Here is a 54,456-nt window from a genome sequence, read left to right as displayed (position 1 = left end):
TGATGCGATTAAATGGCTGCAACTGGCCATCGAGGTAAAGTTCAAGAAGCTCGCATTTCGAGGCACAGAAATGGCCATCTCGACCACCTCGACCTTGCTTTCATTTACCGGCATCGGCCTGGTCGGGAAAATCCCGCTCATCATGGTCAGCTTCCAACTTGAACTGGCCAGGCTGATGGTCAGCGACCGTTACGCCGCCCTGTGCAAGGTGGCGGCGATGGAGTTGCAGTGGGCGGCCTTTCTTGAACAGAACCCCAACGTCGGCGATATGCCGCAAGCCAGCCTCGCCGGTTTATCCCGAGCAGATCAGATCAAGCAGCTTGAACAAAGAAAGATGATGCTCGGCGCCGCAATCACCACTCAAGTGCGAGGTCGTGCACTCGATGCCCGAACCGGCAATACCGGCTTGGGCCCTGCCACGATGATCATCAAGGAGATCATGGCTAAGCACACGTTTCAGGGGCAGTTCTTCGCGGGCCATGACTACTTGACCATGATCCATGAACCGGCTGGCTGGAATGCCATTGCGGCGAAACTGATGAACATATGAGAAGCGGCATGGTACCGGCGCCTCCATGGCCCGAGGGCTGAGGAGATCCACTGTGGGACGGGGCTTGCCCCCGATGGCGATGCCATATTCAGCTAATCAGCGACTGACCTGGCGCTATCGGGAGCAAGCCCCCTCCCGTATTTGAACTTCAGTGCCTGGAAGGATGGAATTCACAGGCATGAAAAAGGCGACCCAAAGGTCGCCTTTTGTCATTGCGCGTACTGCTTGCTCAACCCCGGCGGCACACCTTGCACGTTGGTGTCTTCCCACGGCCCATTGGGGCTGATGGAGCGGCTCCAGCCGTTGCTCCAGCGGTAGTAGGTGCGCTGGCGGTAGAACGTGTCCGGTTGGTCATCAAGCACGTACACCTGCATCTTGCCGTCCCAATGGCTGGCGGCGCCCGGTGGTGGGGCGAAGGTCGGCGATTTAGTGGGCACAGGCTTCGGTGGCGGGGTGACCGGGCCGGAAGGCTTGGTGCTCGGCTGAGTCGAGGGGCCGGACGGCGGGATAGTCGGGCCGGTCGGGCCAGGTGGTGGCCGATGGACCGCACAGGCGCTCAGGCCCAGTACCAGGCTGAGCAAGGTGATGCGTGCTAATGCGGTCGTCATAGGCGTTTCCTCAAAATTACTTGTCCGGACTGTCGATGGTCAGCTGTTGCAGCGCAGTGGTGCTGCTGGCCAGGGGTTGGCTGCGGCCGATCCACTCGCCAGTGGTTGGTTGACCGGCCCGGGATATGCGCGCAACCAGTTGGACTTCGGGGAAGTTGGACAGTTTCAATTGCGGCATCATTGCATCGGCGTCACCCAGTTCGACGGTAACAGGCAATTCGGCGACGGTGACGCGTTTGACGGCCAGAGGTGCCGGCGGGCCACTGACGGCGCGGGCGAAGATGAACACGCTGTCGGTTGGCAAGGCCTTGGCCTTCACGTCGGCGGACAGGTCCACACGTACCTTCATCACAGCCTTTTGGGCGACGCTGCCCCCGCTCTCCTTCAGACTTTGCGCGGCCCGGTCGATGCCGCCTTGCAGGGCAGCACGGGAATTATCTTCCGGTGGCAGTTGGGCCAACAGACGGGTCCAGTAGTCGATGGCCTCTTGATAACGCTTGCCTTCAAATGCCGCAATGCCCAGCAAGCCCAGGCTGGTGACTTCCTTCGGGTCTAGCTTCAAGGCTTCATCAGTGAGCGCCTGCACCTTGGGCGACCACTGTTTGTTGTCGGCAAAGTACTGCGCCTGGGCCCACTGCCCCAGCAGCTCCGGCTGGCGCCCGGCCAGGGCAACGGTGCGCTCGAACACTTTCGCGGCGTCTGCGGAGCGGTCTTGGGCCATATAGGCGCGACCGAGGAAGTACAGGCCTTCGGCCGAATCCGGTTGGGCCGCAGCCGCGCGTTCCAGGCGGTGGGTCATGTCTTCCATGGACACCGGTGGCTGTGAGAATTCGCGGGTCAGCTCGACCTTGTCGCTGGCACCAAAGTGCATGTACAGGCCCAAGCCAAGGACGGGGACGAGGACGGCGGCGAGCAATGGCAGCGGTTTGCCCAGGCGCGATTCGCGGGGTTTTTCCACACCCTCGGTATCCGCCAGCAGTTCGCGGGCGGCTTCGGCGCGACCGGTGTCGAGTTGCGCGGCGTTGAGCACGCCTTCGTCCTGCTGCACTTGCAACTCGGCGACGCGTTCTTGATACAGCGCCACGTTCAGCGCGGTGCGATCCTCTTCGCGCTGGGCACGGCGGCCGCGCAACACAGGGATCAATAGGAAACTCAGGGCAATCAGAAGCAGCAAGCCGGCTGCGAGCCAGAAATCAATCATCAGTCTTGGTGTCCAGCAATTGGTCGAGGCGTTTACGCTCTTCGGGGGACAGCGCGTCGGAACCATCGGTCGGCGCTGCGCGGCGACGGCGCACGATCACCGCCATCACCACCACGCCGGCCAATAACAGCCCTGCTGGGCCGAACCAGAGCAGCGCGGTCTTGCCGGTGAGGGCCGGTTTGTAGCGCACGAAATCACCATAGCGATCGACCATGAAGTCGATGATCTGCTGGTTGTCCTTGCCCTCTCCCAGCATGCGGAAGATCTCTTTGCGCAGGTCGGCGGCGATGGGAGCGTTGGAGTCGGCGATGTCCTGGTTCTGACACTTGGGGCAGCGCAGTTCCTTGGTCAGTTCGCGGAAACGCTCGCGGTCACCGTCCTTGGCGAATTCGTACGTGTCGATGGCGGCATGGGCCACACCCGCCAAACCCAGTGCCAGCACGGCAGCGACTAACAGACGCTTCATGGCTTGGCCTCATCGACCAGCGCCTGGTACTTGGCAGCCAGTTGCTCGCGCCAGACCACCTCGTCGATCACACCGACGTATTTGTCGCGGATCACACCCTTGGCATCAATGAAGAAGGTTTCCGGGGCGCCGTAAACGCCGAGGTTGAGACCGAGATTGCCGTCTTCATCACGGATGTCCAGTTGGTAAGGGTTGTGGAACTCGGCCAGCCACTTCAAGGCCGCCGCATTGTCGTCCTTGTAGTTGATGCCGTAGATCACCACGCCCTTCTCAGCCAACTTGTTCAGCACCGGGTGTTCGACGCGGCAGGAAATGCACCATGTGCCCCATACGTTGACCAGTGCCGGTTTGCCCAGCAAGTCGGCACGGGTCAGCGTCTTGTCACCTTGCACGTTCGACAGCGAGAACTCGGGGAAAGGCTTGCCGATCATCGCCGAAGGCAACTCTGCCGGATCCAGGTAGAGGCCGCGATACAGGAACACCGCCACCACCAGGAACAACGCCAGCGGCAACACCATCAACCAACGCTTCATACCGCCGCTCCTTGCATACCCAAGGCTTCACGCACTCGGCTCTTGACCTTGACCCGATAACGCCGGTCCAGCGCGGCCAGCAAACCGCCAAACCCAGTGAGCAAACCGCCGAACCAGATCCAACGCACAAACGGTTTCACATGCACGCGCACTGCCCAGGCGCCCTCGCCCAACGGTTCGCCCAGTGCCACATAGAGGTCACGGGTGAAACCCGCGTCGATACCGGCTTCGGTCATCATCGAGCTCTGCACGGTGTACAGGCGTTTTTCGGGGTGCAATACGGCGATTTCCTTACCGTTGCGGACTACCCGCACGGTGCCTTTGTCCGACGTGAAATTCGGCCCTTCAAAGTGCTTGGCGCCCTCGAAGATGAACTGGTACCCAGCAAGGTCCATGGACTCGCCCGGCGCCAGACGCAGATCGCGCTCGGCGCTGTTCTGGCTGGACAGCACCACGCCCAGCGCACACACGGCGATGCCGATGTGGGCGATCTGCATGCCCCAGTAGCTGCGGGTCAGCGTCGGCAGGCCTTTGACCAGGCCTTTGTGGCGGGTCTTGTCGAAGATGTCGCGCACACCGGCCAGCAACACCCAGGCGGCGAGTAGGAAGGTGGCGAGCACCGCCCAGTTGAAGTCGCCATAGGCAATCCCGGCGACCACGGCCAGGGCCACGCTGCCGAGCAGCACCGGCATCAACATGCCGACCAGCCATTTGACCGGGGTGTCCTTCCAGCGCACCAGCATGCCGACCGCCATCACCACCATCAACAGGCCCATCAACGGGATGAACAACGCGTTGAAGTACGGCGGGCCGACGGACAGTTTGGCGCCACTCAGGGCATCCAACACCAGCGGGTACAGAGTGCCGAGCAGGATCATCGACGCGGCCACCACCAGCACCAGGTTATTGCCCAGCAGCAGGGTTTCCCGCGACCACAGATTAAAGCCGACCTGGCTTTTGACCACCGGCGCGCGCAGGGCGAACAGGGTCAGGGAGCCGCCAACCACAAACAGCAGGAAGATCAGGATGAACACGCCGCGCTCCGGGTCGGACGCAAAGGCGTGCACCGAGGTCAACACACCCGAACGCACGAGGAATGTGCCCAGCAGGCTGAGGGAAAATGCCGCGATGGCCAGCAACACGGTCCAGCTCTTGAACACGCCGCGCTTTTCGGTGACGGCCAACGAGTGAATCAGTGCAGTACCCACCAGCCATGGCATGAACGAGGCGTTTTCCACCGGGTCCCAGAACCACCACCCGCCCCAGCCGAGTTCGTAGTAGGCCCACCACGAGCCGAGGGTGATGCCGATACCCAGGAACGCCCAGGCGACGATGGTCCATGGCCGCGACCAGCGCGCCCACGCGGCATCCAGACGCCCGCCAAGCAAGGCGGCGATGGCGAAGGCGAAGGCCACGGAGAAACCGACGTAACCCATGTAGAGCATCGGCGGGTGCACGATCAGGCCAATGTCTTGCAGCAAGGGGTTGAGGTCATGCCCATCCGATGGAATCTGCGGCAGGATGCGGCTGAAAGGGTTGGAGGTCATGATCAGGAACAGCAAAAAACCAATGCTGATCATGCCCATCACCGCCAGCACCCGCGCCAGCATCACTTGCGGCAATTGGCGCGAGAACACCGATACAGCGAAGGTCCAGCCGCCGAGGATCAACGCCCACAGCAGCAACGAACCTTCGTGGGCGCCCCACACGGCGCTGAACTTGTAGTACCAAGGCAGCGCGGTGTTGGAGTTATTGGCGACATAAGCGACGGAAAAGTCGTCGGTCATAAAGGCGTAGGTCAGGCAGCCAAACGCGAACAGCAGAAAGGCAAACTGCCCCCAGGCGGCCGGCTGCGCCAGGCTCATCCATAGGCGGTCGCCGCGCCAGGCACCGAGCAACGGCACCACGGCCTGCACGATGGCGAAGCACAAGGCGAGGATCATCGCCAATTGGCCCAACTCGGGGATAAACAGTGCGGACGTCATCACTTAGCCCTCCTTCGCTGGGGTTGGTGCCGATTGGCCGCTTTCTTTCAACGCCTTGGTGACTTCCGGCGGCATGTATTTTTCGTCGTGCTTGGCCAGCACTTCATCGGCCACCACCACGCCGTCAGCGTTGAGTTTGCCCAGGGCGACGATGCCCTGGCCTTCGCGGAACAGGTCCGGGAGGATGCCACGGTAGGTGATGGTCACGGCCTTATTGAAGTCGGTAACCACGAAGGTCACGTCGAGGGAATCGCCGGAACGTTTCAACGAGCCCTTCTCCACCATGCCACCGGCGCGGATGCGGGTATCAACCGGTGCTTCGCCATTGGCGATCTGGGTCGGGGTGTAGAACAGGTTGATGTTCTGTTGCAGCGCGCTCAAGGCCAGGGCCACGGCAATGCCGACGCCGGCCATGATGGCGAGGATGATCATCAGACGTTTTCTACGCAGCGGATTCACTTTTCGGTCTCCCGGCGCAGACGACGCGCCTCTTGTTGCAGGTAACGCTTGCGGGCCAGGATCGGCGCGGCGACGTTGAGGGCCAGCACCGCCAGGCAGATGCCATAGGCCGTCCAGACATAGAGGCCGTGGTGGCCCATGGCGAGAAAATCACTGAAAGAAGCAAAACTCATCCGCGCGCTCCCAGGCTGCTTTGCACTTCGGCCTTGACCCAACTGGCGCGGGCTTCACGCTTGAGCACTTCGAGGCGCATGCGCATCAGCAGCACGGCACCGAAGAAACAGTAGAAGCCCAGCACCATCAACAGCAGCGGTGCCCACATTTCCACGGGCATCGCCGGTTTTTCGGTGAGGGTGAAGGTGGCGCCCTGGTGCAGGGTGTTCCACCACTCCACCGAGTATTTGATGATCGGGATGTTGATCACGCCGACAATCGCCAGCACCGCGCAGGCCTTGGCGGCGCTGTCACGATTACTGATCGCGTTGCCCAGGGCAATCAGACCGAAGTACAGAAACAGCAGGATCAGCATGGACGTTAGTCGCGCATCCCACACCCACCACGAGCCCCAGGTGGGTTTGCCCCAGATCGCGCCGGTGACCAGCGCCACGGCGGTCATCCACGCACCGATGGGCGCGGCGCATTGCAGGGCAACGTCCGCGAGTTTCATCTTCCAGACCAGGCCGACGACACCGCATACCGCCAGCATCACGTAGCAGGACTGGGCCAGCATCGCGGCAGGCACGTGGATGTAGATGATGCGAAAGCTGTTGCCTTGCTGGTAGTCCGGCGGCGCGAAGGCCAGGCCCCAGACCAGGCCGATGCCGATCAGCAACACGGCGGCGATGCTGAACCAAGGCAGCAGTTTGCCACTGATGCCGTAGAACCATTTGGGCGAGCCGAGCTTGTGAAACCAGGTCCAGTTCATTGCTGTTTCTCACGGTTGCTTCTCGTCATTGCGAGAAACGTAGGGTCTTTCTTATGTTGAAGAGCTGACAATGTCGCTGGGTCAGACCTCATTATTCGCCGACGCTGATCTTCAGGCCGGCGGCGATTGCAAAGGGTGTCAGGGTTACCGCCAGGGCGGTCAGGCTACCAAGCCACAGGAGGTAACCGGTCGCCGGCATGCCCATGAGCGCGGCCTGCAAAGCGCCGCTGCCAAGGATCAGTACCGGGATGTACAACGGCAGAATCAACAGGGCCAGTAGCAGGCCACCACGCTTCAAACCGACGGTCAACGCTGCGCCCACGGCCCCCAACAGGCTGAGCACTGGCGTGCCGAGTAACAAGGACAAAAGCAATACCGGCAGGCATTCGACGGGCAAGCCCAGCATCATCGCCAACAGCGGCGAGAGCAAGACTAGCGCGAGGCCGGAAAAAGCCCAGTGTGCCAGCACCTTGGCCAGTACCAGAAGTGGCAGAGGGTGCGACGAAAGGACCCACTGTTCCAGGGAACCGTCTTCGAAATCACTGCGAAACAGCCCGTCCAGCGAGAGCAGAACCGATAAAAGCGCCGCCACCCACACCAGCCCCGGCGACAAGGTTTGCAACAGTTTAGTCTCGGGGCCGACCGCCAGCGGGAACAGCGCAATCACGATGGCAAAGAACACCAGCGGGTTGGCCAATTCAGCCGGGCGACGGCACAACAGCCGTGCTTCGCGGGCGACCAGCAGGGCGAAGACACTCATGCCGACCACCGGCCCAGATCAAGGTCGCGGTAACCGGCGGGCATGCGCGCCAGGGTGTGGTGGGTGGTGAGCAAGACGGTTCCGCCCTGCTCGCAATGCAGCGCCAGGTGCTCTTCCAACTGGGCGACGCCTTGTTTGTCGAGGGCGGTGAAGGGTTCGTCGAGAATCCACAGTGGCGGGCCCGGCAGGTACAGGCGCGCCAGGGCCACGCGGCGCTGTTGGCCGGCGGACAGGGTGTGACAGGGAACGTCTTCGAAACCCTTGAGGCCGACGGCGGCCAGGGCCTGCCAGATGGCGTCGCGGGTCGCGGGATGGTGCAGGGCGCTGAGCCAGCTGAGGTTCTCTTCGGCAGTGAGCACGTCCTTGATGCCGGCCGCGTGGCCGATCCAGATCAAGTTGCGTGCAAGCTCGGTGCGCTGTTCGTTGAGGGGCTTGCCGTTGAGCCGCACTTCACCGGCCGTGGGTTGCATCAACCCGGCCAGCAGGCGTAGCAAACTGGTCTTGCCACTGCCGTTGGGACCGCTGATCTGCACCATATCGCCACCCGCCACACGCAGGTCGAGGTGCTCGAACAGCAGGCGCAAGTCGCGTTCACAGGAGAGCGCTACGGCTTCAAGAAGAGGGCTGGTCAAGAGATCGCGGGCCTTTACGGTTCAAGTCGGCGGTGCAGCGGCCGTTATAGAAAGAAGCACCATAACGGCTTTGGCGACCGATTTTAGAGAGCTGGATCAAATAGTTGTGAGGTTTTTAGCGCTCTCTTTGCAGACGGGCGGCATTATACATGCGATGCCCTACGCTAAAGAGGGCAATTTCCCCAGAGACGATGCGCACGATGACAGGCGAGATCAACCTTCCTACGCTTCCTCCCACCCCGGCAGCCGGGCAAAGCTCCGCGCCTGCGCCTGGGGCACTGCTGAAACTGCTGGAGCCGCAGATTGGGCTGATCGACCCTGGGAAAACCGCGAATGCCGAAGTCATCGCCCTTAAACAAGGCGGTGAAGCCTTTCAGTTGCTGCTCAAGCTGACCTTGGACGGCGGCCGCCAGACGCTGGTGCAGGCCAGCAGCGCGCAGCCCTTGCCCTTAGGCAGCAATGTGGCGGTGAGCCAGACGCCAGCGGGCAATCTGACCCTCAGCCTGCAACAGGCTTTGAGTGCCAACGTCGCCGCCCTCACCCGCATCGATACCGCCAAAGTCCCGGAAGGTACGCTGTTGCAAGCCAAGGTATTGACCACTCAGATGCTGCCCCAGGGCACGGCGCAACCGGCGATCTATCGTTCGTTGGTGACGGTGCTGAATAACGCCCTGGCCGGCGCGACACTGACGGTGGAAAGCCCACAGCCGTTGCGCGTAGGCAGCCTGCTCAGCGCCGTGGTGCAGAACGCGCAGACCTTGAATTTTGTGCCGCTTAGCGGGCTCAAGGATCAATTGGCGGTCACCCAGCAACTGTCGACCCAGCAAAGTCGCCAGGGCTCCCTGGATGCGGTCTTCACCGCAATGCAAAACCTGCCCCGTGGCGACAGTACTTCCGCCGACCTGCGCGCCGCCGCCGACCGTTTGCTCGCGGCGTTGCCCGATCTGGCACAGGTCAGTAACCCCAAAGTCCTGGCTCAAGTGATTCAGAACAGCGGCGCCTTTCTGGAAGCCAAATTACTCGCAGGACAGAATCCCCAAATACCACCACTGGACATGAAGGGCGCACTGCTGCGCCTTGTCGCGGACTTATTGCCCGCCCTGCCCGCCAGTACCAACCTCAACGCCATTCTTGCGGCCAACACGCTGGCCCAGGTATTGCCCAATTTTGTGCGCAGCCCACTGAACACGCTGGGCCAAGTCAGCGCGCGGCAGGCACCGGTCAGCTTTCCACTGCCCGAGCGGCTGATGGCGAAGCTTGAAGGCGAAGGCGACCTGGAAAACCTGCTGCGTCTGGCAGCCGGGGCCATTTCCAGGTTACAGAGCCACCAACTGTCGAGTCTGGAACAGACCGGCACCACCGCCGATGGCCGCCTGCAAACCACCTGGCAGTTGGAAATTCCTATGCGCACGCTGCAGGACATCGTGCCGTTGCAGGTCAAGTTCCAGCGCGAAGAACCGGCGCCAGACAAAGACCAGCCCGAACGCAAAGACCGCAAGGACCCCAAGCAAATGCTATGGCGCGTCGAGCTGGCATTCGATATGGAGCCGCTGGGGCCGTTGCAGGTCCAGGCACAACTGACCCAGGGCAAACTGTCGAGCCAACTGTGGGCAACACGCCCGTTCACCGCCAGCCTGATCGAAAGCCATTTGGGCAACTTGCGCGAGCGGCTGGTGACTTCGGGGATCAACGTCGGCGACCTCGATTGCCATCTGGGTACGCCACCACGCGGGCCGAAAACCGGACTGGAGCAACGCTGGGTGGATGAAACCGCATGAAGAACTCCAACCCACCGCGCCAGGCGATTGCCCTCAAGTACGACGGCCAGCAAGCGCCGACCCTGACCGCCAAGGGCGACGATGCCCTGGCCGAAGCCATCCTCAAGTTGGCGCGGGAAAATGAAGTGCCGATCTATGAAAACGCCGAGCTGGTAAAGCTGCTGGCGCGCATGGAACTGGGCGACAGCATTCCGGAGGAGTTGTACCGCACCATCGCGGAGATCATTGCGTTTGCCTGGACCTTGAAGGGCAAGTTCCCGGTGGGCTATGACCCGGATGCGCGGCCTGTGGAGCGGGACGTCACGGAGCGTGGCGACGACTACTGAATAGCCACAGGCACACAAAGGTCCAAATGTGGGAGGGGGCTTGCCCCCGATGGCAGAGTGTCAGTCACCTGATGTGTGGCTGAAGCACCGCTATCGGGGGCAAGCCCCCTCTCCCATTTGGACTTGTGTTCAGTTCAGGACTTCGCTCAGCGGGATGAAATTAACCCGATCACCGAGTGCCAGCGTCGTCCCTTCCAACACCTCCACAAACCCCTCCGCCCACGCCGCGCTGCGCAGCACGCCAGAGCTTTGGTTACGGTAGATGATCGCCTTGCCCTGCTCGATGCGCCCGCGCAGATACTCGCGACGATTGCCCGGTTTCGGCCAGACGAATCCCACCGGGACGTCGAACCGCAACGGCTCCACGTCGGCCACACCTTGGCGACGCAGAATGTAGGGGCGCGCCAACAGTGCGAAAGTCACCAGGGTCGAGGCCGGATTACCCGGCAGGCCGATCACCGGCACGCCACGGAAATGCCCGACTGTCAGTGGCTTGCCAGGTTTGATCGCGAGCTTCCACAGGGCCAGTTCGCCTTCTTCACGCAGGGCGATGCCAAGGAAGTCCGCTTCACCTACCGACACGCCACCGGTGGACAGGATCAGGTCGACACTGCCCAGGCCCGCCAATCGCGTGCGAGTCTGTTCCAAGTCATCCGGCAGGATCCCGGCGTCGATCACTTCACAGCCCATGCGTGAAAGCCAACTGCACAGCACGCGACGATTGCTGTTGTAGATCTGGCCGGGCCCCAGCGGCAAGCCGGGCTCGATCAACTCGTCGCCGGTGGACAGCACGGCCACGCGCGGGCAGCGCACTACATTCAGACGATCACAGCCGAGGGACGCAGCCAGGCCCAGCTCAATCGGGCCCAAGCGCGTCCCGGCTGACAAAACGAGTTCACCGACCGTGGTTTCCTGGCCCTGAGGGCGGATGTTCTGGTCGGCGTGCAGGGGCTCGGTAAAGCTCACGCGCTCATCGGCGTGAACCACGGCATTTTCCTGCATCTCCACGCAATCGGCGCCTTGCGGCACCGGTGCGCCGGTGAAGATGCGCGCGCAAGTGCCCGCGGCCAGAGGTTCAGGCGCCTGACCGGCAAAGATGCGCTGGCTCACCACCAGCGGCTCACCGGTCCAGTCCGCCAGGCGCAGCGCGTAACCGTCCATGGCACTGTTCGGCCACGGCGGCAGGTCGAGGGTGGAGACCAGATCCTGCGCCAATACCCGGCCATCACACTCGGCCAGGGGCAAGGCGTGCGGCTCGCGGATCGGCGCAGCTTCGGCCAGCGCCAACAGGTGCTGCAGCGCCTCTTCCACGGGCATCAGCGCGCCGGTCTTGCCAGGCTTACCCACGGGATTCACAAGGCGCGGCCTGTTTCAGGTGCGGGACGAAGTTGCAGGGGCGATGGCGGTTGTCCAACTGCTCGGCAAGAATGCCGTCCCAACCCGTGCGCACCGCATTGGTTGAACCCGGCAGGCAGCACACCAGGGTGCCATTGGCCAAGCCGGCCAGGGCACGAGATTGCACGGTGGAGGTGCCGATGTCGGCCACGGATATCTGGCGGAACAGTTCGCCAAAGCCGTCGACCTGCTTGTCGAGCAGGCAGCTCACGGCTTCGGGAGTGCTGTCACGGCCGGTGAAACCGGTGCCGCCGGTGATCAGCACCACTTGCACCACGTCTTCGGCAATCCAATGGGCAACCTGGGCGCGGATCTTGTAGAGGTCGTCCTTGAGCAGTACGCGCTCGGCCAGGTTGTGCCCGGCGGCGGTGAGGCGGTCGACGAAAACCTGGCCCGAGGTGTCGGTGTCCAGGGTGCGGGTGTCGCTGACGGTCAATACAGCGATATTCAGGGGTACGAAGGGCGCATCAGCCTTGGCTTTCATGGCACGGTCCGGTTGTCGGAGGAACAGCCCGGTGTTATATCACAGGCCCCTATTTACCTGCCGCAGCGGAACCTTTATGTCGTTAGATTCTTCGCCCCTTCCCTGCTCGATTTTGCTGTTATCCGGCGGGCGCGGCCAGCGCATGGGCGGCCAGGACAAAGGTCTGTTGGCATGGCGCGGCCAGCCATTGATCGCCCATCTACAGCGCTTGGTGCGAGCGTTGACGGATGACCTGATCATCTCGTGCAATCGCAACCAGGACCTCTACGCGCCCTATGCCGACACGCTGGTGAGCGACGACAGCCCGGACTTTCCGGGCCCGCTCGCCGGTATCCGCGCCGGGCTGGCCACAGCGCGCCATGAGCACCTGCTGATATTGCCGTGCGATGTGCCGGCTATCGACGCGATCCTACTCACCGACCTGCGTGAGACCGCGCGGCAAAACCCATTGGTGCCCGTGATGGTGCGCCACGGCGAATTCTGGGAACCCTTGATCTGCATCATCCCTACACACCTCAAAACCGAGGTAGAACAGGCCTGGCAAGCCGGCGAGCGAAGCCCGCGCAAGATATTCCTGCAATTGGGCGGCGTGGGCCTGGAGTGCCCGGCGGATGACCCACGGCTGGCCAACCTTAATACGCCGGAGCTGTTACAGCCGAGCTCTGACGTGTCAGAATGAACTTTCGCACAAGGAACTTTGGCGACGCCTTACGCGTCTCAAGGTCAGCAATTAAAAAGTATTCTCTCGGAGACAAACCCATGACTCAACGGACCATCGCCGCTCTCATGCTTGCACTGGGCATCGCCACCCTCGCCGGTTGCGCCTCGCCGACAGTGATCACCCTGAATGACGGTCGCGAAATCCAGGCCGTCGACACCCCTAAATTCGATAAGGATTCGGGCTTCTACGAGTTCGAACAACTGGACGGCAAGCAGACCCGTATCAATAAAGATCAGGTCCGCACCGTTAAAGACCTGTAAGTCTTAGCGTTTGCCTACAAGGCCCGCCTCGCGCGGGCCTTGTCGTTTCCGGGGTTACCAATCGAGGTTGATCTGGCTGCGAAAACGACGCTCTTCGCCGGTGACCGGGTCGATAAATCGTACGCCCTGGGCCAGCAGCTTGAGCGGGTTGGCGTAATCGTCGACGGCATCCTTGAGCACGTCCGGGTAGAACGGGTCATTGCAGATGCTCGCTCCCAGCGCGGTCATGTGCACGCGCAGTTGGTGCTTCTTACCGGTCACGGGAAACAGGGCGTAGCGCCATAGATCACCATTTTTTTCCCGCACCTCCACCGCCGTTTCGGTGTTGCTGGCGCCCTCGCCTTCCTGCATGCGGAAGAAGGGTTCGCCGTCCACAAGGCGACTTTTGTGCACCAACGGGAACGTCAAACCAGGTAAGGCCGGGGCAATGGCTTCGTAGAATTTATCGATCTGGCGCTTGGGAAACAGCTGCTGATAGGCCGAACGGCTGGCGGGGTTGGCGGAGAACAGCACCAGCCCGGCGGTGTGCCGGTCGATACGGTGCAGGGGTACCAGCGACGGATTATCCAGGCGGCGAATCAGGCGGCGCAGCAGGGTTTGCTCGACGTACTCTCCGGCCGGGGTCACGGGCAGGAAATGCGGTTTATCCGCGACCACCAAGTGCTCGTCGGCGTACAGGATAGTTTCCTGCACCGGAATCACCTTTTCGTTCGGCACTTCACGGAAGTAGTAAATGCACAGACCTTCCTTGTAGGCGAGGTCCAGCTTGATGGGGCTGCCGTTGATATCCAATACCCGTCCGCGGGCGATGCGGTCCAGCCAGTGCTCACGGCTTATCGCCGGGAAGTGCTCGCACAGGCAATCGAGCACGGTCGCCCAAGGGCCTGGCGGCAAGTAGAGAGTGCTGGCTTGGTGTTGGGACGCGGAAAAACCGGAAGTGGACATGCCGATGCTCGAAGCCTTGAAAAAACCGATGGGCATTATCCCGCACGACGCGGGATTGAGCCTAGGGCGGATCTCAGGCTTTGGCTAATTGCGTGCGCAGGATCGGCGACGCACTGGCCGCTTCGGTGAATTCCTTGAGCCAACGCAGCACATCCACCGCTTCCCAGCGACCGGGATCGTACAAGGCGTAGAGCAAGCCCTGATAACCCACCACATCCAGTTGCTTGTGGTAACCGGCGCGCTGGAACAACGCTTCGATCTCCGCGAAGCAGGTATTGAAATGCACTTTGTTAAAGGGCGTCTTGCCTTCCGTGACCAAGCCATCGAGGCGCAGCTCGTTCACCGCGTCGCGCACGACGTCGGCGGACATGCGATTGACGCTGCTTTTCAGTTGTTCAACATTCACCACGGGCGTTCCCTCTATTCAATCGCTGTACAAACATACAGTAACGTAATAATTGGAAACCCGCCATCGCATAAACGTCAACGCAGGAAGGCAACGACCTGTTCAGCGTCAAAGGGCCAGTCCAATTCGGCGCCGGTATCCACCCGTCGAAGCACCGGAATCCGCAGCCCATAGAGGTCGGTGAGATCTTGGGGATCGGTGATGTCAACCAGCTCCACCAACAGCCCGTGTTCGACGAGCGGCATGATTTCGGCTTCGGCAATCTCACAAAGATGGCAACCCAGGGTGCCGAACAACTGGCATTCAGGAAGCATGGCGAAAGGACCTGATCAGAAAACAGATCAACATTCTAGGCTTGCGTAAGACCCGTGGCGAGCCGATAAACCCTGACACAGATCAGCATGACGTATAACTGATTCAGCGATTCTCGCGGCTTTTTGCCCGCTCACCCTGCAACGGAGATGCTCGTGTTCGCCAACCTGCTGATCATTTTGGCCTCATCCCTTGTGGTGATTGCGCTGTTTCGCCGACTGCAACTGCCGCCCGTTCTGGGCTACCTGTGTGTGGGCCTCGCCGTGGGACCTACAGCGCTGGACTGGGTGAATGACAGCGAAGAGCTGCCCGACCTCGCCGAGCTTGGCGTGGTGTTCCTGTTGTTTTCCCTGGGCCTGGAGTTCTCCCTGACAAAGATGCTCGCCCTGCGCCGCGTGGTGTTTGGCCTGGGCAGTTTGCAGGTGCTGGGGTGCAGTGCGCTGCTTGGAGGCTTGTTGATGGCCTTTGGTGTGGCGCCCGGCATCGCGTTGCTGCTGGGTGCGGGCTTGGCATTGTCATCCACGGCCATCGTCAGCAAAGAGCTGACCAGCCTCGGAGAAATCTTCAGCAGCCATGGCCAGAACGCGATTGGCGTGCTGCTGTTCCAGGACGTGGTAGCCGTATTGCTACTGACCTTGGTGCCCGTGTTTGCCGGCAGCAGCGATCAAGCCTGGTACTGGGCGCTGCCGCTGACCCTGGGTAAAACCGTGTTGCTGTTTGTTGGCCTGCTGCTGGCCAGTCGCTGGTTGTTGCCGCGCCTGTTCCATGAAGTCGCCGCGTCCCACTCGGCGGAGCTGTTTGTGTTGCTTGCACTGGTGATCGTGTTGCTGACCGCCTGGCTCACCCATTTGCTGGGTCTATCGCCGGCCCTCGGCGCCTTCCTGGCCGGCATGCTGCTGGGCGAAAGCCATTACCGCCATCAGATCGAAGCGGATATCCGACCGTTTCGCGACATCCTGCTGGGGCTGTTTTTCGTCAGTATCGGCATGTTGATCGACCTGCAATTGTTCATCAGCCACAGTCTGCTGATCCTCGGCCTGACCCTCGCGCTGATGCTGATCAAGGGGTGCGTGGTAGCGGTGCTGGTCAAGTTGCGGGGCAGCGACAGCGAAACCGCCTGGCGCAGCGGCTTGGCCCTCGCCCAGGGCGGTGAGTTCTGTTTTGCGTTGATGGCGCAAATGCAGCAAAGCCGGCTGATCCCGGATGAATTCAATGGCTTGCTGCTCGCCGCCACGTTCTGCTCGATGCTGCTGACGCCACTGCTGTTGCGCGCCGCCCCGGCGATTGCCCTGCGCCTGCACCGCAAACCCAACCAGCAAGTGCAACTGGAGGAAATCACCGCGCTCAATGCTGAGTTACGCGGCCATGCAGTGATCTGTGGCTACGGCCGTGTCGGGCAGTCCATCGGGCGCTTTCTGCGGCGGGAACAACAAGCCTTTATCGCCCTGGATGACGACCCGGAACGGGTACAGGAAGCCGCCACCGAGGACAGCAGCGTGCATTACGGCGACTGCCGTCGCGGCGCCCTGCTCAGTGCGGTGGGCCTGGAACGCGCGCGGTTGGTGGTAATTGCCGTGGACAACAGCGATGTCGCCCTGGTGGTGTTGAAAGAGGCGCGCCGTATCAACCCTGAGGTGCCGATTCTGGTGCGCACTCGCGATGACAGCCAGTGGGCCGAACTGAAAGCTGCGGGCGCCAGCGAAGTGGTGCCCGAACTATTGGAGTCGAGCCTGATGCTCGCCTCCCACGCCTTGATCCTGCTGGGCCTTCCGGACCACCAGGTACAGGCGCGGGTCGATGAAGTGCGACACAACCGCTATCGCCTGCTGCACGGCTCTTTCACGCCGCCGAACAGCGACGATCAATCCTGACTGACCGCGCCGATCTTGTGGATCGACAGGTCCGCGCCGTAGTACTCCTGCTCCTGACTCAGGCGCAGGCCACCGACGCGTTTGATCACCCCATACACCAACAGGCCGCCGCCGAACGCGACTGCCACGCCGAGGCCGGTGCCGATCAACTGGCTGACCAGGCTCACGCCACCCAGGCCGCCCAGCGCGGTCTGGCCAAAGATGCCGCAGGCAACCCCACCCCACACACCGCACAGGCCATGCAATGGCCACACGCCCAGCACGTCATCGATCTTCCAGCGATCCTGGGCGGCGATAAAGCACCAGACAAACAGCCCACCGGCGACCACACCGGTGACCAGCGCGCCTACCGGATGCATCAGGTCGGAACCGGCGCAGATCGCCACCAGCCCGGCGAGCGGGCCGTTATGCAGGAAGCCTGGGTCGTTACGGCCGATCACCAGCGCAGCAACAGTGCCGCCTACCATCGCCATCAACGAGTTAACCGCCACCAGGCCACTGACGCCGTTGAGGGTTTGCGCGCTCATCACGTTAAAGCCGAACCAGCCGACGATGAGAATCCACGAACCCAGCGCCAGAAACGGAATGCTCGATGGCGCAAAGGCGACCAAGCGTCCTTCCCGATAACGTCCGTTACGCGGGCCCAACAGCAACACCGCCGCCAGCGCCAGCCAGCCGCCCATGGCGTGCACCACGACAGAACCGGCGAAGTCATGAAAGCTGGCGCCAAAGGTGGCGAGCAACCAGGCTTGCAGGCCGAAATTGCCATTCCAGACCATGCCTTCGAAAAACGGGTAGATAAACGCCACGATCAACGCAGTAGCGCACAACTGCGGAGCAAACTTCGCGCGCTCGGCAATGCCGCCGGAGATGATCGCGGGGATCGCTGCCGCAAACGTCAGCAGGAAGAAGAATTTCACCAAGCCATAGCCATGGTCCGCGCTGATCACTGCCGCCGGTTGCATGAAGCTCACGCCGTAGGAGATCCAATAGCCTATAAAGAAATAGGCCAATGTAGAGATGGCGAAGTCGCTGAGGATCTTCGACAGCGCGTTGACCTGATTTTTTTGGCGAACGGTGCCGACTTCCAGGAATGCGAAGCCGGCGTGCATCGCCAGTACCATGACCGCGCCGATCAGGATAAACAGGGTGTTTGAACTGTGGACCAGAGTGTCCACCGCACTTTGCAAATTTTCCATGAAGGTTGGCAGGCCTGCATTAAAGGCAAAAAGCACCAAAGCGGTTCAAGCCACGGTTGCGCGCACTAAATTGGCACCGCCGGTACCGCCCCTCTTCACAGGGCGTGAACCGCTTTAGCGCAGCGATCAACACAACAGGCTGTTGCCGACAGGGTTTTTCCGCGAGTTTCAGTTATTTAAGGTAAGGTTTTTGATGGCTTGAGGCCTTACCGCCCAGATTCAGCGCAGGCACCCGTGCATGCGCACCAAGGCAAAGCAAAAGCTGTACCACGCAATTGCAGTGAACCTTCACCGACGCCGGTGACTCGAAACCACACGTACCGATCAGCCAATCACGGAGATAACCATGGCCAGAAAAACAGCACAGACAGCCCAAGAGATACTGATGGCGGATTTTCAAACCCTGGTCAGTGATACCGAAAAGCTACTGGATGACACCGCGATCCTGGCGGGTGATCAGGCAGACGAGCTGCGCAGCAAGATTCATGAAAGCTTGCTCAAGGCCCGTGAAACCCTGCAACTGACCGAAGACTCCCTGCGCGAGCGCGGCCAAGCTGCGGTCACCGCTACTGAAGACTATGTACAGGCCAACCCCTGGCAGTCGGTGGGTATTGCCGCTGGCGTGGGCTTTCTGATCGGCCTATTGGCTACAAGGCGCTAACATTATGTCTATCGGCGAAAGCGGCTCGGCCACGGGCGCAAGTTCTACCTCAAGACGCCTGGGCGCGGCCGTTCTAGGCTTGCTGCACAGCCACGTCGAACTGTTCGGCATCGAATTGCAGGAGCAGAAAGCACGCACCGTCAGCCTGCTGCTGTTTGCCGGCTTGGCCTTGGTGTTTGCCCTGTTGTTGCTGGTCGGGTTGTCGACGCTGGTGATGATCCTGGTATGGGACACTGGCTACCGTCTCACCGGGATCATCTGCCTCTGCTTGTTCTACAGCCTGGCCGCCGCGTTCTGCGGGGTGCGCTTGAAAGCAGCAGTTTTCGATGAGTCCACGCCCTTCCACGCCACGCTTGAAGAGCTGGCCAATGATCGGGAGCGCCTGCTGCCATGAGCATGACTGAGATCCCGCACAACACATCCCGTCGAGAAATGCGCAAGGCACTGATTCGCCTGCGCATGGAAATGCACCGCCAGGAAATCCGTCATGAGTCCCAACAATTGATGGCTCCGCTGCACAAAGTGCGCGACATGCGCCACAACTGGCAGGACAGCCTGGGCATCAAGCACGCGCCGCTGTGGGGCGTGGCGGCGGTGACGCTGATGGGCTTCTTTACCGGGAAGGGTGCCAAGGGCGGCAGTATCAGCAGCGTGACCCGGCTGGTGCGGCTGGGCGCAGGTTTGATCCCGCTGATCAAATTAGCGATGGCAGGTACTTCCCGAAAAGGATGAGCCCTGCTGGCTGCATTCTTGCAAACAGAATCGGCCCGGCCTTCGTCATTGAAGGCCGGGCCTCTTTTTTTCGCTACCTCTCATAAGGAGGTCCTGTGATTGACGGGCAACCGCTCGCCTGCTTCCAGCCGTTTATTGACACTGCCACCGGACGCATTGCCGGCGTCGAGGCCTTGGGTCGCCTGCGCCAGGCTGACGGCAGCTTGCAGTCTGTGGGCCCGTTGTTCGCGGACCCGCGCACGCCAGGCACGACGTTGCGACGCCTCGACCGTCAGATCCGCGACAATGCCTTGAGCCGCCTGCATGAAGCCCCCGACGATTGGTTTCTGAGCCTGAACATCTCGCCCCGCTGGATCAACCGGTTGCGTCCGGGCCAGGCCCTGCCGAGCTTGAAACAAATCCACGCCCACGGCGTTGACCCGCAGCGCATTGTGTTCGAGATCACCGAACTGGGTGGCGATATCCAGCGCTTGGCCAATGTGGTCGCGCGTTATCGCGAGGCCGGTGCGCGTATTGCCATTGATGACTTCGGTGCCGGCTATTCCCAGCTTGACCGGGTGCTGGCGTTGCAGCCGGATATCCTCAAGTTGGACATGCGCCTTTTCCAGGAAGCCGCCAAGGGCGGGCCAAGCAGTGACGTCGTGCGGGCGCTGGCGCAGATGGCGGAAAAAACCGGCTGTTGGATCATTGCCGAAGGCGTGGAAACTGAAGCACAACTGAGCTTTGCCCTGGAATGCGGCTCGCGCTATGTACAGGGCTATCTGTTCGCGCAGGCACAGCTGGATTGGTTTGCCACCGACGCCTTCGTGCCACGCTTTGCCCAACTGCGCGCAGCGTACGTCCAGCAGAAGCTGGCAGAGCGTGGACGCATCATGGACCTGCGCCAGCAGTTGGCCGAGCTGATGAAAATTCTCCAAAGCTGGGCCCTGGGCCAGGCACCGCTTAGCCAGTTACCACAATTGCAGGATTTCCCATGGCTGCTGCGCTTTTATCAGTGCGACCGACATGGCACGCAACTCACGCCGAACTTCGAATGGCGCCAGGACGCCTGGCAGGCCGACACCCGTTACCTGGGCCACAACTGGTCATGGCGCCCGTATTTCTATCACTTGCTGGCCGAAGGTTGGGACGAGCGGCGCCTGACCTTGTCGTCGACGTATCGCGACGCCACCACCAACCAGTATTGCCTCACTGCCGGACAATTCTTCGATAACGGTCAGCGCTTGCTGTTAATTGATATCGACGCCGCCGGGTTGTAGATTTTCGCTTGCCCCGCCAAGGTGGAACCGGGAAGCTGGGAGGGTCATTCACCGCACGGAGAGTACCCGCCTTGGATTGGCCTACCCTGCTTACCCGCGAACGGCTTGGAAAGCCCCTGCACAGCCCGGAAGAACTCGGCCGCAGCCCTTTTCACAAAGACCATGACCGCATTATTTTCTCCGGCGCATTTCGCCGCCTGGGCCGCAAGACCCAGGTGCACCCGGTGTCCAGCAACGACCATATCCACACCCGCCTGACCCACTCCCTGGAAGTCAGTTGCGTGGGCCGCTCACTCGGCATGCGCGTCGGTGAAACCCTGCGCAGTGCACTGCCCGACTGGTGCGAACCGAGTGATCTGGGCATGGTGGTGCAATCAGCCTGCCTGGCCCATGACATCGGCAACCCGCCGTTCGGGCATTCGGGCGAAGACGCCATCCGGCACTGGTTCCAACAGGCCGCCGGGCGTGGCTGGCTGGACGACATGAGCAGCGCCGAGCGCAACGACTTCCTCAATTTCGAAGGCAATGCCCAAGGCTTTCGGGTACTGACCCAGCTCGAATACCATCAGTTCGACGGCGGTACACGACTGACCTACGCGACCCTGGGCACGTACCTGAAATACCCCTGGACCGCTCGCCACGCCGACGCCCAGGGCTACAAGAAACACAAGTTCGGCTGCTACCAGAGCGAACTGCCGATCCTCGAACAGATCGCCCACAAGCTCGGTCTGCCGCAACTGGAAGAACAACGCTGGGCCCGTCACCCATTGGTCTATCTGATGGAAGCCGCAGATGACATCTGCTATGCCCTGATCGACCTGGAAGACGGCCTGGAAATGGAGTTGCTGGAATACGCCGAAGTCGAGTCGCTGCTGCTCGACCTGGTAGGCGACGACCTGCCGCAGACCTATCGGCAATTGGGATCTCAGGACTCGCGCAGACGCAAGCTGGCGATCCTGCGCGGCAAAGCCATCGAGCATTTGACCAACGCGGCGGCGCGAGCCTTCGTCGAACAGCAGGATGCCTTGCTGGCCGGCACCCTGCCCGGCGACTTGGTGGAGCATATGCACGGGCCGGCCAAACGCTGCGTGCTGGATGCCAAAGACATGGCACGCAAGAAAATCTTCCAGGACAAACGCAAGACCTTGCATGAAATTGGCGCCTATACCACGTTGGAAATACTGCTGAACGCTTTTTGCGGCGCGGCACTGGAGCAGCATGGCGGACGAACGCCCTCCTTCAAGAACCGGCGTATTCTCGACCTGCTGGGTAACAATGCACCGAACCCGGCTTGGCCGTTGCACGCCTCGTTCCTGCGCATGATCGACTTTATCGCTGGCATGACCGACAGCTATGCCACCGAGATGGCGCGGGAAATGACCGGGCGTTCGAGCCCTCAGTAACGTCATTTATCAAGTTGCCTGTTCCCTGAAGAGAATCGCCCTACGACGGGAACAGAGCGGCCTGATCGAATTCGCACAAACTCCCGAGGAATAATCGCTCACGCTCCGGGCAAATCTGGCGAACAGTTCCTACATGCCCTCCATCGACGCTTCACTCACCGTGTGCCCTCTATGCCCAATTACCCCCTTCGAATCCTGTTGGTGGAGGACCATCCCTTTCAACTGCTCGCCACCCAGTGCCTGCTCAAGAGCTTTGGTTTTGAGCAACTGACCCCGGCGGAAAACGCCGGACAGGCAATCCGTTTGATGACGCAGGCCCAAGCGCCCTTCGACATCCTCCTGTGCGACCAGTGTCTGCCCGACCTGCCCGGGCTCGAGTTGATTGAAATCGCCAGTCGCCAATGCTTTATAAAGGCCGCCATCTTGCTCAGCGGGCTTCCCGAGGCAGAACTGTCAGCGCTGCATAACCAAGCCCTTGAACGTAACCTGCCATTGCTCGGCTATTTGCAAAAGCCGTTGAATAAAGATGAACTTGCAGGCTTGATCCATATATTACTCACGCTATAAGTGTAGGAACTTAAACAAACTAGGCCGTCGAAAAGTTTACGTATAAGTGTCGCAAACTCCTTGCAATCACACGCTAACCCATCCCTTTGGGAAACCCTGGCCGCTCGTCTCGCGACGCCTTCACGCCCGGTAGGGCTTTACCTTTTTTAATGTAGGAACTTTCCTGTTTTATACCTGCACCCCCTCAAGTTCATGCTTACCCCTCACCTTCTGAGCTAATGTGCCCGCTTTATTTGCACTTGCATGGAATATGATCATGAACACAGTTTTTATTATTGATGACCACCCCGTTATAAGACTGGCCATACGCATGTTGTTGGAGCACGAGGAAAACTTCAAAGTAGTCGGCGAAACGGATAATGGATGCGACGCGATACAAATGGTCCGCGAATGCATGCCGGACCTCATCATCCTGGACATCAGCATTCCTAAACTCGATGGACTCGAAGTACTTTGCCGATTCAACGCCATGAGCGCTTCGATGAAAACCCTGGTTTTAACGGCTCAATCCCCCACTCTCTTTGCCACACGCTGCATGCGTTCGGGGGCCGATGGTTATGTATGCAAGGAAGGCGATCTGAGTGAACTGATGAGCGCCATCCGTGCCGTACTGTCCGGCTACAACTATTTCCCCAGCCAGGCCTTGAACGCCAACGATGAGAGCTGCAAGGAACTTGAACTGTTCAAGGCCGTTAATGATAGAGAGTTGATGGTATTGCAACTTTTTGCACAAGGCCGAACCAACAAGGAAATCGCAAAAGGCATGTTCCTGAGTAACAAAACCGTAAGCACATATAAAAAGAGGCTGATGCAAAAACTTCAAGCCAAGTCCTTGGTAGAACTTATCGAGTTGGCAAAACGAAACGCGCTAGTGTGAGAAACCGGATGCCCAGGCGTATAAAGGACTATTTGATTATATTGAGTGCCGGCTTGTGCTTCAGCACCGCTGTGCCTGCGACACCTCCAGCGAGCACGGAACATTTCAACCTATTGAGTCGAGCAAGCTCCGTACAGCTGGAAACCCACTTGGACAAGGGCCAGCGCCAATGGCTCCAGAACAAACGCGAACTGGTGCTGGGCACTGCGTTCCCTGACTACCCACCTTTTGACCTCACCTCCAGCGGGCGCGACTACGAGGGACTCACCGCTGATTACGCTGGCTTGCTGGCCATGGCACTGGCCTTGCCGGTGAAAGTAATGCGCTACTCCTCCCGAGAAGCCGCCATTCGTGCCCTCGAAGCAGGGGATATCGACTTACTGGGCTCTTCCAACAGCTTTGAAGCGGCAAAACCTAACCTGATCCTGTCGGAGCCCTATGCCGTGGATCGACCCGTCCTGGTGACCCGCGAAGGCGAAACCCGCAGTCTGAGCGAGGGGTTGGCCGGGATGCGCCTGGCACTGGTCTACCACTATCTACCACTGGCAGAGGTGGAAAAGCTGTACCCCAAAGCCGTCATCCGCGCCTACCCCTCTTACCAAAACGCTTTGAATGCAGTGGCTTTCGACCAGGCAGACGTCTTTCTCGGCGATACCATTTCCACCCACTACATGATCAACAAGGGCTACCTGAAAAACATCCGCATGGCCAACTTCGGCAAACATGAAGCCTATGGGTTCAGCTTCGCAATGCTCCAGGACCAGCAAACACTGTTGAGCATCGTCGACGCGGCACTGAAGGCCGTGCCGACCACCGAACGGGAGGCGATCGCCAAGCGCTGGAGTGCCGGCAGTGACATTCTGCTGACCGACCAAAAGTTGCAATTGACCCTGCGTGAAGAACGTTGGCTAAAGGATAACCCGGTGGTCAAGGTGATCGTGAACCCCACCTTTGCGCCGCTGACGTTCTTCGACAACGATGGCAACTTTCGCGGAATCACCGCTGACCTCCTGGAACTGATTCGCCTGCGCACCGGGTTGCGCTTCGACATCCAGCGCGCGCGTGATGTGGACACGATGATCGAACAGGTCGAGGCCGGCAAAGCAGACATCATTGGCGCTATCGCCCCCAGCGTCGAGCGGGAAGCCCAACTGAACTTCAGTCGCCCCTACCTGGAAAACTCCTACGTAATGTTGACGCGTAAGGACGGCCAGGCACCTACAAGCCTGGAGGAAATGTCGGGCAAACGACTGGCGATTACTCAAGGCAGCCCACTGAAGAAACTCCTGATTGAGCAGTTCCCAAAGATTCAATTAGTAGAAACGGGTGACACCTTCAAATCAGCCGAACTCCTCGTACAAGGCAATGTTGAGGGGGCCGTGAATACTCTGGTAGTCGCCAACTACTTCCTGACCTCGCAGATGTTCCAAGACAAGATTCAAATCAGCTTCAGCATTGGCACAATGCCCGCCACCTTTGGATTGGCAACATCACGCAGCGCCACCGAACTTAGTTCGATCCTCGACAAGGCCTTGCTCAGCGTCGCCCCTGACGAGTTGGGTGTGATCAATAGCCGTTGGCGCGGCTATACCGCCGCCTCCGACAGCTACTGGCGTGACTATCACCAACTGATTGCGCGCATCATCATCGGCACCGGGTTGTTGTTGCTGATTTCACTGAGTTGGAACGCTTACATGCGCCGCCAAATCAGGCACCGGAAAATGGCCGAGCGCGCCCTCAATGACCAGTTCGAGTTCATGCGTGCACTGGTCAATGAAACCCCGCATCCGATCTACGTGCGTGATAACAAGGGACTGTTGCAGACCTGCAACGATAGTTACCTGCAGGTGTTCGACGTCAAGCGCGAAGACGTGATCGGTAAAAGCGCAGTTCAGATCAGTACAGCTCTCGCGGCAGAAGCGGCGCAATATCATGCCGACTATCAACGTGTGGTGGCCGAAGGCAGGCCAATGATCGTGGACCGCACCCTGCATATTCGTGGACAGAAACTGACGATCTACCACTGGATCCTTCCCTACCGCGATTCCGTCGGTGAAGTTCAGGGCATCATCGGTGGCTGGATCGACATCAGCGAGCGACGTCAGCTGTTCGACGAACTTCGCACCGCCAAGGAGCGAGCTGACGAAGCCAATCGCGCCAAAAGCACGTTCCTCGCCACCATGAGCCATGAAATCCGTACGCCTATGAACGCGGTGATTGGCATGCTGGAGCTGACCCTCAAGCGGGCAGACCAGGGCCACCTTGATCGGCCGGCCATCGAAGTGGCCTACAACTCGGCCAAGGATCTGCTGGAGCTAATCGGCGACATCCTGGACATCGCACGTATTGAGTCCGGTCGCCTCAGCCTGGCGCCCGAACGCGTCAACCTGAGGGAGGTGATCGAATCGGTAGTGCGTGTATTCGACGGCCTGGCACGCCAGAAGAGCCTTAGCCTGTTGCTGGAATTCACGCCAGACCTAGAAGATACCGAAGTCCTGATTGACCCCCTGCGCTTCAAGCAGGTGCTGTCCAACTTGATCAGCAATGCGATCAAATTCACTGAACGTGGCCAAGTAAAAATCAAGGTGCATGTATCCAACACTGAATTGGCGCAGCAGATCGAGATGAAGCTGGTGGTGGAAGACACCGGCATCGGCATCAGCCGGGACGATCAAACGCGTCTGTTCGAACCCTTTGCCCAGGCGGACAATTCGGGACATCTGGCCAGGAGCGGTGCGGGCCTGGGGCTGGTGATCTGTCGCAGCCTGTGCGCGATGATGGGTGGGCAACTAAGCCTGAGCAGCGTGCCTATGGTCGGCACGCAGGTGCATGTGAGCCTGAAGATGAATCGCCTGCAGGCACTGCCGGTAGTCGACGAACTCAAGCCAACAACACCTGCCAGCGTGTCTGTGCTCAATGTACTGGTGGTTGATGATCACCCGGCGAATCGCCTGTTGATGTGCCAGCAACTCGGCTACCTGGGCCACCAGTTCACCGCAGCCCAGAACGGCGCGGCGGGCTTCCAGGCTTGGCGCCAGGAGCACTTCGACTTGGTAATCGCCGACTGCAATATGCCGATCATGAATGGTTACGAGCTGAGCTGCTCAATCCGTGAATACGAGCAACGCGAGAATCTAACCCCTTGTGTGGTACTGGGCTTTACCGCCAATGCCCAGCCAGAAGAGAAAAAACGCTGCGCGCAGGCGGGCATGAATGACTGCCTGTTCAAACCTATCAATCTCACGGCGCTGGAGCAGCAACTGGCGAAAATCAGTCCTCAACCCACCGGCCTGATCCAGGACATTGGCAACTTCGAGGCCCTTACCGGTGGCGATCCGCAGATGAGTCGTCTGCTGCTAGAGGAGTTGCTGAGCAGCAGTCGTCAGGATCGCCAGGAACTTGTCGCACTGATGGTTGCGCAGGCATCGCCCCAGGACATCATCGAACAGGCTCACAAGATCAAGGGCGCGGCTAGAATTGTCCAGGCCAGTACGCTGGCCTCGCGGTGCGAAGCCCTCGAACAGGCCTGTGCCCGTGGTGATGACAGGCCCTTGATCGAAATAGGCGTGAAGTCATTGGAAAAGCTGATGTTGGAACTCGAAAGGATGCTGCAAGAGCGGCTTCAAAGACTGGATGGCCAATAAGGGGCGGGTTGCGCCCCTCACTTGATCAGCAGTCGGTCAAGCGGAGGAAAATTGCCGCCAACTGTTCGATTCCGGCCTGATCCTGAGGGGTAAAGCGGGCCAACGACGGGCTATCGAGGTCGAGGACGCCGATCAACTTACCGTCCTTGAGCAGGGGCACGACCAGCTCACTGTTAGACGCGCTGTCACAGGCGATATGTCCCGGGAATGCATGCACATCCTCTACTCGCTGGGTCTGCTGCGACGCTGCAGCAGCGCCGCAGACCCCTCGGCCAAACGGAATACGCACACAGGCGATCTGCCCCTGGAAGGGGCCAAGCACCAGTTCTTCATTGCGATTGAGGTAAAAGCCGGCCCAATTCAAGTCATCCAGCTGGCTAAAGAGGAAAGCGGAAAACTGCGCGCTGTTGGCGATGAAATCGCGCTCATCAGCCAGCAGCGACTCCAATTGGGCACACAGTAGGGCGTAGCCACCGAGACCAGTGCCGGCTTGTTGTAAATCGATCATGGTTGACGCTCCAGTAATTTGAGACCCACCCAGTAACGGGCAAATTGATACGCGCAGCGGCCGTTGCGGTTACCGCGCCCGGTCGCCCAGCGCACCGCGAGAATGTCGAGGGCTTCGTCGCGCTGCCATTGCAAACCGGCCTTGCTCGCTAGCTCACCGATCCAGTGCTCGACCACATCCAGGAAATGCTCTTGGGTGAACGGGTAGAAGGACAGCCACAAGCCAAAACGGTCTGACAAGGCAATCTTGTCTTCCACGGCCTCGCTTGGGTGCAGTTCCCCATCCACCCTCTTCCAGTTGTCGTTGTCACTCTGATTTTCCGGCACAAGGTGACGGCGGTTGGACGTCGCGTACAGCAGCACGTTTTCAGGCGCCTGTTCCAAGGAACCATCCAGCACGCTCTTGAGCACACGGTAGTCGCCCTCGCCGGCTTCGAACGAAAGGTCATCACAAAACAGGATGAAACGCTGCGGCAGCTTGAGCAGTTGCTCAACCACACGGGGCAAATCCGCCAGGTGGTCACGCTCGATTTCGATCAGGCGCAAACCGGCCTTCGCGTGATGAGCGAGCAACGCGCGCACCATGGACGATTTACCGGTGCCGCGCGAGCCCCACAGCAACGCATGGTTGGCGGGCAGTCCATCAAGAAACTGCTGGGTGTTACGCGCCAATGTTTCACGCTGCTTGTCTACACCGATCAGGTCGGAAAGACGCATGTCCAGGCTTACGTCCAGTGGCAACAGAAAACCGCTGCGGCCTTCGCGCTGCCAGCGGGCGGCCAGACAGTGGCTCCAGTCGATGGCTTGGCGTGGCGCGGGCAACAAGGGCTCCAGGCGAGCGAGCACTGCATCGGCTCGCTCCAGAAAGGCATTCAATCGAGAATCCACGATTATTCCTCTGGCAAGTTTTTGTAAAAGATGGCGTATTGGCAACCCTGCGACAGACCGCTTGGGGCTGCGTAAAAAACGGTTCATGCCGGGCAAGCCTAAGCCTGTGGATGTTCAGCTATGCTTGCCGGGCGAAGGGAAACGTGAAGTGGTTCAACACTCGATGGATATCAAGTTCGCCCACCGCTTGTCTTATAAACAAGCCAGATTGACTGTGCTGGTCGGTTTCGTCTTGGGAACCTTGCTCAGCCTGATCCAAATCGGCATTGATTATGCCAGCGAAGACGCATCCATCAACCGTGAAATACGCTCACTGATCGAAATCAGCCATAACCCAGCATCACGTATTGCTTACAACATTGATGCTGAATTGGCCCAGGAACTGACCCTCGGACTGTTGCACTCCCCTGCCATCATTCGTGCGCAGTTGATCGACAACAATGGCGTGGTGCTCGCCGATGTCGACCGGCCACGTAGAGAAAGCACCTACCGGCCTATCAGTGACTTCATGTTTGGCGCCAACCGCCAGTTCGAAGACCAACTGTTCCTGAGCCATATGCCCAACGACCCACTGGGTGTACTGCGTCTGGATGTAGACACCTACGCCTTCGGCAGCCGGTTCCTACACCGCGCCGAGATCACCCTGCTCAACGGATTCGTACGCAGCCTATTACTGACCGGGATTTTGCTGGGTCTGTTCTACGTGATGCTGACCCAGCCGCTGGTGCGCATCATTCGTGAGTTGAGCACTCGCAAGCAGGCCCACCTGGACTGTCCGCCCGGGCATGAAAATGACGAAATCGGCGTACTGGTGAACGTCGCCAACCAGCAATTTGAAAATATGGAAACCGAAATCCAGCAGCGCCGCCACGCCGAAGACCGACTGACGGAATACCTGGGGCAACTGGAAGATATCGTCTCCGCCCGCACACTTGAACTCAAGGCTAGCAACCAGCGACTGACCCAGTCCAACGATGAGCTCGAAACGGCGAAGATGAATGCAATAGGCATGGCTCAGGCTCGGGCAGCCTTCCTGGCGAACATGAGCCACGAAATCCGCACCCCGCTCAACGGCCTGCTGGGCATGATCGCGCTGTCGCTGGACAGCGCGTTGAATGCTGAGCAGCGCCAGCAACTGTCTATCGCCCATGACTCCGGCAAAGTGCTGGTGGAGTTGCTCAACGACATTCTCGACCTGTCCAAATTCGACGCTGGTCAGTTGGAGCTGGAGCGCATCCCGTTCGACCTTGGTGCACTTATTGAAGATACCGCCAACCTCTTGTCGCAGAATGCCGCACCGAGCGTGGAACTGACGTGTTTGATCGACCCGCAGTTCCCGGCCCAAGTGCTAGGTGACCCGACCCGTGTACGTCAGATCGTCAGCAACTTACTGTCCAACGCTCTGAAGTTCACGCGATTCGGTCGAGTTGATGTGCGCCTGCGCACTTACGACGGCGGCGTGAGCATTGAGGTCTGCGATACCGGCATCGGCATTGCGCAGGAAGCGCAAGTGAAAATATTCCAGCCGTTCACCCAGGCCGGCGCCGGGATCACTCGTCAGTTTGGCGGGACAGGGCTGGGTCTGGCGTTGACTAACAATCTGTGTGAAGCCATGAAGGGACGGTTGAGTATCAGTTCAGAGGTAGGCTTTGGCAGCCAGTTCTGTGCGCAACTGCCATTACCTACCCACTTGCCCGCCGTGCAGCCACCGCCTCTCACAGGCAAGGTCGTTGCCATCACCAACATCGGCGGTGGCCTGACCGAGTTGCTCACGACCCTGCTGCCCAGTTGGGGCCTTACCCCCCAATGTTTCACCATGGATGACGACTTGAGCGGGCAAACGCCTGACTTGCTGATTACCGACTGCCCTGAATGTCTGTTCCGTATACGACCGGGCATTACCGCGCCCATCCTGCTGGTGACGGCCTATGGCAATTTCATGCCCAACGAAGAGGTCGCGGCGTTGGCGCCTTTGCACCAGCAAGCACGCCCCTTGAGCCGCAACGCGCTGTACCAGATTCTTCAGCGCAATTTACGCACCGACATGCACCTGGTTCTTGACCCCATCCAACTGGATGCCGCCCCACTCGCGCATCGCGGCTGCATACTCCTGGTGGAGGACAATCCGGTAAACCAACTGGTGGCCAAGGGCATGCTCAGCAAGCTGGGCTGCGAAGTGATAGTGGCCGCCCACGGTGGTGAAGCACTAAAGTTTCTTGAAGAACAACGCTTCGATATGGTGCTGATGGACTGCAACATGCCGGTGATGGATGGCTACGAGGCCAGCCGGCAGATTCGCCGCAGCGGGCGCTGGCCAGACCTGCCGATTGTCGCGCTGACTGCCAACGCCATGCCCGAAGAACGAGAGCGCTGCCGTGCGGCGGGGATGAATGACTATCTGGCTAAACCGTTCCGCCGCGAAGAACTCAATGCGCTGCTGGACCTGTGGGTGCCTCGGACGACAGCGCTCTGATCTGCGCCAATAACTGATCCAGGCCATCGCGCAAGGTGTCTGCCTGATTCAGATCAACCCCGCTGTCGCACAACAGCCGAGTCTTCAGAACGAGAGCCTGATCACGCAGTTCCACGCCGGTGTCACTCAAGCTCAGATGCACCTCCCGTTCATCCTGGGCACTGCGCCGGCGCCGCACCAGTGAAATCTGCTCCAGCCGTTTGAGCAAGGGTGTCAGCGTGCCCGAGTCGAGCATCAGGCGTTCGCCCAGAGCTTTGACCGTCGGCTGCTCAGGGGCTGCGTCGTGCCATTCCCATAACACCAGCATCGCCAGGTATTGCGGATAAGTCAGGCCCAACTGGTCGAGCATCGGCTTATAAGCGCGGGTCACGGCCCGTGAGGCGGCGTAGAGTTTGAAACACAGCTGGTTATCCAGTGCCAGGGACACGGCGGGCAAGTCGGTCATTTGAGCAGGGCTTCGATCTCTTGGGTAAGGTCTTTTGGCTTGGTGGTAGGGCCGAAGCGCTTGACCACCTGGCCGTCACGGCCGATGAGGAACTTGGTGAAGTTCCACTTGATGCCCTTGGACCCCAACAGGCCCGGCGCCTGTTTTTTCAATTGCACGAACAGTGGATGGGCATCGCTGCCATTGACGTCGATCTTCTTGAACAACGGAAAGCTGACACCGAAATTCAGCTCACAGAACGTTGAGATAGCGCCTTCGTCACCGGGCTCCTGCTTGCCGAACTGATTGCAGGGAAAGCCCAGCACCACCAGGCCCTGGTCTTTGTACTGCTGCCAGAGCTGTTCCAGCCCCTTGTACTGAGGGGTGAAGCCGCACTTGCTGGCAGTGTTGACCACCAGCACGGCCTTGCCGGCGAAATCGGCCAAGGTCTTTTGCTCACCCTTGATGGTGGTGCAAGGGATGCTCAGCAGGTCGTTGCTCATGGCAGTGCCTCGATAAAAGCGGAAAGAAGTAGAAACATAGTAGGCAATTCAATTGTGTGCAATTGAATTGATCAAACTGATGATCCGTTATGGGCGCACGTGGTGAGGGAGGATGCTCCCTCACCACGCAGGCTTAACGCGGGACCAGGTCCAGGCACACCGAATTGATGCAATAACGCAGGCCGGTCGGCGGCGGCCCATCCGGGAACACATGGCCCAGGTGCGCGTCACACTTTGCGCAGGTTACCTCGGTACGGATCATGCCGTGGCTGACATCACGAATCTCGATCATCGCGCTGTCGGCAATCGGCGCGTAAAAGCTGGGCCAGCCGCAGCCGGAGTCGAATTTGGTGGTGGAATCGAACAGCGGCTCATTGCAGCAGATGCAGTGGTAAACGCCGTCGGTCTTGGTGCCGTTGTACTTGCCGCTGAAAGGCCGTTCGGTGCCTTTGAGCCGGCACACGTTGTACTGCTCCGGATCGAGCATGGCCTTCCACTCTTCTACGGTTTTCTGCAACTTTTCCATCGGTACACCTCGGCAACTGAAAAAGCCTGATCTGTGTCTTTTCCATGGATCAGGCGGCACGTATGATTGCGCCTCTTCAAAACGCCAGTCTGGCACCCGCGCTATCGGCATTCAAACGTATTTATGGGTGCGGGCCTCGCAGGATTCGCAGTACGGTAGTGCACACACCGTCTGGATCGTTCATTTTCAGGATCACATCGCCATGCAGGTCAGCAAATCGAACAAGCTCGCCAACGTCTGCTACGACATTCGCGGCCCAGTGCTCAAGCACGCCAAACGCCTGGAAGAGGAAGGTCATCGCATCCTCAAGCTGAACATTGGCAATCCGGCGCCTTTTGGTTTCGAAGCACCGGACGAAATACTCCAGGACGTTATCCGCAACCTGCCTACCGCTCAGGGCTACAGCGACTCCAAAGGCCTGTTCAGCGCGCGTAAAGCGGTGATGCAGTACTACCAGCAGAAGCAGGTGGAAGGCGTCGGTATTGAAGACATCTACCTGGGCAATGGCGTGTCCGAACTGATCGTGATGTCCATGCAGGCCCTGCTGAACAATGGCGACGAAGTGCTGGTACCGGCACCGGACTATCCACTGTGGACCGCTGCCGTGACACTGGCCGGCGGCCACCCGGTGCACTACCTGTGCGACGAAGGCGCCGACTGGTTCCCGGACCTGGCTGACATCAAGGCCAAGATCACTCCGAACACAAAGGCACTGGTGATCATCAACCCGAACAACCCCACCGGCGCGGTGTATTCCAAGGAAGTGCTGCTGGGCATGCTGGAACTGGCACGCCAGCACAACCTGGTGGTGTTCTCCGACGAGATCTACGACAAGATCCTCTACGACGACGCCGTGCACGTATGCACCGCCTCCCTGGCACCGGACCTGTTGTGCCTGACCTTCAACGGCCTGTCCAAGTCCTACCGCGTGGCGGGTTTCCGCTCCGGCTGGATCGCCATCTCCGGTCCCAAGCACAACGCCCAGAGCTACATCGAAGGCATCGACATGCTGGCCAACATGCGCCTGTGTGCCAACGTACCGAGCCAGCATGCGATCCAGACCGCTCTGGGCGGCTACCAGAGCATCAATGACCTGGTACTGCCCCAGGGCCGCCTGCTGGAACAACGCAACCGCACGTGGGAGCTGCTCAATGCGATCCCCGGTGTGAGCTGCGTGAAACCCATGGGTGCGCTGTACGCTTTTCCACGGATAGACCCGAAGGTATGCCCGATCCTCAACGACGAAAAGTTCGTGCTCGACTTGTTGCTGTCGGAAAAGCTGTTGGTGGTTCAGGGCACCGCGTTCAACTGGCCGTGGCCGGATCACTTCCGCGTGGTGACCTTGCCGCGCGTAGATGACTTGGACATGGCGATTGGCCGTATTGGCAATTTCCTCAAGACCTATCGCCAGTAGTAGCATTGCGCTGTACGACCGACATTCGGTCGTACAGCGATTATCTGGCAACACTTCTCTGATCTCGCCCTTTTTCTGTATGGCACTTGCCTCTATCAAGCCACGTGCCCCCTATAATTGCAGGGTTGTGAGGCAAAAAGTGGGGCATCTCTGGTGACATTCCTAGTCGGAAAATCCCTTCAAAGCTCTACATTCAGGCTGTAGGACACAGTTTGAAATAGTCGCTCGGTTGAATCACCCCATGCCGCACCTTATATACCCCGCAGTACGCGACATATTAAGCATGAGGAGAACTCTACAACCATGATGCGCATCCTGCTGTTCTTGGCCACTAACCTGGCGGTCGTGCTGATTGCCAGCATCACCCTGAGCCTTTTCGGCTTCAACGGGTTCATGGCGGCCAACGGGGTTGATCTGAACCTCAATCAGCTGCTGATTTTCTGTGCGGTCTTTGGTTTTGCCGGCTCGCTGTTCTCGCTGTTCATCTCCAAGTGGATGGCGAAGATGAGCACCAGCACCCAAGTCATCACCCAACCACGCACTCGCCATGAACAATGGCTGATGCAAACCGTGGAGCAGTTGTCTCAAGAAGCAGGTATCAAAATGCCCGAAGTCGGGATTTTCCCTGCTTATGAGGCCAATGCCTTTGCGACGGGCTGGAATAAGAACGACGCGCTCGTGGCCGTCAGTCAGGGCTTGCTCGAACGCTTCTCACCCGATGAAGTAAAGGCAGTACTCGCGCATGAAATTGGTCACGTAGCCAACGGCGACATGATTACCCTTGCGCTGGTACAGGGTGTGGTCAACACCTTCGTGATGTTCTTTGCGCGGATTATCGGTAACTTTGTGGACAAAGTAATCTTCAAGAACGAAGGCGGTCGCGGTATCGCCTACTTCGTGGCGACCATCTTTGCCGAAGTGGTGCTGGGCTTCCTGGCCAGTGCGATCGTGATGTGGTTCTCGCGCAAACGAGAGTTCCGCGCAGACGAAGCCGGCGCGCGCTTGGCAGGCACCAATGCAATGATCAGCGCGCTGCAACGCTTGCGTTCCGAACAGGGCCTGCCAGTGCATATGCCTGACAGCCTGACCGCCTTTGGCATCAACGGCGGCATCAAACAGGGTTTGGCTCGTATGTTCATGAGCCACCCACCACTGGAAGAGCGTATTGACGCGCTTCGTCGTCGGGGCTGATACCTGGTAATGCAAAAAAAGGGGCGATCAGATCGCCCCTTTTTTTGTGGGCACAGTTTTATACCCGCGCGATCCTGTAGACCCGCTCGTCCAAGCCCGTGACGCCGTCCTGCACGAACTTCCAGCTCTCACCCAGAATGTCTTGCTTCTCGATCACCTGCAGGCTCCAGTGTGCTCCCAACAGCACCTTTACCTCTTCATCCGTCACCGCAAACGGTGGGCCTGCCTTTTGCGTCTGGTCGTAGTCGAGGGTGATCAGCAAACCCTGGCAGCCTGGACGTAGCATGTTGTTCAACTGCTCGGTGTATTGCGAGCGCATCAACGGCGGCAAGGCGATCAGAGCGGCACGGTCATAGACCGCAGTGCAATCAGCCAGAACCTCAGCATCGAGGGCGAAGAAATCGCCGCACCACACTTCGATCAAATCAGCCTGATACACCGTGAACACACCGCGCTGAGTGATTCGCGGCGTCAGGCTCTGCTCGCTGAAGAAGGCTTCAACCGCGTGCTCTGACAGCTCAACGCCGAGTACCCGATGACCCTGGGTGGCCAGCCACATCAGGTCCAGGCTTTTGCCACACAGCGGCACCAGTACCTTGGCGCCCTCCGCGAGCGCCAACGAAGGCCAATGCCGTTCTAAATAAGGATTAACCTCAGGCAAATGAAAGCCGAGCTGGTTTCTCGCCCAGCGCTCCTGCCAAAACTTGGGCTCCATGGAATCACCTCCGATAATTCGATCAAAACGCGCTAAAACTTATATTAGATTTAGATCAATGATCTGATTGAAGATGGCTACATGTTAACGCTCAGGACTCTTCTTATGTTCCCCAGCCTGTTTATCTCCCACGGTTCGCCCATGCTTGCCCTTCAACCCGGCGCCAGCGGACCGGCTTTGCAACGCCTGGCTGCCGAAATGCCCCGCCCTAAGGCGATAGTGGTGGTATCGGCACACTGGGAAAGCCACGATTTACTGGTCAGCGGCAGCGCCGCACCCGAAACCTGGCACGACTTCGGCGGCTTCCCCCGCGAACTGTTTGCCGTGCAATACCCCGCACCGGGCAACCCACAGTTGGCGGGAGAGATCGTCGGGCTGCTGCGCGCCGACGGACTGAATGCACACATCGACGACCAGCGCCCCTTCGACCATGGCACCTGGGTGCCTCTGTCGCTGATGTACCCCGCGGCGGATATCCCAGTCGTGCAGGTATCCTTGCCCAGCCGCATGGGCCCTGCCCTGCAGACGCGAGTCGGGCATGCCTTGACCAGTTTGCGCGAGGAAGGCGTACTGCTGATCGGTTCCGGCAGCATCACGCATAATCTGGGCGAACTGGACTGGCACGCAGGGCCTGAAAGCATCGAACCTTGGGCGCGGGGCTTCCGGGATTGGGTGGTGGATAAGCTCGCTGCCAACGATGAAGCCGCGTTGCACGACTATCGGCGCCAAGCGCCCCACGCCGTGCGCAGCCATCCAAGTGATGAACATCTGTTGCCGCTGTACTTTGCGCGTGGCGCTGGAGGGGACTTCAGCATCGCGCACCAAGGCTTCACCATGGGCGCCTTGGGCATGGACATTTACCGCTTCGGCTAACTCTTTATTGTTAAAACAGCGACGCAAAAAAAATCCCCGAACCAGTCGGGGATTTTTTATGTGTGATCAATCAGCCCAAGGGCGGATCAATCTTCGCGGTAGCGACGCAGCTTCAACTGCTTACCGGCAACGCGAGTGTCTTTCAGCTTGGTCAGCAGCTTCTCCAGACCGTCTTCCGGCAGCTCCACCAGGGAGAAACTGTCACGGACCTGGATACGGCCGATCGCTTCACGTGCCAGGCCACCCTCATTCAGGATAGCGCCCAGCAGGTTCTTGGCAGCGATACCATCACGCGCGCCCAGCGCGGTACGGCAACGAGCACGACCTTCAGCCAATGGAACCGGAGCACGACGCTCACGATCACCACGGTCTGGACGGTCGCCGGTACGCTCTGGACGATCACCGCGTGGCGCGTTGTTCGGTACCAGTGGGCGCTCTTTCTCGATAGCTGCCAGGGTCAGGGCCTGACCGTTTGTAGCCTTGCGCAGCAGGGCAGCAGCCAGGGCACGTGGAGTGCAACCGATATCGGCGGTCAGGCGGTCCAGCAGGTCGCCGTGAGTCGATTCAGCGTCAGCCACCAGAGGCGACAGGCTGTTGGTCAGTTTCTTGATGCGGGCATCGAGAACGGCCTGGGCATCCGGCAGGCGGACTTCGGCAACTTTCTGACCGGTTACGCGCTCGATCACTTGCAGCATGCGGCGCTCACGTGGAGTCACCAGCAGCAGTGCACGACCTTCGCGACCGGCACGGCCTGTACGGCCGATACGGTGAACGTAGGATTCTGGATCGTAAGGCATGTCAACGTTGAACACGTGGGTGATACGCGGAACGTCGAGACCACGAGCCGCTACGTCGGTCGCAACAACGATGTCCAGACGGCCATCCTTGAGGGAGTCGATCACGCGCTCACGTTGGTTCTGGGCAATGTCACCGTTCAGCGCAGCGGCTTTATAGCCTTTGGCTTCCAGGGCACTGGCCAAGTCCAGGGTCGCTTGCTTGGTGCGCACGAACATGATCAAGGCGTCGAAGTCTTCGACTTCCAGCAGGCTCAATACAGCCGAGGTCTTCTGGTCAGCGTGAACCAACAGGTGAGCCTGTTCGATCGCGGTAACGGTCTGAGTCTTGGTCTGGATCTTCACGTGTTGCGGATCGCGCAGATGGCGCTCGGCAATGGCACGGATCGACTGTGGTAGGGTGGCCGAGAACAGTACGGTCTGACGGGTCGGTGGCAGTGCCTTGAAGATGACTTCCAGGTCATCCATGAAGCCCAGCTTCAACATTTCGTCAGCTTCGTCGAGAACCAAGTGGTTCACGGTCGACAGTACTTTTTCGTCGCGACGCAGGTGGTCGCACAGACGGCCTGGGGTAGCCACGACGATCTGAGCGCCATTACGGATGGCTTTCAGTTGCGGGCCCATCGGCGCGCCGCCGTAAACGGCAACAACGGTAACGCCCGGCATTTGCTTGGCGTAGGTTTCAAAAGCGGTTGCTACTTGCAGCGCCAACTCACGGGTTGGCGCCAGGATCAGGGCTTGCGGCTCGCGCTTGGCAGGATCGATGCAGTGCAGGATAGGCAGGGCGAACGCGGCGGTTTTACCGGTACCGGTTTGCGCCTGGCCAATCATGTCTTGGCCGGCCATGATGATCGGGATCGATTGCTGCTGAATCGCCGAAGGTTCTTCGTAGCCGGTCGCAATGACGGCAGCAAGAATGTTCGGGTTAAGATTAAAAGCGGCGAAGCCGCCGGTTTCCTGGGTCATGGGTCTGCCTCTAAGTGCATCCGCAAAGACCCATGCTCCAAAGCTGCGCATGCCGTGTTGAGACTCAAGAGTCGCCCTGGCTGCTTTGTCGGCGGGGATTTGCGAAAACGAATGAATGAAAAAGATTCGTTAAGGAAGAGTCCGCTGTGCGGACATGCAGCCGAAGCTGACTTCGGGGAATTGCGCTACCTAAACGCGGCCCGGTTAAAGGCCGGCGCGCACTATACCGGAAATACTTGAAAAAGGGAGCTTTTTTTATCGCAAAGCACCGATAAACCGTGCTGCGTCACAGTCTTTGCAGATAACCCTGCCAGGGTCTATTTTTCAAAGGCCCGGCCCTGTTGGTCATAAGGCTTAAACGATTCACCCTTAGACCAAGACCTTTGGTCTGAAACCCTTCTCTCCACCCGAGGGCACACCCAATGAATCAAGCCAGCAGCAGCCGCGTCAGCCGTGAACTCCAGGGCCATGTCCTGCTGTTGGGCCTGGACCGGGTGGCCAAGCGCAACGCCTTCGACCTGGATTTGCTCAATGAGCTGAGCTTGGCTTATGGCGAATTTGATCGAAACGATGACGCACGAGTGGCCGTAGTATTTGCCCATGGCGACCACTTCACTGCCGGCCTGGACCTGGCCAATGTCAGCGGGGTAATGGCGGGCGGCTGGCAACCGCCGCTGGGAGGCTGTGATCCCTGGGGCGTTTTCGCAGGCCCCAGGGTCAGTAAACCGGTGATCGTCGCCGCCCAGGGCTACTGCCTCACCATTGGTATCGAGTTGATGCTCGCGGCGGATATCAACCTGTGTGCGAGCAATACCCGCTTTGCGCAGATGGAAGTACAGCGCGGGATCTTTCCGTTTGGCGGTGCGACATTGCGCTTTCATCAGATCGCCGGCTGGGGCAACGCCATGCGCTGGCTGCTGACCGGCGACGAGTTCGACGCCCATGAAGCCCTGCGCCTGGGTTTGGTGCAGGAAGTAATGGCCAGTGAAGACCTGCTGCCCCGCGCCATCGAACTGGCCAGTCTCATCGCGCGCCAGGCGCCGCTTGGCGTCCAGGCCACCTTGATGTCGGCCCGCCTGGCGCGTGTGGAAGGCGAAACCGTTGCGGCCGCCGCGCTGCCGCCGATGGTGGATAAATTGCTGAACAGCGAGGATGCCAAGGAAGGCCTGCGCGCGATGGTCGAGAAGCGGCCGGGGGTATTCAAGGGCATTTGAGTCGCCTATACCGACGCCATCGGGGCAAGCTCCCTCCCACATTTGAAATGAGTTCCTAGTGTGGGACGTGCGGTGCGACGATTCGACTCGCCCCCCATGGCGTCGGTACAGGCGACTACGTAGCCGGCCGAATCGCCTTGATCAAGGGCTGCAACGAATACCCCAGACGCGGCGCCAACAACTCAGCCCGAGTAGAAAGGGCATCAAGATCCAGCTCCTGATCCAGCTCCGAAGGTACCAGCAAAATCACATTGCCCTCCTTCACCGGCAGTTCCCAGTAGTGCCGGTGATACAACCCACGCAACAACGCCGCGCCCAGCGGTTTGCCGTCGTCAGTCGCCCACTGATTGATCACCAGCCAGCCGCCGGGGTTGAGTTTCTTCTGGCAGTTTTCCAGGAAGGTCCACGCCAGGTGCCCAACGCCGGGGCCGACATCGGTATAGAGGTCGACGAAAATCAAGTCCGCCGATTCAGCGGTCTCCAGCAACTCCAGGGCGTCGCCGATGCGGATGTACAGGCGCGGATCATCGTCCAGCCCCAGGTACTCAATGGCCAGGCGCGGCACATCGGGGCGCAGCTCGATGGCTTCGACGTCTTCCAGCGGGAGGAACTTGAGGCACGCCTGGGTCAACGTACCGGCGCCCAGACCGAGGAACAAGGCGCTCTCCGGCTGTTCATGGCACAACGCGCCGATCAGCATCGCGCGGGTGTAGTCGTACTCCAGCCAGCTCGGATCTGCAGTGAACACGCAGCTTTGCTCAATGGCGTCGCCGAATTCGAGAAACCGGTAATCGGCCACTTCGAGCACACGGATCATGCCGAAGTCATCATGAACTTCGGCGAGCAGGCGCTCGACACGCTCCTCTGTCATCACTACTCCTAACGGGTTTGCTGTACGGCAAAGGCGCGATTGTCGGCCAACCGGCAGCAGCAGGTCACGCACTAATTGCTGATAACATTGGCGCCCGACCGTCAATCAGCCAATCGAGTTCATGATGAGCCAACCCTGGAGCCCCGACAGCTGGCGCGCCCTGCCGATCCAGCAACAACCCCAGTACCCGGACGCTGCACACCTGTTACGGGTGGAGCAGAGTCTGGCCAGCTACCCGCCGCTGGTGTTTGCCGGGGAAGCCCGCGAGTTGCGCCGCCAGTTTGCCGAAGTGACCCAGGGTCGCGCCTTCCTGTTACAAGGCGGCGACTGCGCCGAGAGTTTCGTCGAGTTTTCCGCCGCGAAAATCCGCGACACCTTCAAGGTGTTGTTGCAGATGGCGATTGTGATGACCTTCGCCGCCGGCTGCCCAGTGGTGAAAGTCGGGCGCATGGCCGGCCAGTTCGCCAAGCCGCGCTCGGCCAACGATGAGACCATCGACGGCATCACCCTGCCCGCCTACCGTGGCGATATCGTCAACGGCATCGGCTTCGACGAAAAAAGCCGTGTACCCGATCCGGACCGCCTGCTGCAGTCGTATCACCAATCCACCGCTACCCTCAACCTGCTGCGCGCCTTCGCCCAGGGCGGTTTCGCCGACCTGCATCAGGTGCACCAGTGGAACTTGGACTTTATCGCCAACTCCGCCCTGGCAGAGAAGTACAGCCAACTGGCAAACCGCATCGACGAGACCCTGGCCTTTATGCGCGCCTGCGGCATGGACAGCTCGCCGCAGTTGCGCGAAACGAGCTTTTTCACCGCCCATGAAGCGCTGCTGCTCAACTACGAACAAGCCTTCGTGCGTCGCGACAGTCTGACCAACGACTATTACGACTGCTCGGCCCACATGCTGTGGATCGGCGACCGCACACGTCAGTTGGATGGCGCTCACGTCGAATTCCTGCGCGGGGTGAACAACCCGATCGGCGTCAAGGTCGGCCCGAGCATGAACCCGGAGGATCTTATCCGCCTGATCGACATCCTCAATCCGAACAACGATCCGGGCCGCCTGAACCTGATCGCGCGCATGGGCGCAGGCAAGGTCGGCGACCATCTACCCAACCTGATCCGCGCCGTGCAGCGCGAGGGCAAGCAGGTACTGTGGAGCTCGGACCCGATGCACGGGAACACCATCAAGGCCAGCAGCGGCTACAAGACCCGCGACTTTGCGCAGATCCTCGGCGAAGTGAAGGAGTTCTTCCAGGTGCACCAGGCCGAGGGCAGCTATGCCGGCGGGATTCATATCGAGATGACCGGGCAGAACGTCACAGAGTGCATCGGCGGCGCGCGCCCGATCACCGAAGATGGCTTGTCGGACCGCTACCACACCCATTGCGACCCTAGGATGAATGCCGATCAGTCGCTGGAGTTGGCGTTCCTGATTGCCGAAACGCTGAAGCAAGTCAAACGCTGAAATTTTAGTTGGCAGAATTGACGCCATCGGGAGCAAGCCTCCTCCTACAGGGAAACGCATTCCAAGTGTGGGAGGGCGCTTGCTCCCGATGGCGCCCTAGAAACCAGCGCCGCCATTGAGCATCGCAAGCCGCAACCGAGCGGCGCTCGGGCGCTGGCAATTGAGCTGTACCTGTTCCAGCCCCAACCAATCGGCCATCTGCCGCAGGTTCAGCGCAAGCGCAAGCATCCCTTCATCATCCAACCCCGGCTCTTCCTCGTGCACCGCATGCACCGCCAAACGCCCGTTGGCGCGCTCCGCTCGCAGGTCCACCCGCGCCGCAATACGTTCGTTGTGCATAAACGGCAGCACGTAATAGCCATACACCCGTTTGTCTTGCGGGGTGTAGATCTCAAGCCGGTAACGGAAATCGAACAGGCGCTCTGTGCGGCTGCGCTCCCAAATCAGCGAATCGAACGGCGACAGCAGCGCACTCACCGATACTTTGCGCGGCACTTTCGGTTCTGGCAGGCAGTAAGCCAGTTGCTTCCAGCCTTGCACCTGGCAAACCAGCAATTGCCCCTCTTCGACCAATTCGGCCAGACGCTTGCGACTGTCGGCGGGATCGAGGCGGAAGTAATCACGCAGGTCTTTTTCGGTGCCCACCCCCAAGGCGGTGGCGCTGTGCAACAACAAGCCGCGTTGGGCCTCGGCTTCAGTCAACGGGGCTTGCTTAAGGATGTCGCCAGGGATGACGCGCTCGGGCAAGTCGTAAAGGCGCTCGAAACCACGACGACCGGCAACGGTCACCAGGCCGGCGGCGAACAACCATTCAAGCGCGTGCTTTTCATTACTCCAGTCCCACCAGGGACCTGCGCGCTCTTCGCGGGTGGACAGGCTACCGGCACCGAGGGCGCCCTGTTGTTCGACGGTCTTCAGCACACGCTGAATGATGGACTGCTGTTCCCTTCCGAAACGCGCCATCTGCGCATAAATGCCTTGCCCCTGCTGCGCCCGCGCCATGCGCCAACCCATCAAGGGGTACAGCGCCATGGGCAACAGCGAGGCTTCATGCCCCCAATATTCGAAGAGCGAACGCCGCCGGCCCTGGCTCCAAGCGGCCTGCTCAAGCAGTAAAGGAGAATAGCGACCCAGACGGGAAAACAGCGGAAGGTAATGGGAACGCACCACAGCGTTGACCGAATCAATCTGCAATACACCGAGGCGTTCGATCAGTCGATTGAGGTGCGCGGACTTGATCTCTGCAGGCGGCTGGCGCCCGGAAAAACCTTGGGCCGCCAGCGCCATGCGTCGAGCTTGCTTGAGGGAAAAAGACTGGTCGGCGGGCATGGGAATCTCCTTGAAGGCGCGCGACCTACCCTACTGCATCCGGAGTCATTTTCGCAGCGGGTCTTCCCAGAAGTGCAGATGGCTCTCCTGTTCCACATCGGCGCGGCTGAGGCCGATGTCCTTGAGCGCTTCATCGCTCATGCTCGCCAGCATTCGGCGCTCTTCGTGCAATGCTTGCCAACGGGCTACGGTTTGAAACAACCCGGCAAACGGCCACTTCGCCATCAACGCAAAACCATTCTGACCTTTCATCTTCTCGCCCTCCCTTGGGGATGACGTCAGTGTGTGCGTGGCACTATGATCAATCCAACGAATGTTTCTTATGCAATACATCTCTGGGATTGATCAATGTCCAGCTACCCAAGCATCGACACTGAAGTGCTGCGAACCTTCGTCGCCATCGCCGACCAAGGCGGTTTTACCCGCGCTGGCGAACTGGTCAACCGCACTCAATCGGCGGTGAGCATGCAGATGAAGCGCCTCGAAGAAGACGTGTTGCAGCGCAAACTGTTCGAGCGCGACGGCAGGCAGGTGCGTCTAACGCCCGAGGGCCAAGTACTGTTGGGATATGCGCGGCGAATTCTGAAACTGCATAGCGAGGTGTTCAACACCCTGCGCGAGCCGCATATGGTGGGGCTGGTACGGATCGGCACGCCGGACGACTACGTAATGCGCTTCCTTCCGGGAATCCTCAAGCAATTTTCCAAAGCGTACCCGCTGATCCAAATCGAACTGCATTGCGAGTCGTCAACGGTGCTGATGCAGCGACGCGACCTGGCACTGACGGTAATCAGCCGCGAACCTGGCAAAGAAATCGGCGAACTGTTACGCACTGAACGGATGGTCTGGGCAGCAGCGCCCTGCTTTTGCGTGGAGGACCACGATGCCGTGCCCCTGGCAGTCTCCGGCGCCGACTGCCTGTACACACAGTGGACCCGCGCCGCTCTGGATGCTTCCGGCCGAGACTATCGCCTGGCGTACCACAGCACCAACGTGGCAGCTATCCAGGCGGTGGTGAGTGCCGGCCTGGCCGCGATGATCTGCATGGAAAGCCTGGTGACTGAAGACTTGCGCGTACTCGGCAGCGACGAGGGTTTCCCACCGCTGCCCTCGATGAACCTGCACTTGCTGCGCAATCCGCAAATCACCTCGCCAATCACCGAGTGCCTGGCCGAGTACATCCTGGAAGGCTTCAGACTTTAAAGGTCAGCATCACCGCACACACCACCAGGAACCCGCAGAACAGGCCACGCAACAGGCGTTCGGGTAATGCGTGGGCAACTTTCACGCCCCAACTGATACTGAGCAGGCCACCGACCGCCAGGGGTATGCCGATCATCCAGTCCACTTCGTGGTGCCAGGCGTAGGTGACGAGGGTCACGCCCGTGCTGGGCAAAGCCAAGGCCAGGGACAAGCCTTGAGCGACTACTTGGGTGGTGCCGAACACACTGGTCAGCACCGGAGTGGCGACCACCGCGCCGCCGACACCAAACAGGCCGCCCATGGAGCCGGATACGGCGCCCAGCACCCCGAGCCAGGGCCAGGAATAACGCATTTGCGCGGTCGGCGGCGCGTTGCGGGTGAACATGCGCAGCAGGTTGTAGCCCGACAACGCCACCAGAAAGGCAATAAAGCCAATCCGCATCGCGCCGGCATCAAGGCCTACCGCCCAGATCGAGCCCAGCCAGGCAAAGCTGAAACCCATAATCCCAAGCGGCAGCGCGTGACGCAGTTCAATTCGGTTGCGCTGGTGGTAACGCCACAGGGCGAGCATCACATTTGGCACTACCATCACCAGCGCGGTGCCCTGAGCAATTTGTTGATCCAGGCCAAACAATACGCCGAGCACCGGGATCGCAATCAGCCCACCGCCAATGCCAAACAACCCGCCCACCGTGCCCAAGGCAGCGCCCAGCACCAGGTACATCGCTAAATCCCACACCGCTTATTACTCCACAATCCCAGGCTCTGCATGCTACGCAGTCGGCCCTGGCGCGGAAACGCACAGCAACGCACAATGGCTGTGCCAATTTTGCACAAGCACTCAGCCATGAACCCCAATACCCTCACTGATCAGTTGAGCCTGTTTCTAGATGTGCTCGAAACCGGCAGTTTTTCCGCAGCTGCACGCCGCCACCCACTGACGCCCTCCGCGGTGGCGCGGCGCATCGACAGCCTGGAAAGCTCAGTGGGTAGCCGCTTGTTCCAACGCAGCACTCATGCGGTAGTGCCGACGCCGGCTGGCCTGGCGTTTGCCGAGCGGGCGCGGCGGATTGTCAGCGAATTGCAACTGGCGCGCGCCGAAGCGGTGTCCCTGAGCCATGCGCCGGAAGGCTTGATCCGCGTGGATGCGCCCGCAGCGTTTGGTCGACGGCATCTGGCACCGGTGATTGCGGACTTTCTGAAGGTCTACCCCGGCCTGGACGTGCACCTGCATCTGATCGACAGTTTTGTGGATATGCAGGGTGCGCACTTGGGCAAGGTCGATCTGGTACTGCGGGCCGGGCATATCGTCGACACCCGGTTGATCGCCACGCCCTTGGCCAGCATCGTGCGCATCGCCTGCGCCAGTCCCGCCTACCTCAAAAGCCGCGGCACGCCGACACATCCCCGAGAGTTGAGTGACCATGACGGCTTGGACTGGGATGGCCTGGCGCCGATGTTCGCGTGGCGCTTCGAGTTGGACGGGCGCCGCGCAACCTATCGCCCGCGGCGCATCCGCATGAGCGCCAACAATGCCGAAGCGCTGCTCTCAGGCGCGTTGGCCGGGTTGGGCATCGCCCACCTGCCCACTTGGCTGGCCAGCGAATACCTGGTGCGTGGCGAATTGCTGCCGCTGTTTTGCGAAGATGGCCTACCCAGCCCGGAAACCACCGGAATCTATGCGCTGCGACTGGAACAGCAGGCCAACGCGCGCAGCCGCTTGCTGCTGGAGTACCTCAAATCCCGTTTCAGTCCAGTGCCGCCATGGGATCTGGCGCTACAGAGCGGCCTGGTCTGAGCGCCTGGACCGAATTATCTGGCGCATTAAAGATTTGCCCGCTAGATTTCAGCCCATATACGTTTTTAAGGCACCGCCATGAGCAAAAACCCTGATCCGTGCGAATCCCTGATGCTGAATAACCAGCTGTGTTTCGCCTTGCACTCCACTTCATTGCTTATGACCAAGGTCTACAAGCCTCTGCTGCAAGCTCTCGGCCTGACGTACCCGCAGTACTTAGCCATGATGGTGCTGTGGGAAGAGGACGGTTTGACTGTCGGCGAAATCAGCAGCCGCCTGCTGACGGACCCTGGCTCACTGACGCCACTGCTCAAGCGCCTGGAGGCCGAAGGCCTTCTCAGCCGCACCCGCAGCCGCGAAGATGAACGGGTGGTGGTGGTGGAATTGACTGCCGCGGGGCGTGCCTTGCAGGACAAGGCAATGGGTATTCCGCAGTGCATCCTCGGGGCCAGCGGTTTGGAATTGGAGCAGTTGCGCAAGCTGCAAGCCGATCTGATTGCGTTGCGCAGTAACCTGCAAGGCGCCGTTTAGCCACCCTCACGCATTGACTTGCAGCACTCCCCGGAAAACATTTCAAAAATTATCTTGCGCACTAAACATTAGCGCTATACATTTACCCCCACAAACTAATTAGCGCGCAAATATTTTGCGAAACACTAGACCGAGGACGACACCATGCAAACTCTCTACACCGCAGTAGCTACCGCCACCGGCGGACGTGATGGTCGCGCAGTTTCCAGCGATAACATTCTCGACGTTAAGCTCTCCACGCCTAAAGAGCTGGGCGGCGCCGGTGGCCAAGCCACTAACCCGGAACAACTGTTCGCTGCTGGCTACTCGGCCTGCTTTATCGGCGCGCTGAAATTCGTTGCCAGCCAGACCAAACGCAAAATCCCGGACGACGTCTCGATCACTGCCCACGTAGGCATCGGCCAGATCCCCGGCGGTTTCGGCTTGGACATCGACCTGCACATCAGCCTGCCAGGCCTGGCCCAGGATGACGCGCAAAGCCTGGTCGATGCGGCTCACCAAGTCTGCCCGTACTCCAACGCCACCCGTGGCAACGTCGATGTGCGCCTGCATGTAACCGTATGAAAAACACCCGCCCATAAAAAAACCCGACGTGAAGTCGGGTTTTTTTATGGGCGGAGCCAGAATTACTTCTTGGCGCGGCCTTTGTACGAACCGCCTTCGCGGGTGTCGATCTCGATCAGGTCGTCGATTTCGATGAAATCAGCTACTTGCAGCTCGGTACCGTTAGCCAGCTTGGCAGGCTTCATCACCTTGCCCGAAGTGTCGCCGCGAGCGGAGCCTTCGGTGTAGGCAACTTTACGCACGATAGTGGTTGGCAGTTCAACGGAAACCAAACGCTCTTCGAAGAAGATCGCTTCGCAGATGTCTTCCATACCTTCTTCCACGAACGGCAGAACGGCTTCGATGTCTTCAGCGTTCAGCTCGTACATGGTGTAGTCAGTGGTGTCCATGAACGTGTAGGTGTCGCCGCTGATGAAGGACAGGGTCGCTTCTTTGCGGTCGAGGATTACGTCGTCCAGTTTGTCATCGGCGCTGTAGACGATCTCGGTCTTGTAACCGGTCAGCAGGTTCTTCAGCTTGGTCTTCATGATTGCGCTGTTACGACCAGACTTGGTGAACTCAGCTTTCTGAACCAGCCAAGGGTCGTTTTCGAGACGGATCACTGTACCGGGTTTCAGTTCTTTACCAGTTTTCATTGCATATATCCGAAATTTGGATGGGATTTACAAAAATCAAGGTGGCGTATCATATCCAACTTTCATAAAACTGTACCAGCGCCGTCGCAAGATCAGCCTGCAAGCCCTGTTCCAGACACCACGTTTCGGCGTGTTGAGTGACTTCCGGCCAGTGCTCCAACAATTTTTTCCACGGCTGTGCCATGTCACCCTCGGTGTTCCAAGCCTGCCAAAGCGCGACCAATGCCGCCTTCGCGGCCGGTGATAAGGCCGCGGTGTACAAATCCAGGAAGGCATCTAGCTTGTCGAGGTGTATGTCTTCGTCCTGGCGGTAGATGTGCCACAGCAACGGGCGCCCCGCCCATTGGGCGCGGACGAACGAGTCTTCACCGCGCACTGCGTTAAAGTCACAGCACCACAGCAGGTGGTCATATTGCTCCTGACGCACGAACGGCAGCACCTGCACGGTCAGAGACTTACGTTGATGAATATCGCCCGCGACGAGCCCTCCTACACCGAGCCAGCGCTGTACGTCACCGAGGATGCGGCCCTCCGGCACCAATAGATGAGTGGCACGCCCGTCCGTCGATAAGACGTCCAGCCATCCGGCGAGACCAGCGTTTTCGTAGGCAAACAGTGAGAACAGCCGCGCACCATCATCCGGAATCACACCCAAGGTTTGCAGGAATTGTCGCTGCGCAGCGACATCCAGTTGAAACGCGTGACGTTTTTCCAGCAACCCCGCCTCACGGAGCAAACCGCCAGTACCAGGTCGGAAGCCGGGGAAAAAGAAGTACTTCTGTACTCCCTTGAACTTCACCGACGGCAGGCGATGGCAGCCCACCACCCAGTCCTCGGCACTGAGGTAATCCAGGTTCATCCACAACGGCGTGCGCTCACGCTCGGCCATGGCTTCCATATACTCAAGCGGTAACTGGCAGGCGAAAGCGGCAATCACCACATCTCCGGCAGGAGTTGGCGACCATTGGGCTGGCCAGTGGTGTACATCAACGCCCTCCTGCCACTGTTGCTCCCGCTGCACATCCACCTCGGGGCACATGCGTTCGAAGGCCCGCAGGTCATCAACCCACAAGCGCACCTCGCAGCCATGCTCCACCACCAATTGCCGGGCCAGCCGCCAAGTCACGCCGATGTCGCCGAAGTTATCGACAACACTGCAAAAAATATCCCAGCGGGCTTTCATTCCGGGCTCCAACGCTCAAAGGCTCGATTGTCCGCATAAATGCGCCGATGCAGAAGGCTTGATCGCGATTATTCTGCACAGTGGCTGTGCGACAATCGCCGCTACGCCGCAAATGCCCGCCAGGAGGCCATCATGTCGGATCAATCGTTGTCGCTGCTCAAGCTGTGCATCGCTATCGCCGTGGGTGTATGGCTGGGGTTTATCGCCATTGCGCTGACCACCTGGCTGGCGTCGAGCTACCTGTTCCCGCAAAGCCTTGCGCCGGTGGCGCAGGCAGTCCAGCAATTAGGCAAGCCGACCGTTGTCGCGCCTGAGCCACCCAACCGTATGTTCGAGCAGTACCAGCAGAACCTGCACAAGCAGGAACAGCAACAAGCCCTGGACCAGGCACGTAACAACGCACGTAACCTGTCCAACCCCAAATGCCAGTTCTGGCTGCAACAGGACCAGAACGCGCCCAATGAAAAGAGCCGGGCCAATGTCCTGCAATTCTGCGAATGATCAAGCACAACCATGAATAAGCACGCCGTCCTCCAGTTGATCCTGGAAAAACTCACTGTCGATCTCGATATCGCCCAACGCGCCGCGCAGACCGCCTACGAAACCGCGACTCACGAAGAGAACATTGCGGAAAACAAATACGACACCCTGGGGTTGGAGGCTTCGTATCTCGCGGCCGGGCAGGCCAAACGGGTCGAGGAAATCAAGCAAGCGCTCGCGCTGTGCCAGAACCTGCAGTTGCGTGCCTACGATGATCAACGAGGCATAGAAGTCGGCGCGCTATTGGGCCTGGAGGACGAGAACGGTCGCCAGCAATGGCTATTCCTGGCGCCTGATGCTGCAGGCTTGAAGGTGGATGTGGTCGGGCAACCGGTGACTGTCATCACCCCGCGCTCGCCCATGGGCAAAAGCCTGCTGGGCAAGTTCGAAGGCGATGAGGTAGAGATTCTGGTGGCAGGCGCCCGGCAACTGTTTACGGTTACCGAGGCCCGATAAACCACTCAGTGGACGGGCAATTCAACGCCGTCGAACAGCTCTTCCAGTTCCTGTTTGTTATGGCACTGGATCGCCTTGGCCATCACTTCGCGGGTCAGGTGCGGCGCAAACTTCTCGATGAAGTCGCACATGAACCCACGCAGGAACGTGCCACGCCGGAAGCCGATCTTGGTCACGCTGGATTCGAACAACTCGCTGGCGTCGAGAACCACCAGGTCTTTGTCGAGGTTGGTGTCGACGGCCATCTTGGCGACGATACCCACGCCCAGGCCCAGACGCACGTAAGTCTTGATCACGTCGGCGTCGGCGGCGGTGAACACCACTTTCGGTGTGAGGCCGCGATGGCTGAAAGCTTCGTCGAGCTTGGAGCGGCCAGTGAAACCGAACACGTAGGTCACGATCGGGTATTCAGCCAGGGCTTCGAGGGTCAGCTTCGGCAGTTTGGCCAACGGGTGCCCCTGCGGTACCACAACGCAACGGTTCCAGCGGTAGCACGGCATCATCACCAGGTCACCGAACAGTTCCAGGGCTTCGGTGGCGATGGCAAAATCGACGGTGCCATCAGCAGCCATCTCGGCGATTTGCATCGGCGAGCCCTGGTGCATGTGCAAGGCCACGTCCGGGTATTGCTTGATGAAATCGCGGATCACCGGAGGCAATGCATAACGCGCCTGGGTGTGGGTGGTGGCGATCGATAGAGTGCCTTTTTTCTCGTTGGAAAATTCCTGAGCGATCTGCTTGATGCTTTCGACTTTACGCAGGATCTCGCCGGCAGTAGTGATGATGCGCTCACCAGCCGGGGTGACACGAGTTAGATGCTTGCCGCTGCGCGCGAACACTTCGACGCCCAGCTCGTCTTCGAGCAGGCGTATCTGCTTGCTGATACCGGGTTGCGAGGTGTACAGGCTTTGAGCGGTAGCGGAAACGTTGAGGTCGTGGTGCGCCACTTCCCAGATGTAGCGCAGTTGTTGAAGCTTCATATGTGTCCCTCAAAGCAGATAGACGCCACGGGTATCAGCGACGGTATATAACTATATTAAAGGTTAGACGGATAAATCTAGAACTTTTTATCGTTTTCTACCGGTCATACGTCATCAATGCGTCGACCTTGTAAGGACGGCACCAAGTAAACCGGCACCGTAGACAGCTGCAGCACCCGTGCCGCGGTACGCCCAAGCGGCGCTGTCGTGCCGGTTGCATGGCTGTGGCTACCGACGATCAACAGGTCGACGGACAGCTTGCGCAGTTGGTCGAGAATCACCTCGCACGGGTCCCCCTGAATCACACGTACCGAGCGGATCAACTTCAAGTCCTGCTCACCCTCCCCCAACTCCTCGCGGAAACTGTCGAGCACCCGCTGCTCGATGGTCGCCATCACCGTGCTAAGCCCTTGGGTCTGCCATTCACTCAACGCAGCTTCATCAAGGTAGCTCTGCAGCACCGATTCGGCGAACAGCCCAATAGGCTCGACCGCGTGAATCACATACAGGTCAGCCTTGAACGTTCGCGCCAGCGCCAGTGCATGCTGCATCACATAGGGCGCGTACAGACCGAGGTCCGTGGCGTACAGCATCGAACGAATCATAAAACCTCCTGGACTGCCAGGGTGGAGGAGATTGAATGAGCTTAGCAGCGGCCCTAACTCTCGGCCTGAATCCTCACCTCATTACTGATGCCATGGGGCACGTGCCCCGTGGCCACCACCTCCCTGGCTTTCTCGCAATGACCGGCTTGGTCATCGAAAAATACATCAGCGGCAAACGCTTCCAGAAACGCGGACTTCTCCAGACCGCCAAGAAACAAGGATTCGTCCAAGCGAATATCCCACTCACGCAACGTGCGAATCACCCGCTCGTGAGACGGCGCCGAACGGGCGGTTACCAAAGCTGTGCGGATCGGACAGGCCTCTTCAGGAAACTCACGCTGCAATACGTTCAGCGCGGCCAGAAACCCCTTGAACGGACCGCCGTGCAAGGGCTGGCGCGCCGATTCGCGCTCGCTGGCCTGGAACGCAGCTAACCCGCCGGCCTGGTACACGCGCTCCGACTCATCGGAAAACAACACCGCGTCGCCGTCAAAGGCGATGTGCAGTTCCTCGCTGGAAGCCCGTCTCGGGCCGCCCGACAAAATCGTCGCCGCTGCAAAGCCGGCATCAAGGGCACTGCGCACATCCTCAGCATGGGTCGAAAGAAACAGATGGCAACCAAAGGCGGCCAAATAAGGATAAGGGCTACGCCCTCCTACGAAAGCGGCGCGGGAAATATCCAGGCCGTAGTGCTGAATAGAGTTAAATACGCGCAGGCCAGTGTCGGCACTGTTGCGCGATACGAGCACCACTTCAACCCGGGCACGACCCAGGCTGGCGTTGAGGCTCAACAGCTTTTTGACCAACGGGAAGGCGTCGCCGGGCTCAAGGATTTCTTCCTCGTGTTCGATCTGGTATTTGCGGTAGGCCTCCACCCCTTGAGCGAGATAGATCTTGTGGCTGTCGCTCAGGTCGAACAAGGCCCGCGATGAAATCGCCAGCACCAGTTTGTCGCCCAATCCCTTCGCCATGCATTTACCCCCGAATCAGCGGTTATGCCGATCAATAAAACTCAAGGCCTGATACAGCGCCTGCATACGCGGTAATTCGCAGCCCGCGGCTTTGGCGGCTGCCAGAGGGCGAGCATAGATGGCCTCCAGCTCCAGCGGGCGCTTATGTACGTGGTCGTGGTACATGCTCGGCAAGTAATCGTCCATGGTTTCGGTCATGGCAAACATCTGCTCAGCGTAACTCTTGGGGATTTCCTGGCCACAGGCATGGGCACCCTGCACCACTTCAGCCATCAGCGCCTGGATCAGTTGGCGACTGGATTCGTCGGCCATCAGGGCCGTGGTGCCAGTCCCCAACACTACCGAAAGGCCGTTGTAAGGTACGTTCCACACCAGCTTGTGCCAGCGCGCCTCATGCACATTGGCCATGGCCTGGGACTCGATACCAGCCTTATGAAACAACGCGGCGCCTGCCTCGACAATTGCTTTCTGACGAGCCTCATCGTTAGCAGCAGAACCGCTGTGATAGCCCAGATTGACCCGGCCCAAGGCTTGATGCTCAACCACACCCGGACCAGAACGGTGCACGCCGATATAGCACAGGCCGCCGAGCAGATGCAGCGACAGCGGCAGGTGTTCTCGCAGGCTGTCTTCTACATCCAGGCCGTTTTGAAGCAGCACCACTTTGGCATCCGGCGCCGCGATTTGGGCAATGGTCGGCGCCAACTCAACATTGCCCGTGGACTTGGTGCCCACCAGCAACCAGTCACACGGCGGCATGGCGGCGGCGCGTGCGTAGGCCTGAACCGGGTACAGGTGCAACTTGCCGTGCACCGTGCTGTTGATGTGCAAGCCGTGCTCGCTGACCGCGGCATATTCGCTGCGCAGCAGAAAGTGCACATCGAACCCGGCGCGCGCCAGCATCACACCGTAGAATCCCCCGATGGCACCGGTTCCGATAATGCCAACGCGTGGCGACTGTACTGTCATGGCAAATCCTCTGGAGTACGGATCAACGCTTGATTGATCGCGTCGGCAAGGTCGGCAGATGTAAGACGTGTCTGTAATTGTCCGAGGAATTGACCCTCGCACACGACGAACAACGCGGGCAAATGAAAGATCTGATAGCGTTCAACCGCGCCACCGTTGTGCCCGGCATCCACCCAGCACACACGGTCCACCGGCAAGTGCCACCCTGGCAGTTGCTGGCGCGCCCAACGGCAGCTGGAGCATCCTACGCTGGTGAACACCACGAGCGAAATCCCTGGCAATCCCAGCAATTGCTGGTCAATATCCAGGTCGGTCAATTCCAGTTCCTTCACTATAGTGCTGCCACCGCCGTCTACAGGACGGTGCTCGGAGTCCGTGTACATGGGTCGTTTTTTACCTCACCCTGATGATGTCGCTGTCGAGTTAATCCAACGCCCCTCTCCCGCCATACCCCGCCAACGCCTGCTCTCTAACGGCCTGGGTGGCATTGCCTGCAATTGGCCGCGCGCCTGGCGCCAGGGCACGGCCGTTGACTTGCACATTCCATCCCTGGGTGCCACCGCCCGATACCCAGGCTACGTGGCGTGGTGTCGCAAGGTGGAAAACGGCTACCGCGTCGGCATTTCGTTTACCGATGAACATGCGTTGTTCGGTGCGCGCATGGGCGAACAAGCATGCCGGATAGAGCGCTACTGCCGCCAGCACGAAGATGCTGAGCCTAGCCCTGCGAAAGTCGAAGCCCTGGCCCGCGAGTGGGTGGCGCGACACGCCAGTGACTTCTCCCATGAGGCGTTTGTGCGGCCAGCAGGGGATTAAAGGGGGCTTTGCCCATTGTCGCGGGCCCGTGTTACGCGCTAAGGTTCCTCCCCCCTGCATCCAAATCATGCTGTGCTCCGCCGCACG

Annotated in this window: 61 protein-coding genes (1 of these 61 cut by a window edge); 27 read left to right on the top strand and 34 right to left on the bottom strand. The window is 59.6% G+C overall.

Annotated elements, in window-relative coordinates:
- A protein-coding gene (locus AOA61_RS31515) for a hypothetical protein (protein ID WP_177326449.1) crosses the window boundary here: on the top strand, positions 1-550 show its 3' portion. It extends 434 nt beyond the left edge of the window; 550 of the gene's 984 nt are visible here — the last part of the coding sequence; its start codon lies beyond the left edge, outside the window; its stop codon occupies positions 548-550.
- A gap of 209 nt (positions 551-759) precedes the next feature.
- Here the strand turns inward: AOA61_RS31515 and AOA61_RS07780 are convergent, their stop codons facing one another.
- The 10 genes from AOA61_RS07780 to ccmA form a co-directional block, all read right to left on the bottom strand.
- The gene (locus tag AOA61_RS07780) at positions 760-1,158 is read right to left on the bottom strand and encodes a hypothetical protein (protein ID WP_099601474.1); all 399 of its coding nucleotides are present in this window, start codon (positions 1,156-1,158) and stop codon (positions 760-762) included.
- A gap of 16 nt (positions 1,159-1,174) precedes the next feature.
- Positions 1,175-2,359, bottom strand: a complete 1,185-nt coding sequence (gene ccmI / locus AOA61_RS07775) for a c-type cytochrome biogenesis protein CcmI (protein ID WP_032889107.1) — start codon at positions 2,357-2,359, stop codon at positions 1,175-1,177.
- Entirely contained in the window at positions 2,352-2,825 is a 474-nt protein-coding gene (locus tag AOA61_RS07770; RefSeq protein WP_032889105.1) for a cytochrome c-type biogenesis protein, read from the bottom strand. Before AOA61_RS07770 ends, ccmI begins: the two co-directional genes overlap by 8 nt.
- The gene (locus AOA61_RS07765; protein ID WP_032889103.1) at positions 2,822-3,358 is read right to left on the bottom strand and encodes a DsbE family thiol:disulfide interchange protein; all 537 of its coding nucleotides are present in this window, start codon (positions 3,356-3,358) and stop codon (positions 2,822-2,824) included. The genes AOA61_RS07770 and AOA61_RS07765 overlap by 4 nt, the downstream gene beginning before the upstream one ends.
- Positions 3,355-5,343 carry a heme lyase CcmF/NrfE family subunit gene (locus AOA61_RS07760; protein WP_095184240.1) on the bottom strand — a complete coding sequence of 663 codons (1,989 nt, stop codon included), beginning with the start codon at positions 5,341-5,343 and terminating at the stop codon, positions 3,355-3,357. The genes AOA61_RS07765 and AOA61_RS07760 overlap by 4 nt, the downstream gene beginning before the upstream one ends.
- A gap of 3 nt (positions 5,344-5,346) precedes the next feature.
- Entirely contained in the window at positions 5,347-5,802 is a 456-nt protein-coding gene (gene ccmE / locus AOA61_RS07755; protein WP_032889100.1) for a cytochrome c maturation protein CcmE, read from the bottom strand.
- Positions 5,799-5,975, bottom strand: coding sequence for a heme exporter protein CcmD (gene ccmD / locus AOA61_RS07750; RefSeq protein WP_003172771.1), 177 nt, complete (start codon positions 5,973-5,975; stop codon positions 5,799-5,801). The genes ccmE and ccmD overlap by 4 nt, the downstream gene beginning before the upstream one ends.
- Positions 5,972-6,727, bottom strand: a complete 756-nt coding sequence (locus AOA61_RS07745) for a heme ABC transporter permease (protein WP_032889098.1) — start codon at positions 6,725-6,727, stop codon at positions 5,972-5,974. Before AOA61_RS07745 ends, ccmD begins: the two co-directional genes overlap by 4 nt.
- 91 nt (positions 6,728-6,818) lie before the next feature.
- Positions 6,819-7,487, bottom strand: a complete 669-nt coding sequence (gene ccmB / locus AOA61_RS07740; RefSeq protein WP_003189951.1) for a heme exporter protein CcmB — start codon at positions 7,485-7,487, stop codon at positions 6,819-6,821.
- Positions 7,484-8,119 carry a cytochrome c biogenesis heme-transporting ATPase CcmA gene (gene ccmA / locus AOA61_RS07735; protein WP_099601473.1) on the bottom strand — a complete coding sequence of 212 codons (636 nt, stop codon included), beginning with the start codon at positions 8,117-8,119 and terminating at the stop codon, positions 7,484-7,486. Before ccmA ends, ccmB begins: the two co-directional genes overlap by 4 nt.
- A gap of 200 nt (positions 8,120-8,319) precedes the next feature.
- Between ccmA and AOA61_RS07730 the strand changes: the two genes are divergently transcribed.
- Entirely contained in the window at positions 8,320-9,897 is a 1,578-nt protein-coding gene (locus AOA61_RS07730; protein WP_099601508.1) for a flagellar hook-length control protein FliK, read from the top strand.
- On the top strand, positions 9,894-10,223 hold the full coding sequence (locus tag AOA61_RS07725) for an EscU/YscU/HrcU family type III secretion system export apparatus switch protein (protein WP_032889094.1): 330 nt from the start codon (positions 9,894-9,896) through the stop codon (positions 10,221-10,223). Before AOA61_RS07730 ends, AOA61_RS07725 begins: the two co-directional genes overlap by 4 nt.
- 129 nt (positions 10,224-10,352) lie before the next feature.
- Here the strand turns inward: AOA61_RS07725 and glp are convergent, their stop codons facing one another.
- Both glp and moaB read right to left on the bottom strand, forming a co-directional pair.
- Complete coding sequence (glp, locus tag AOA61_RS07720; protein ID WP_099601472.1) at positions 10,353-11,579, bottom strand: gephyrin-like molybdotransferase Glp; 1,227 nt, start codon at positions 11,577-11,579, stop codon at positions 10,353-10,355.
- Complete coding sequence (gene moaB, locus AOA61_RS07715; RefSeq protein WP_032889090.1) at positions 11,563-12,102, bottom strand: molybdenum cofactor biosynthesis protein B; 540 nt, start codon at positions 12,100-12,102, stop codon at positions 11,563-11,565. The genes glp and moaB overlap by 17 nt, the downstream gene beginning before the upstream one ends.
- Positions 12,103-12,178: 76 nt before the next feature.
- Here moaB and mobA point away from each other — a divergent pair, with 76 nt between their 5' ends.
- Both mobA and AOA61_RS07705 read left to right on the top strand, forming a co-directional pair.
- Entirely contained in the window at positions 12,179-12,781 is a 603-nt protein-coding gene (gene mobA / locus AOA61_RS07710) for a molybdenum cofactor guanylyltransferase MobA (RefSeq protein ID WP_099601471.1), read from the top strand.
- 80 nt (positions 12,782-12,861) lie between these two features.
- The gene (locus AOA61_RS07705; protein ID WP_032889086.1) at positions 12,862-13,083 is read left to right on the top strand and encodes a YgdI/YgdR family lipoprotein; all 222 of its coding nucleotides are present in this window, start codon (positions 12,862-12,864) and stop codon (positions 13,081-13,083) included.
- A gap of 54 nt (positions 13,084-13,137) precedes the next feature.
- Here the strand turns inward: AOA61_RS07705 and AOA61_RS07700 are convergent, their stop codons facing one another.
- The 3 genes from AOA61_RS07700 to AOA61_RS07690 all read right to left on the bottom strand — a co-directional run bounded on the left by AOA61_RS07700 (position 13,138) and on the right by AOA61_RS07690 (position 14,748).
- Entirely contained in the window at positions 13,138-14,028 is an 891-nt protein-coding gene (locus AOA61_RS07700; protein WP_099601507.1) for a pseudouridine synthase, read from the bottom strand.
- Positions 14,029-14,101: 73 nt separating this feature from the next.
- Entirely contained in the window at positions 14,102-14,437 is a 336-nt protein-coding gene (locus AOA61_RS07695; protein ID WP_032889084.1) for a hypothetical protein, read from the bottom strand.
- Between the two features lie 74 nt (positions 14,438-14,511).
- Positions 14,512-14,748 (bottom strand): glutaredoxin family protein, encoded by a 237-nt coding sequence (locus AOA61_RS07690; protein ID WP_095184236.1) that lies wholly within the window; start codon positions 14,746-14,748, stop codon positions 14,512-14,514.
- Positions 14,749-14,895: 147 nt separating this feature from the next.
- On the opposite strand from AOA61_RS07690, the gene AOA61_RS07685 reads away from it, so the two are divergent.
- Entirely contained in the window at positions 14,896-16,617 is a 1,722-nt protein-coding gene (locus AOA61_RS07685; RefSeq protein ID WP_032889081.1) for a monovalent cation:proton antiporter-2 (CPA2) family protein, read from the top strand.
- On the opposite strand, the gene AOA61_RS07680 is transcribed toward AOA61_RS07685, so the two are convergent.
- Positions 16,608-17,816 (bottom strand): ammonium transporter, encoded by a 1,209-nt coding sequence (locus tag AOA61_RS07680; RefSeq protein ID WP_032889301.1) that lies wholly within the window; start codon positions 17,814-17,816, stop codon positions 16,608-16,610. The two genes, AOA61_RS07685 and AOA61_RS07680, sit on opposite strands and share 10 nt — an antisense overlap.
- 346 nt (positions 17,817-18,162) lie before the next feature.
- Here AOA61_RS07680 and AOA61_RS07675 point away from each other — a divergent pair, with 346 nt between their 5' ends.
- The 8 genes from AOA61_RS07675 (at position 18,163) to AOA61_RS07640 (ending at position 26,959) form a co-directional block, all read left to right on the top strand.
- Positions 18,163-18,477: a YqjD family protein gene (locus AOA61_RS07675; protein WP_032889079.1), complete on the top strand. Its 315-nt coding sequence runs from the start codon at positions 18,163-18,165 to the stop codon at positions 18,475-18,477.
- A 4-nt stretch (positions 18,478-18,481) separates the two neighbouring features.
- Complete coding sequence (locus AOA61_RS07670) at positions 18,482-18,871, top strand: phage holin family protein (protein WP_032889077.1); 390 nt, start codon at positions 18,482-18,484, stop codon at positions 18,869-18,871.
- Positions 18,868-19,209 (top strand): hypothetical protein, encoded by a 342-nt coding sequence (locus AOA61_RS07665; protein ID WP_032889075.1) that lies wholly within the window; start codon positions 18,868-18,870, stop codon positions 19,207-19,209. The genes AOA61_RS07670 and AOA61_RS07665 overlap by 4 nt, the downstream gene beginning before the upstream one ends.
- 95 nt (positions 19,210-19,304) lie before the next feature.
- A complete protein-coding gene (locus tag AOA61_RS07660) occupies positions 19,305-20,468 on the top strand; it encodes an EAL domain-containing protein (protein ID WP_099601470.1) in 1,164 nt (387 codons plus the stop codon).
- Between the two features lie 71 nt (positions 20,469-20,539).
- Positions 20,540-21,871 carry a deoxyguanosinetriphosphate triphosphohydrolase gene (locus AOA61_RS07655; RefSeq protein WP_099601469.1) on the top strand — a complete coding sequence of 444 codons (1,332 nt, stop codon included), beginning with the start codon at positions 20,540-20,542 and terminating at the stop codon, positions 21,869-21,871.
- A gap of 171 nt (positions 21,872-22,042) precedes the next feature.
- Entirely contained in the window at positions 22,043-22,438 is a 396-nt protein-coding gene (locus tag AOA61_RS07650) for a response regulator (RefSeq protein ID WP_099601468.1), read from the top strand.
- Between the two features lie 256 nt (positions 22,439-22,694).
- Positions 22,695-23,315, top strand: a complete 621-nt coding sequence (locus tag AOA61_RS07645; protein ID WP_032889068.1) for a response regulator transcription factor — start codon at positions 22,695-22,697, stop codon at positions 23,313-23,315.
- An 8-nt stretch (positions 23,316-23,323) separates the two neighbouring features.
- Positions 23,324-26,959, top strand: a complete 3,636-nt coding sequence (locus tag AOA61_RS07640; protein WP_099601467.1) for a transporter substrate-binding domain-containing protein — start codon at positions 23,324-23,326, stop codon at positions 26,957-26,959.
- 25 nt (positions 26,960-26,984) lie between these two features.
- On the opposite strand, the gene AOA61_RS07635 is transcribed toward AOA61_RS07640, so the two are convergent.
- Positions 26,985-27,467, bottom strand: coding sequence for a GAF domain-containing protein (locus AOA61_RS07635; RefSeq protein ID WP_032889067.1), 483 nt, complete (start codon positions 27,465-27,467; stop codon positions 26,985-26,987).
- A complete protein-coding gene (locus tag AOA61_RS07630) occupies positions 27,464-28,354 on the bottom strand; it encodes an ATP-binding protein (RefSeq protein ID WP_032889064.1) in 891 nt (296 codons plus the stop codon). The genes AOA61_RS07635 and AOA61_RS07630 overlap by 4 nt, the downstream gene beginning before the upstream one ends.
- Positions 28,355-28,517: 163 nt before the next feature.
- On the opposite strand from AOA61_RS07630, the gene AOA61_RS07625 reads away from it, so the two are divergent.
- Entirely contained in the window at positions 28,518-30,827 is a 2,310-nt protein-coding gene (locus AOA61_RS07625; RefSeq protein WP_099601506.1) for a response regulator, read from the top strand.
- On the opposite strand, the gene AOA61_RS07620 is transcribed toward AOA61_RS07625, so the two are convergent.
- The 3 genes from AOA61_RS07620 to msrB form a co-directional block, all read right to left on the bottom strand.
- A complete protein-coding gene (locus AOA61_RS07620; RefSeq protein WP_099601466.1) occupies positions 30,781-31,272 on the bottom strand; it encodes a MarR family winged helix-turn-helix transcriptional regulator in 492 nt (163 codons plus the stop codon). The two genes, AOA61_RS07625 and AOA61_RS07620, sit on opposite strands and share 47 nt — an antisense overlap.
- Positions 31,269-31,754 carry a glutathione peroxidase gene (locus tag AOA61_RS07615; RefSeq protein ID WP_032889060.1) on the bottom strand — a complete coding sequence of 162 codons (486 nt, stop codon included), beginning with the start codon at positions 31,752-31,754 and terminating at the stop codon, positions 31,269-31,271. Before AOA61_RS07615 ends, AOA61_RS07620 begins: the two co-directional genes overlap by 4 nt.
- 133 nt (positions 31,755-31,887) lie before the next feature.
- Positions 31,888-32,280 carry a peptide-methionine (R)-S-oxide reductase MsrB gene (gene msrB / locus AOA61_RS07610; protein ID WP_032889057.1) on the bottom strand — a complete coding sequence of 131 codons (393 nt, stop codon included), beginning with the start codon at positions 32,278-32,280 and terminating at the stop codon, positions 31,888-31,890.
- Between the two features lie 202 nt (positions 32,281-32,482).
- On the opposite strand from msrB, the gene AOA61_RS07605 reads away from it, so the two are divergent.
- Positions 32,483-33,694 carry a pyridoxal phosphate-dependent aminotransferase gene (locus AOA61_RS07605; protein ID WP_032889055.1) on the top strand — a complete coding sequence of 404 codons (1,212 nt, stop codon included), beginning with the start codon at positions 32,483-32,485 and terminating at the stop codon, positions 33,692-33,694.
- 303 nt (positions 33,695-33,997) lie between these two features.
- Positions 33,998-34,885: a protease HtpX gene (htpX, locus tag AOA61_RS07600; protein WP_032889053.1), complete on the top strand. Its 888-nt coding sequence runs from the start codon at positions 33,998-34,000 to the stop codon at positions 34,883-34,885.
- Positions 34,886-34,943: 58 nt separating this feature from the next.
- Here htpX and AOA61_RS07595 read toward each other — a convergent pair whose 3' ends face one another.
- On the bottom strand, positions 34,944-35,600 hold the full coding sequence (locus AOA61_RS07595) for a thiopurine S-methyltransferase (protein WP_099601465.1): 657 nt from the start codon (positions 35,598-35,600) through the stop codon (positions 34,944-34,946).
- A gap of 105 nt (positions 35,601-35,705) precedes the next feature.
- On the opposite strand from AOA61_RS07595, the gene AOA61_RS07590 reads away from it, so the two are divergent.
- Positions 35,706-36,473 carry a class III extradiol ring-cleavage dioxygenase gene (locus AOA61_RS07590; RefSeq protein WP_099601464.1) on the top strand — a complete coding sequence of 256 codons (768 nt, stop codon included), beginning with the start codon at positions 35,706-35,708 and terminating at the stop codon, positions 36,471-36,473.
- 86 nt (positions 36,474-36,559) lie between these two features.
- On the opposite strand, the gene AOA61_RS07585 is transcribed toward AOA61_RS07590, so the two are convergent.
- Positions 36,560-38,233: a DEAD/DEAH box helicase gene (locus AOA61_RS07585; RefSeq protein ID WP_027606997.1), complete on the bottom strand. Its 1,674-nt coding sequence runs from the start codon at positions 38,231-38,233 to the stop codon at positions 36,560-36,562.
- Between the two features lie 422 nt (positions 38,234-38,655).
- On the opposite strand from AOA61_RS07585, the gene AOA61_RS07575 reads away from it, so the two are divergent.
- A complete protein-coding gene (locus tag AOA61_RS07575; RefSeq protein WP_099601463.1) occupies positions 38,656-39,447 on the top strand; it encodes a crotonase/enoyl-CoA hydratase family protein in 792 nt (263 codons plus the stop codon).
- 115 nt (positions 39,448-39,562) lie between these two features.
- Here the strand turns inward: AOA61_RS07575 and AOA61_RS07570 are convergent, their stop codons facing one another.
- Positions 39,563-40,318: a spermidine synthase gene (locus tag AOA61_RS07570; protein WP_032889040.1), complete on the bottom strand. Its 756-nt coding sequence runs from the start codon at positions 40,316-40,318 to the stop codon at positions 39,563-39,565.
- 124 nt (positions 40,319-40,442) lie between these two features.
- On the opposite strand from AOA61_RS07570, the gene AOA61_RS07565 reads away from it, so the two are divergent.
- On the top strand, positions 40,443-41,789 hold the full coding sequence (locus AOA61_RS07565) for a class II 3-deoxy-7-phosphoheptulonate synthase (protein ID WP_032889037.1): 1,347 nt from the start codon (positions 40,443-40,445) through the stop codon (positions 41,787-41,789).
- Between the two features lie 96 nt (positions 41,790-41,885).
- On the opposite strand, the gene AOA61_RS07560 is transcribed toward AOA61_RS07565, so the two are convergent.
- Both AOA61_RS07560 and AOA61_RS07555 read right to left on the bottom strand, forming a co-directional pair.
- Complete coding sequence (locus AOA61_RS07560; protein ID WP_099601462.1) at positions 41,886-43,118, bottom strand: winged helix-turn-helix domain-containing protein; 1,233 nt, start codon at positions 43,116-43,118, stop codon at positions 41,886-41,888.
- Positions 43,119-43,163: 45 nt separating this feature from the next.
- Complete coding sequence (locus tag AOA61_RS07555; RefSeq protein WP_233896991.1) at positions 43,164-43,370, bottom strand: DUF1127 domain-containing protein; 207 nt, start codon at positions 43,368-43,370, stop codon at positions 43,164-43,166.
- A 96-nt stretch (positions 43,371-43,466) separates the two neighbouring features.
- On the opposite strand from AOA61_RS07555, the gene AOA61_RS07550 reads away from it, so the two are divergent.
- Positions 43,467-44,321, top strand: coding sequence for a LysR substrate-binding domain-containing protein (locus tag AOA61_RS07550; RefSeq protein ID WP_032889029.1), 855 nt, complete (start codon positions 43,467-43,469; stop codon positions 44,319-44,321).
- Here the strand turns inward: AOA61_RS07550 and AOA61_RS07545 are convergent.
- The gene (locus AOA61_RS07545) at positions 44,311-45,060 is read right to left on the bottom strand and encodes a sulfite exporter TauE/SafE family protein (protein WP_032889026.1); all 750 of its coding nucleotides are present in this window, start codon (positions 45,058-45,060) and stop codon (positions 44,311-44,313) included. The two genes, AOA61_RS07550 and AOA61_RS07545, sit on opposite strands and share 11 nt — an antisense overlap.
- 108 nt (positions 45,061-45,168) lie before the next feature.
- Here AOA61_RS07545 and AOA61_RS07540 point away from each other — a divergent pair, with 108 nt between their 5' ends.
- The 3 genes from AOA61_RS07540 (at position 45,169) to AOA61_RS07530 (ending at position 47,214) form a co-directional block, all read left to right on the top strand.
- Entirely contained in the window at positions 45,169-46,119 is a 951-nt protein-coding gene (locus tag AOA61_RS07540; RefSeq protein WP_032889023.1) for a LysR family transcriptional regulator, read from the top strand.
- A gap of 78 nt (positions 46,120-46,197) precedes the next feature.
- A complete protein-coding gene (locus AOA61_RS07535; RefSeq protein ID WP_032889020.1) occupies positions 46,198-46,650 on the top strand; it encodes a MarR family winged helix-turn-helix transcriptional regulator in 453 nt (150 codons plus the stop codon).
- A 144-nt stretch (positions 46,651-46,794) separates the two neighbouring features.
- Entirely contained in the window at positions 46,795-47,214 is a 420-nt protein-coding gene (locus tag AOA61_RS07530) for an organic hydroperoxide resistance protein (RefSeq protein ID WP_032889018.1), read from the top strand.
- A 62-nt stretch (positions 47,215-47,276) separates the two neighbouring features.
- Here AOA61_RS07530 and AOA61_RS07525 read toward each other — a convergent pair whose 3' ends face one another.
- Positions 47,277-47,849 carry an elongation factor P gene (locus tag AOA61_RS07525; protein ID WP_032889016.1) on the bottom strand — a complete coding sequence of 191 codons (573 nt, stop codon included), beginning with the start codon at positions 47,847-47,849 and terminating at the stop codon, positions 47,277-47,279.
- A gap of 49 nt (positions 47,850-47,898) precedes the next feature.
- Positions 47,899-49,032: an elongation factor P maturation arginine rhamnosyltransferase EarP gene (gene earP, locus AOA61_RS07520; RefSeq protein ID WP_099601461.1), complete on the bottom strand. Its 1,134-nt coding sequence runs from the start codon at positions 49,030-49,032 to the stop codon at positions 47,899-47,901.
- Between the two features lie 132 nt (positions 49,033-49,164).
- On the opposite strand from earP, the gene AOA61_RS07515 reads away from it, so the two are divergent.
- Entirely contained in the window at positions 49,165-49,533 is a 369-nt protein-coding gene (locus AOA61_RS07515; RefSeq protein WP_099601460.1) for a hypothetical protein, read from the top strand.
- 12 nt (positions 49,534-49,545) lie between these two features.
- Positions 49,546-50,028, top strand: a complete 483-nt coding sequence (locus AOA61_RS07510; protein WP_032889009.1) for an elongation factor GreAB — start codon at positions 49,546-49,548, stop codon at positions 50,026-50,028.
- A gap of 5 nt (positions 50,029-50,033) precedes the next feature.
- Here AOA61_RS07510 and cysB read toward each other — a convergent pair whose 3' ends face one another.
- The 5 genes from cysB to AOA61_RS07485 form a co-directional block, all read right to left on the bottom strand.
- Positions 50,034-51,008: an HTH-type transcriptional regulator CysB gene (cysB, locus tag AOA61_RS07505; RefSeq protein WP_003189876.1), complete on the bottom strand. Its 975-nt coding sequence runs from the start codon at positions 51,006-51,008 to the stop codon at positions 50,034-50,036.
- Between the two features lie 104 nt (positions 51,009-51,112).
- Positions 51,113-51,613, bottom strand: coding sequence for a universal stress protein (locus AOA61_RS07500; protein ID WP_032889006.1), 501 nt, complete (start codon positions 51,611-51,613; stop codon positions 51,113-51,115).
- Positions 51,614-51,666: 53 nt separating this feature from the next.
- Positions 51,667-52,584 carry a 5'-nucleotidase gene (locus AOA61_RS07495; protein ID WP_099601459.1) on the bottom strand — a complete coding sequence of 306 codons (918 nt, stop codon included), beginning with the start codon at positions 52,582-52,584 and terminating at the stop codon, positions 51,667-51,669.
- Between the two features lie 15 nt (positions 52,585-52,599).
- A complete protein-coding gene (locus AOA61_RS07490; RefSeq protein WP_099601458.1) occupies positions 52,600-53,553 on the bottom strand; it encodes a putative 2-dehydropantoate 2-reductase in 954 nt (317 codons plus the stop codon).
- A complete protein-coding gene (locus tag AOA61_RS07485; protein ID WP_099601457.1) occupies positions 53,550-53,936 on the bottom strand; it encodes a thioredoxin in 387 nt (128 codons plus the stop codon). Before AOA61_RS07485 ends, AOA61_RS07490 begins: the two co-directional genes overlap by 4 nt.
- Here AOA61_RS07485 and AOA61_RS07480 point away from each other — a divergent pair.
- Entirely contained in the window at positions 53,935-54,369 is a 435-nt protein-coding gene (locus AOA61_RS07480) for a pilus assembly protein PilZ (protein ID WP_032888998.1), read from the top strand. The two genes, AOA61_RS07485 and AOA61_RS07480, sit on opposite strands and share 2 nt — an antisense overlap.
- Positions 54,370-54,456: the final 87 nt, after the last annotated feature.

The organism is Pseudomonas sp. 2995-1 (assembly GCF_002742505.1).
Lineage (GTDB): Bacteria > Pseudomonadota > Gammaproteobacteria > Pseudomonadales > Pseudomonadaceae > Aquipseudomonas > Aquipseudomonas sivasensis.
Note: the sequence above shows the minus strand (reverse complement) of the source record. Positions and strands in the feature narration are given on the sequence as shown.

What these genes read in the sequence shown, in the direction of transcription:
- AOA61_RS07780 (WP_099601474.1), bottom strand. Translation starts at nt 1,158, where the DNA reads ATGACGACCGCATTAGCACGCATCACCTTGCTCAGCCTGGTACTGGGC.
- ccmI (WP_032889107.1), bottom strand. Translation starts at nt 2,359, where the DNA reads ATGATTGATTTCTGGCTCGCAGCCGGCTTGCTGCTTCTGATTGCCCTG.
- AOA61_RS07770 (WP_032889105.1), bottom strand. Translation starts at nt 2,825, where the DNA reads ATGAAGCGTCTGTTAGTCGCTGCCGTGCTGGCACTGGGTTTGGCGGGT.
- AOA61_RS07765 (WP_032889103.1), bottom strand. Translation starts at nt 3,358, where the DNA reads ATGAAGCGTTGGTTGATGGTGTTGCCGCTGGCGTTGTTCCTGGTGGTG.
- AOA61_RS07760 (WP_095184240.1), bottom strand. Translation starts at nt 5,343, where the DNA reads ATGACGTCCGCACTGTTTATCCCCGAGTTGGGCCAATTGGCGATGATC.
- ccmD (WP_003172771.1), bottom strand. Translation starts at nt 5,975, where the DNA reads ATGAGTTTTGCTTCTTTCAGTGATTTTCTCGCCATGGGCCACCACGGC.
- AOA61_RS07745 (WP_032889098.1), bottom strand. Translation starts at nt 6,727, where the DNA reads ATGAACTGGACCTGGTTTCACAAGCTCGGCTCGCCCAAATGGTTCTAC.
- ccmB (WP_003189951.1), bottom strand. Translation starts at nt 7,487, where the DNA reads ATGAGTGTCTTCGCCCTGCTGGTCGCCCGCGAAGCACGGCTGTTGTGC.
- AOA61_RS07730 (WP_099601508.1), top strand. Translation starts at nt 8,320, where the DNA reads ATGACAGGCGAGATCAACCTTCCTACGCTTCCTCCCACCCCGGCAGCC.
- AOA61_RS07725 (WP_032889094.1), top strand. Translation starts at nt 9,894, where the DNA reads ATGAAGAACTCCAACCCACCGCGCCAGGCGATTGCCCTCAAGTACGAC.
- moaB (WP_032889090.1), bottom strand. Translation starts at nt 12,102, where the DNA reads ATGAAAGCCAAGGCTGATGCGCCCTTCGTACCCCTGAATATCGCTGTA.
- mobA (WP_099601471.1), top strand. Translation starts at nt 12,179, where the DNA reads ATGTCGTTAGATTCTTCGCCCCTTCCCTGCTCGATTTTGCTGTTATCC.
- AOA61_RS07705 (WP_032889086.1), top strand. Translation starts at nt 12,862, where the DNA reads ATGACTCAACGGACCATCGCCGCTCTCATGCTTGCACTGGGCATCGCC.
- AOA61_RS07700 (WP_099601507.1), bottom strand. Translation starts at nt 14,028, where the DNA reads ATGTCCACTTCCGGTTTTTCCGCGTCCCAACACCAAGCCAGCACTCTC.
- AOA61_RS07690 (WP_095184236.1), bottom strand. Translation starts at nt 14,748, where the DNA reads ATGCTTCCTGAATGCCAGTTGTTCGGCACCCTGGGTTGCCATCTTTGT.
- AOA61_RS07685 (WP_032889081.1), top strand. Translation starts at nt 14,896, where the DNA reads ATGCTCGTGTTCGCCAACCTGCTGATCATTTTGGCCTCATCCCTTGTG.
- AOA61_RS07680 (WP_032889301.1), bottom strand. Translation starts at nt 17,816, where the DNA reads ATGGAAAATTTGCAAAGTGCGGTGGACACTCTGGTCCACAGTTCAAAC.
- AOA61_RS07675 (WP_032889079.1), top strand. Translation starts at nt 18,163, where the DNA reads ATGGCCAGAAAAACAGCACAGACAGCCCAAGAGATACTGATGGCGGAT.
- AOA61_RS07670 (WP_032889077.1), top strand. Translation starts at nt 18,482, where the DNA reads ATGTCTATCGGCGAAAGCGGCTCGGCCACGGGCGCAAGTTCTACCTCA.
- AOA61_RS07665 (WP_032889075.1), top strand. Translation starts at nt 18,868, where the DNA reads ATGAGCATGACTGAGATCCCGCACAACACATCCCGTCGAGAAATGCGC.
- AOA61_RS07650 (WP_099601468.1), top strand. Translation starts at nt 22,043, where the DNA reads ATGCCCAATTACCCCCTTCGAATCCTGTTGGTGGAGGACCATCCCTTT.
- AOA61_RS07645 (WP_032889068.1), top strand. Translation starts at nt 22,695, where the DNA reads ATGAACACAGTTTTTATTATTGATGACCACCCCGTTATAAGACTGGCC.
- AOA61_RS07640 (WP_099601467.1), top strand. Translation starts at nt 23,324, where the DNA reads ATGCCCAGGCGTATAAAGGACTATTTGATTATATTGAGTGCCGGCTTG.
- AOA61_RS07635 (WP_032889067.1), bottom strand. Translation starts at nt 27,467, where the DNA reads ATGATCGATTTACAACAAGCCGGCACTGGTCTCGGTGGCTACGCCCTA.
- AOA61_RS07625 (WP_099601506.1), top strand. Translation starts at nt 28,518, where the DNA reads ATGGATATCAAGTTCGCCCACCGCTTGTCTTATAAACAAGCCAGATTG.
- AOA61_RS07620 (WP_099601466.1), bottom strand. Translation starts at nt 31,272, where the DNA reads ATGACCGACTTGCCCGCCGTGTCCCTGGCACTGGATAACCAGCTGTGT.
- AOA61_RS07615 (WP_032889060.1), bottom strand. Translation starts at nt 31,754, where the DNA reads ATGAGCAACGACCTGCTGAGCATCCCTTGCACCACCATCAAGGGTGAG.
- msrB (WP_032889057.1), bottom strand. Translation starts at nt 32,280, where the DNA reads ATGGAAAAGTTGCAGAAAACCGTAGAAGAGTGGAAGGCCATGCTCGAT.
- AOA61_RS07605 (WP_032889055.1), top strand. Translation starts at nt 32,483, where the DNA reads ATGCAGGTCAGCAAATCGAACAAGCTCGCCAACGTCTGCTACGACATT.
- htpX (WP_032889053.1), top strand. Translation starts at nt 33,998, where the DNA reads ATGATGCGCATCCTGCTGTTCTTGGCCACTAACCTGGCGGTCGTGCTG.
- AOA61_RS07595 (WP_099601465.1), bottom strand. Translation starts at nt 35,600, where the DNA reads ATGGAGCCCAAGTTTTGGCAGGAGCGCTGGGCGAGAAACCAGCTCGGC.
- AOA61_RS07590 (WP_099601464.1), top strand. Translation starts at nt 35,706, where the DNA reads ATGTTCCCCAGCCTGTTTATCTCCCACGGTTCGCCCATGCTTGCCCTT.
- AOA61_RS07585 (WP_027606997.1), bottom strand. Translation starts at nt 38,233, where the DNA reads ATGACCCAGGAAACCGGCGGCTTCGCCGCTTTTAATCTTAACCCGAAC.
- AOA61_RS07575 (WP_099601463.1), top strand. Translation starts at nt 38,656, where the DNA reads ATGAATCAAGCCAGCAGCAGCCGCGTCAGCCGTGAACTCCAGGGCCAT.
- AOA61_RS07570 (WP_032889040.1), bottom strand. Translation starts at nt 40,318, where the DNA reads ATGACAGAGGAGCGTGTCGAGCGCCTGCTCGCCGAAGTTCATGATGAC.
- AOA61_RS07565 (WP_032889037.1), top strand. Translation starts at nt 40,443, where the DNA reads ATGAGCCAACCCTGGAGCCCCGACAGCTGGCGCGCCCTGCCGATCCAG.
- AOA61_RS07560 (WP_099601462.1), bottom strand. Translation starts at nt 43,118, where the DNA reads ATGCCCGCCGACCAGTCTTTTTCCCTCAAGCAAGCTCGACGCATGGCG.
- AOA61_RS07555 (WP_233896991.1), bottom strand. Translation starts at nt 43,370, where the DNA reads ATGAAAGGTCAGAATGGTTTTGCGTTGATGGCGAAGTGGCCGTTTGCC.
- AOA61_RS07550 (WP_032889029.1), top strand. Translation starts at nt 43,467, where the DNA reads ATGTCCAGCTACCCAAGCATCGACACTGAAGTGCTGCGAACCTTCGTC.
- AOA61_RS07540 (WP_032889023.1), top strand. Translation starts at nt 45,169, where the DNA reads ATGAACCCCAATACCCTCACTGATCAGTTGAGCCTGTTTCTAGATGTG.
- AOA61_RS07535 (WP_032889020.1), top strand. Translation starts at nt 46,198, where the DNA reads ATGAGCAAAAACCCTGATCCGTGCGAATCCCTGATGCTGAATAACCAG.
- AOA61_RS07530 (WP_032889018.1), top strand. Translation starts at nt 46,795, where the DNA reads ATGCAAACTCTCTACACCGCAGTAGCTACCGCCACCGGCGGACGTGAT.
- AOA61_RS07525 (WP_032889016.1), bottom strand. Translation starts at nt 47,849, where the DNA reads ATGAAAACTGGTAAAGAACTGAAACCCGGTACAGTGATCCGTCTCGAA.
- earP (WP_099601461.1), bottom strand. Translation starts at nt 49,032, where the DNA reads ATGAAAGCCCGCTGGGATATTTTTTGCAGTGTTGTCGATAACTTCGGC.
- AOA61_RS07515 (WP_099601460.1), top strand. Translation starts at nt 49,165, where the DNA reads ATGTCGGATCAATCGTTGTCGCTGCTCAAGCTGTGCATCGCTATCGCC.
- AOA61_RS07510 (WP_032889009.1), top strand. Translation starts at nt 49,546, where the DNA reads ATGAATAAGCACGCCGTCCTCCAGTTGATCCTGGAAAAACTCACTGTC.
- cysB (WP_003189876.1), bottom strand. Translation starts at nt 51,008, where the DNA reads ATGAAGCTTCAACAACTGCGCTACATCTGGGAAGTGGCGCACCACGAC.
- AOA61_RS07500 (WP_032889006.1), bottom strand. Translation starts at nt 51,613, where the DNA reads ATGATTCGTTCGATGCTGTACGCCACGGACCTCGGTCTGTACGCGCCC.
- AOA61_RS07495 (WP_099601459.1), bottom strand. Translation starts at nt 52,584, where the DNA reads ATGGCGAAGGGATTGGGCGACAAACTGGTGCTGGCGATTTCATCGCGG.
- AOA61_RS07490 (WP_099601458.1), bottom strand. Translation starts at nt 53,553, where the DNA reads ATGACAGTACAGTCGCCACGCGTTGGCATTATCGGAACCGGTGCCATC.
- AOA61_RS07480 (WP_032888998.1), top strand. Translation starts at nt 53,935, where the DNA reads ATGGGTCGTTTTTTACCTCACCCTGATGATGTCGCTGTCGAGTTAATC.
- AOA61_RS07485 (WP_099601457.1), bottom strand. Translation starts at nt 53,936, where the DNA reads ATGTACACGGACTCCGAGCACCGTCCTGTAGACGGCGGTGGCAGCACT.